This window comes from Solicola agrisoli (assembly GCF_049059935.1).
Lineage (GTDB): Bacteria > Actinomycetota > Actinomycetes > Propionibacteriales > Nocardioidaceae > JAURVT01.
Map to the genome: position 1 here is coordinate 1 of NZ_JBMGQR010000014.1, position 56445 is coordinate 56445.

55 protein-coding genes (1 of these 55 only partly in view) are annotated in these 56445 nt (G+C 73.7%); 21 read left to right on the forward strand and 34 right to left on the reverse strand.

All coding sequences use genetic code 11. From position 1 onward, the window contains the following. Positions 1-69: 69 nt before the first annotated feature. The 7 genes from hemB to ACI6PP_RS07355 all read right to left on the reverse strand — a co-directional run bounded on the left by hemB (position 70) and on the right by ACI6PP_RS07355 (position 7745). Positions 70-1044, reverse strand: a complete 975-nt coding sequence (hemB, locus tag ACI6PP_RS07325) for a porphobilinogen synthase (RefSeq protein WP_421110389.1) — start codon at positions 1042-1044, stop codon at positions 70-72. A 3-nt stretch (positions 1045-1047) separates the two neighbouring features. Beyond that, positions 1048-2799 carry a bifunctional uroporphyrinogen-III C-methyltransferase/uroporphyrinogen-III synthase gene (locus ACI6PP_RS07330; RefSeq protein ID WP_421110391.1) on the reverse strand — a complete coding sequence of 584 codons (1752 nt, stop codon included), beginning with the start codon at positions 2797-2799 and terminating at the stop codon, positions 1048-1050. After that, positions 2800-3726 (reverse strand): hydroxymethylbilane synthase, encoded by a 927-nt coding sequence (gene hemC / locus ACI6PP_RS07335; protein ID WP_421110393.1) that lies wholly within the window; start codon positions 3724-3726, stop codon positions 2800-2802. It lies immediately after the preceding gene. Further along, the gene (locus ACI6PP_RS07340; RefSeq protein WP_421110394.1) at positions 3723-5033 is read right to left on the reverse strand and encodes a glutamyl-tRNA reductase; all 1311 of its coding nucleotides are present in this window, start codon (positions 5031-5033) and stop codon (positions 3723-3725) included. The genes hemC and ACI6PP_RS07340 overlap by 4 nt, the downstream gene beginning before the upstream one ends. Further along, entirely contained in the window at positions 5030-5758 is a 729-nt protein-coding gene (locus ACI6PP_RS07345; RefSeq protein ID WP_421110396.1) for a redox-sensing transcriptional repressor Rex, read from the reverse strand. Before ACI6PP_RS07345 ends, ACI6PP_RS07340 begins: the two co-directional genes overlap by 4 nt. Before the next feature lie 191 nt (positions 5759-5949). After that, positions 5950-6186, reverse strand: a complete 237-nt coding sequence (locus tag ACI6PP_RS07350; protein ID WP_421110398.1) for a glutaredoxin family protein — start codon at positions 6184-6186, stop codon at positions 5950-5952. Then, the gene (locus ACI6PP_RS07355) at positions 6183-7745 is read right to left on the reverse strand and encodes a class I adenylate-forming enzyme family protein (protein WP_421110399.1); all 1563 of its coding nucleotides are present in this window, start codon (positions 7743-7745) and stop codon (positions 6183-6185) included. The genes ACI6PP_RS07350 and ACI6PP_RS07355 overlap by 4 nt, the downstream gene beginning before the upstream one ends. Before the next feature lie 80 nt (positions 7746-7825). On the opposite strand from ACI6PP_RS07355, the gene ACI6PP_RS07360 reads away from it, so the two are divergent. The 3 genes from ACI6PP_RS07360 to ACI6PP_RS07370 all read left to right on the forward strand — a co-directional run bounded on the left by ACI6PP_RS07360 (position 7826) and on the right by ACI6PP_RS07370 (position 10727). Further along, positions 7826-8713 carry an HAD family hydrolase gene (locus tag ACI6PP_RS07360; protein WP_421110401.1) on the forward strand — a complete coding sequence of 296 codons (888 nt, stop codon included), beginning with the start codon at positions 7826-7828 and terminating at the stop codon, positions 8711-8713. Positions 8714-8779: 66 nt separating this feature from the next. Further along, a complete protein-coding gene (locus tag ACI6PP_RS07365; protein WP_421110403.1) occupies positions 8780-9493 on the forward strand; it encodes a sigma-70 family RNA polymerase sigma factor in 714 nt (237 codons plus the stop codon). A gap of 118 nt (positions 9494-9611) precedes the next feature. Next, on the forward strand, positions 9612-10727 hold the full coding sequence (locus ACI6PP_RS07370; protein ID WP_421110405.1) for a DUF5667 domain-containing protein: 1116 nt from the start codon (positions 9612-9614) through the stop codon (positions 10725-10727). Between the two features lie 97 nt (positions 10728-10824). Here ACI6PP_RS07370 and ACI6PP_RS07375 read toward each other — a convergent pair whose 3' ends face one another. The 9 genes from ACI6PP_RS07375 to ACI6PP_RS07415 all read right to left on the reverse strand — a co-directional run bounded on the left by ACI6PP_RS07375 (position 10825) and on the right by ACI6PP_RS07415 (position 18702). Continuing rightward, positions 10825-12063 carry a lysophospholipid acyltransferase family protein gene (locus tag ACI6PP_RS07375; RefSeq protein WP_421110406.1) on the reverse strand — a complete coding sequence of 413 codons (1239 nt, stop codon included), beginning with the start codon at positions 12061-12063 and terminating at the stop codon, positions 10825-10827. Further along, the gene (locus ACI6PP_RS07380; protein WP_421110408.1) at positions 12056-13024 is read right to left on the reverse strand and encodes an NAD-dependent epimerase/dehydratase family protein; all 969 of its coding nucleotides are present in this window, start codon (positions 13022-13024) and stop codon (positions 12056-12058) included. Before ACI6PP_RS07380 ends, ACI6PP_RS07375 begins: the two co-directional genes overlap by 8 nt. Before the next feature lie 4 nt (positions 13025-13028). Beyond that, positions 13029-13130: a 30S ribosomal protein bS22 gene (locus tag ACI6PP_RS07385; protein ID WP_421110410.1), complete on the reverse strand. Its 102-nt coding sequence runs from the start codon at positions 13128-13130 to the stop codon at positions 13029-13031. Between the two features lie 236 nt (positions 13131-13366). Continuing rightward, positions 13367-13552: a helix-turn-helix domain-containing protein gene (locus tag ACI6PP_RS07390; protein WP_421110411.1), complete on the reverse strand. Its 186-nt coding sequence runs from the start codon at positions 13550-13552 to the stop codon at positions 13367-13369. 175 nt (positions 13553-13727) lie between these two features. After that, positions 13728-14906 (reverse strand): acetoin utilization protein AcuC, encoded by a 1179-nt coding sequence (locus tag ACI6PP_RS07395; RefSeq protein ID WP_421110413.1) that lies wholly within the window; start codon positions 14904-14906, stop codon positions 13728-13730. Positions 14907-14939: 33 nt separating this feature from the next. Beyond that, positions 14940-15734 carry a pyrroline-5-carboxylate reductase gene (gene proC, locus ACI6PP_RS07400; RefSeq protein ID WP_421110415.1) on the reverse strand — a complete coding sequence of 265 codons (795 nt, stop codon included), beginning with the start codon at positions 15732-15734 and terminating at the stop codon, positions 14940-14942. A 34-nt stretch (positions 15735-15768) separates the two neighbouring features. Beyond that, entirely contained in the window at positions 15769-16698 is a 930-nt protein-coding gene (locus tag ACI6PP_RS07405; protein WP_421110417.1) for a proline dehydrogenase family protein, read from the reverse strand. A 48-nt stretch (positions 16699-16746) separates the two neighbouring features. Next, complete coding sequence (locus ACI6PP_RS07410; RefSeq protein ID WP_421110419.1) at positions 16747-17607, reverse strand: sugar phosphate isomerase/epimerase family protein; 861 nt, start codon at positions 17605-17607, stop codon at positions 16747-16749. 171 nt (positions 17608-17778) lie between these two features. Continuing rightward, positions 17779-18702: a Ppx/GppA family phosphatase gene (locus tag ACI6PP_RS07415; RefSeq protein ID WP_421110420.1), complete on the reverse strand. Its 924-nt coding sequence runs from the start codon at positions 18700-18702 to the stop codon at positions 17779-17781. A 54-nt stretch (positions 18703-18756) separates the two neighbouring features. Here ACI6PP_RS07415 and ACI6PP_RS07420 point away from each other — a divergent pair, with 54 nt between their 5' ends. From ACI6PP_RS07420 to disA, 5 genes are all read left to right on the forward strand, one after another. After that, positions 18757-19506, forward strand: coding sequence for a DUF3109 family protein (locus ACI6PP_RS07420; RefSeq protein WP_421110421.1), 750 nt, complete (start codon positions 18757-18759; stop codon positions 19504-19506). A 71-nt stretch (positions 19507-19577) separates the two neighbouring features. After that, a complete protein-coding gene (locus ACI6PP_RS07425; protein ID WP_421110422.1) occupies positions 19578-20216 on the forward strand; it encodes a VOC family protein in 639 nt (212 codons plus the stop codon). Positions 20217-20323: 107 nt separating this feature from the next. Next, the gene (locus ACI6PP_RS07430; RefSeq protein WP_421110424.1) at positions 20324-20620 is read left to right on the forward strand and encodes a hypothetical protein; all 297 of its coding nucleotides are present in this window, start codon (positions 20324-20326) and stop codon (positions 20618-20620) included. A 65-nt stretch (positions 20621-20685) separates the two neighbouring features. Beyond that, a complete protein-coding gene (radA, locus tag ACI6PP_RS07435; RefSeq protein ID WP_421110426.1) occupies positions 20686-22134 on the forward strand; it encodes a DNA repair protein RadA in 1449 nt (482 codons plus the stop codon). 115 nt (positions 22135-22249) lie between these two features. Then, complete coding sequence (gene disA, locus ACI6PP_RS07440; RefSeq protein ID WP_421110508.1) at positions 22250-23341, forward strand: DNA integrity scanning diadenylate cyclase DisA; 1092 nt, start codon at positions 22250-22252, stop codon at positions 23339-23341. A gap of 1 nt (position 23342) precedes the next feature. Here the strand turns inward: disA and ACI6PP_RS07445 are convergent, their stop codons facing one another. Then, positions 23343-24086 carry a hypothetical protein gene (locus tag ACI6PP_RS07445; protein ID WP_421110428.1) on the reverse strand — a complete coding sequence of 248 codons (744 nt, stop codon included), beginning with the start codon at positions 24084-24086 and terminating at the stop codon, positions 23343-23345. Positions 24087-24134: 48 nt separating this feature from the next. Here ACI6PP_RS07445 and ACI6PP_RS07450 point away from each other — a divergent pair, with 48 nt between their 5' ends. After that, on the forward strand, positions 24135-25049 hold the full coding sequence (locus tag ACI6PP_RS07450; RefSeq protein ID WP_421110429.1) for an HhH-GPD family protein: 915 nt from the start codon (positions 24135-24137) through the stop codon (positions 25047-25049). Between the two features lie 183 nt (positions 25050-25232). On the opposite strand, the gene ACI6PP_RS07455 is transcribed toward ACI6PP_RS07450, so the two are convergent. The 8 genes from ACI6PP_RS07455 to rfbA form a co-directional block, all read right to left on the reverse strand. Further along, on the reverse strand, positions 25233-27734 hold the full coding sequence (locus tag ACI6PP_RS07455) for an ATP-dependent Clp protease ATP-binding subunit (protein WP_421110430.1): 2502 nt from the start codon (positions 27732-27734) through the stop codon (positions 25233-25235). 185 nt (positions 27735-27919) lie between these two features. After that, positions 27920-28261: a histone-like nucleoid-structuring protein Lsr2 gene (locus ACI6PP_RS07460; protein WP_421110432.1), complete on the reverse strand. Its 342-nt coding sequence runs from the start codon at positions 28259-28261 to the stop codon at positions 27920-27922. A gap of 158 nt (positions 28262-28419) precedes the next feature. Then, positions 28420-29925, reverse strand: coding sequence for a lysine--tRNA ligase (gene lysS, locus ACI6PP_RS07465; protein ID WP_421110434.1), 1506 nt, complete (start codon positions 29923-29925; stop codon positions 28420-28422). A 104-nt stretch (positions 29926-30029) separates the two neighbouring features. Next, positions 30030-30821, reverse strand: coding sequence for a type III pantothenate kinase (locus tag ACI6PP_RS07470; protein WP_421110436.1), 792 nt, complete (start codon positions 30819-30821; stop codon positions 30030-30032). Between the two features lie 10 nt (positions 30822-30831). Further along, entirely contained in the window at positions 30832-31275 is a 444-nt protein-coding gene (panD, locus tag ACI6PP_RS07475; protein WP_421110437.1) for an aspartate 1-decarboxylase, read from the reverse strand. Further along, positions 31272-32144, reverse strand: coding sequence for a pantoate--beta-alanine ligase (panC, locus tag ACI6PP_RS07480; RefSeq protein ID WP_421110439.1), 873 nt, complete (start codon positions 32142-32144; stop codon positions 31272-31274). The genes panD and panC overlap by 4 nt, the downstream gene beginning before the upstream one ends. Positions 32145-32223: 79 nt before the next feature. Next, a complete protein-coding gene (locus ACI6PP_RS07485; RefSeq protein ID WP_421110441.1) occupies positions 32224-33144 on the reverse strand; it encodes a Rossmann-like and DUF2520 domain-containing protein in 921 nt (306 codons plus the stop codon). 119 nt (positions 33145-33263) lie between these two features. Further along, positions 33264-34127 carry a glucose-1-phosphate thymidylyltransferase RfbA gene (gene rfbA / locus ACI6PP_RS07490; protein ID WP_421110443.1) on the reverse strand — a complete coding sequence of 288 codons (864 nt, stop codon included), beginning with the start codon at positions 34125-34127 and terminating at the stop codon, positions 33264-33266. An 81-nt stretch (positions 34128-34208) separates the two neighbouring features. On the opposite strand from rfbA, the gene rfbB reads away from it, so the two are divergent. Beyond that, the gene (gene rfbB, locus ACI6PP_RS07495; protein ID WP_421110445.1) at positions 34209-35207 is read left to right on the forward strand and encodes a dTDP-glucose 4,6-dehydratase; all 999 of its coding nucleotides are present in this window, start codon (positions 34209-34211) and stop codon (positions 35205-35207) included. Next, complete coding sequence (locus ACI6PP_RS07500; RefSeq protein WP_421110447.1) at positions 35207-36601, forward strand: sugar nucleotide-binding protein; 1395 nt, start codon at positions 35207-35209, stop codon at positions 36599-36601. Before rfbB ends, ACI6PP_RS07500 begins: the two co-directional genes overlap by 1 nt. On the opposite strand, the gene ACI6PP_RS07505 is transcribed toward ACI6PP_RS07500, so the two are convergent. The 7 genes from ACI6PP_RS07505 to ACI6PP_RS07535 are packed head-to-tail and all read right to left on the reverse strand — an operon-like array spanning position 36598 to position 43992. Continuing rightward, positions 36598-38541, reverse strand: coding sequence for a CDP-glycerol glycerophosphotransferase family protein (locus ACI6PP_RS07505; RefSeq protein WP_421110449.1), 1944 nt, complete (start codon positions 38539-38541; stop codon positions 36598-36600). The genes ACI6PP_RS07500 and ACI6PP_RS07505 overlap by 4 nt on opposite strands. Before the next feature lie 43 nt (positions 38542-38584). Then, positions 38585-40510, reverse strand: coding sequence for a class I SAM-dependent methyltransferase (locus ACI6PP_RS07510; RefSeq protein ID WP_421110451.1), 1926 nt, complete (start codon positions 40508-40510; stop codon positions 38585-38587). After that, the gene (locus ACI6PP_RS07515) at positions 40507-41379 is read right to left on the reverse strand and encodes a hypothetical protein (RefSeq protein WP_421110453.1); all 873 of its coding nucleotides are present in this window, start codon (positions 41377-41379) and stop codon (positions 40507-40509) included. Before ACI6PP_RS07515 ends, ACI6PP_RS07510 begins: the two co-directional genes overlap by 4 nt. Positions 41380-41381: 2 nt before the next feature. Continuing rightward, a complete protein-coding gene (locus ACI6PP_RS07520; protein WP_421110455.1) occupies positions 41382-41780 on the reverse strand; it encodes a hypothetical protein in 399 nt (132 codons plus the stop codon). After that, on the reverse strand, positions 41764-42525 hold the full coding sequence (locus ACI6PP_RS07525; protein WP_421110457.1) for an SDR family NAD(P)-dependent oxidoreductase: 762 nt from the start codon (positions 42523-42525) through the stop codon (positions 41764-41766). The genes ACI6PP_RS07520 and ACI6PP_RS07525 overlap by 17 nt, the downstream gene beginning before the upstream one ends. Further along, a complete protein-coding gene (locus ACI6PP_RS07530; RefSeq protein WP_421110459.1) occupies positions 42518-43735 on the reverse strand; it encodes an AMP-binding protein in 1218 nt (405 codons plus the stop codon). Before ACI6PP_RS07530 ends, ACI6PP_RS07525 begins: the two co-directional genes overlap by 8 nt. Then, the gene (locus tag ACI6PP_RS07535) at positions 43732-43992 is read right to left on the reverse strand and encodes a phosphopantetheine-binding protein (protein WP_421110460.1); all 261 of its coding nucleotides are present in this window, start codon (positions 43990-43992) and stop codon (positions 43732-43734) included. The genes ACI6PP_RS07530 and ACI6PP_RS07535 overlap by 4 nt, the downstream gene beginning before the upstream one ends. Before the next feature lie 95 nt (positions 43993-44087). On the opposite strand from ACI6PP_RS07535, the gene ACI6PP_RS07540 reads away from it, so the two are divergent. Genes ACI6PP_RS07540 through ACI6PP_RS07560 form a run of 5 tightly spaced genes read left to right on the forward strand, consistent with a single transcriptional unit; the run spans position 44088 to position 48857 of the window. Further along, on the forward strand, positions 44088-44609 hold the full coding sequence (locus tag ACI6PP_RS07540) for a GNAT family N-acetyltransferase (protein WP_421110462.1): 522 nt from the start codon (positions 44088-44090) through the stop codon (positions 44607-44609). Next, on the forward strand, positions 44606-45664 hold the full coding sequence (gene pseI / locus ACI6PP_RS07545; RefSeq protein WP_421110464.1) for a pseudaminic acid synthase: 1059 nt from the start codon (positions 44606-44608) through the stop codon (positions 45662-45664). Before ACI6PP_RS07540 ends, pseI begins: the two co-directional genes overlap by 4 nt. 24 nt (positions 45665-45688) lie before the next feature. Continuing rightward, positions 45689-46510, forward strand: a complete 822-nt coding sequence (locus ACI6PP_RS07550) for a hypothetical protein (protein ID WP_421110466.1) — start codon at positions 45689-45691, stop codon at positions 46508-46510. Further along, the gene (locus ACI6PP_RS07555) at positions 46510-47331 is read left to right on the forward strand and encodes a hypothetical protein (protein ID WP_421110467.1); all 822 of its coding nucleotides are present in this window, start codon (positions 46510-46512) and stop codon (positions 47329-47331) included. Before ACI6PP_RS07550 ends, ACI6PP_RS07555 begins: the two co-directional genes overlap by 1 nt. Continuing rightward, on the forward strand, positions 47328-48857 hold the full coding sequence (locus ACI6PP_RS07560; protein ID WP_421110469.1) for a class I SAM-dependent methyltransferase: 1530 nt from the start codon (positions 47328-47330) through the stop codon (positions 48855-48857). Before ACI6PP_RS07555 ends, ACI6PP_RS07560 begins: the two co-directional genes overlap by 4 nt. A gap of 15 nt (positions 48858-48872) precedes the next feature. On the opposite strand, the gene ACI6PP_RS07565 is transcribed toward ACI6PP_RS07560, so the two are convergent. Beyond that, positions 48873-51158, reverse strand: coding sequence for a glycosyltransferase (locus ACI6PP_RS07565; RefSeq protein WP_421110470.1), 2286 nt, complete (start codon positions 51156-51158; stop codon positions 48873-48875). 189 nt (positions 51159-51347) lie between these two features. Here ACI6PP_RS07565 and pseB point away from each other — a divergent pair, with 189 nt between their 5' ends. Genes pseB through ACI6PP_RS07590 form a run of 5 tightly spaced genes read left to right on the forward strand, consistent with a single transcriptional unit; the run spans position 51348 to position 55834 of the window. After that, the gene (gene pseB / locus ACI6PP_RS07570) at positions 51348-52334 is read left to right on the forward strand and encodes a UDP-N-acetylglucosamine 4,6-dehydratase (inverting) (RefSeq protein ID WP_421110471.1); all 987 of its coding nucleotides are present in this window, start codon (positions 51348-51350) and stop codon (positions 52332-52334) included. Positions 52335-52336: 2 nt separating this feature from the next. Continuing rightward, positions 52337-53464: a DegT/DnrJ/EryC1/StrS family aminotransferase gene (locus ACI6PP_RS07575; protein ID WP_421110473.1), complete on the forward strand. Its 1128-nt coding sequence runs from the start codon at positions 52337-52339 to the stop codon at positions 53462-53464. Then, a complete protein-coding gene (locus tag ACI6PP_RS07580; protein ID WP_421110475.1) occupies positions 53461-54198 on the forward strand; it encodes a cytidylyltransferase domain-containing protein in 738 nt (245 codons plus the stop codon). The genes ACI6PP_RS07575 and ACI6PP_RS07580 overlap by 4 nt, the downstream gene beginning before the upstream one ends. Continuing rightward, positions 54198-55220: a PseG/SpsG family protein gene (locus ACI6PP_RS07585; RefSeq protein WP_421110477.1), complete on the forward strand. Its 1023-nt coding sequence runs from the start codon at positions 54198-54200 to the stop codon at positions 55218-55220. The genes ACI6PP_RS07580 and ACI6PP_RS07585 overlap by 1 nt, the downstream gene beginning before the upstream one ends. 5 nt (positions 55221-55225) lie before the next feature. Next, positions 55226-55834: a class I SAM-dependent methyltransferase gene (locus ACI6PP_RS07590; protein ID WP_421110478.1), complete on the forward strand. Its 609-nt coding sequence runs from the start codon at positions 55226-55228 to the stop codon at positions 55832-55834. A gap of 12 nt (positions 55835-55846) precedes the next feature. On the opposite strand, the gene ACI6PP_RS07595 is transcribed toward ACI6PP_RS07590, so the two are convergent. Further along, positions 55847-56445: the end of a hypothetical protein gene (locus ACI6PP_RS07595; protein ID WP_421110480.1), read on the reverse strand. 1696 nt of this gene lie beyond the right edge of the window; the window shows 599 of its 2295 coding nt (coding positions 1697-2295); its start codon lies off the right edge, out of view; its stop codon occupies positions 55847-55849.

Here is a 56445-nt window from a genome sequence, read left to right on the forward strand (position 1 = left end):
CGCGGACCACGGCAGATCTGCCGTGGTCCGCGACCGTTTACCAGGAGGTCCTGGTAAACGACGCCATCCTCAGCGCAGGCGGCGGGCCACCTCGGCGGCCCAGTAGGTGAGGACGACGTCGGCGCCGGCACGGCGGATGGACAGGATCGTCTCGTCGATGGCGCGCTCGCGGTCGATCCAGCCGCGCTCGGCGGCGGCCTCCACCATCGCGTACTCGCCGGAGATGTTGTAGGCGGCCACGGGGACGTCGACGGCCTCGCGCACGCGCTGCACCACGTCGAGGTAGCCCATCGCGGGCTTGACCATGACGAGGTCGGCGCCCTCCTCGACGTCGAGGAGCACCTCGCGCAGCGCCTCGCGGGCGTTGGCGGGGTCCTGCTGGTAGGTCTTGCGGTCGCCCTGGAGCGAGGAGTCGACGGCCTCGCGGAAGGGACCGTAGAACGCCGACGAGTACTTCGCGGCGTACGCCAGGATCGAGGTGTCGGTGAACCCGGCGGCGTCGAGCGCCGCGCGGACCACGCCTACCTGGCCGTCCATCATGCCGCTGGGGCCCACCATGTGCGCCCCGGCCTGCGCCTGCGCGACGCCCATCTGCCCGTAGATCTCGAGGGTCGCGTCGTTGTCGACGCGGCCGCGGTCGTCCAGGACGCCGCAGTGGCCGTGGTCGGTGAACTCGTCGAGACACAGGTCGGACATCACCACGAGCGCGTCACCGGCCTCGGCGGCCGCGTCGGCGATGGCGACGTTGAGGATGCCGTCGGGGTCGAGCGAGCCCGAGCCGGTGGCGTCCTTGTGCTCGGGCACGCCGAACAGCATGACGCCGCCGAGGCCGAGCTCGGCGGCCTCGGCCACCGCCGCCCGCGCGGACTCACGGGTGTGCTGGACGACGCCCGGCATGCTCGAGATCGGGCGCGGCTCGGCCAGGCCCTCGGCCACGAACATCGGCAGCACGAGCTGCCGGGGCTCGACCGAGACCTCGGCGACGAGCCGCCGCACCGCCGGCGACGTGCGCAGGCGGCGCGGACGGTGGGCGGGGAAGCCCACGCCTCAGGCCCCGGCGCGGCGCCGGCTGGCCGGACGGCGCTCGGACGGCTTGGTGACCGGCTCCCCCGCGTCGAGCATCGTCACGCGACGGGCGGCACCGAAGTCGGCGAGCGCGTCGGCGAGGTCCTCGGCCGAGGGCGCCTCGGCGACGACGTCGACCCGCAGGCCGTGCTCCTCGGCGGTCTTGGCCGTGGCCGGACCGATGCACGCGATGATCGTCGACGCGTGCGGCTTGCCGGCGATGCCCACGAGGTTGCGGACCGTGGACGAGGAGGTGAAGACCACCGCGTCGAACTTGCCGGTCTTGATCGCCTCGCGGGTCGGCGCCGGCGGCGGCGCGGCCCGGACGGTGCGGTAGGCCGTGACGTCGTCGACCTCCCAGCCGAGGTCGGTCAGGCCGGCGACGAGCGCCTCGGTGGCGATGTCGGCGCGGGGCAGGAAGACACGGTTGATCGGGTCGAGCAGGTCGTCGTACGGCGGCCAGTCCTCGAGCAGTCCGCGCGCGGACTGCTCGCCGCTCGGCACCAGGTCGGGGATGATGCCCCAGGTGCGGATCGCCTCGGCGGTCTTGTCGCCGACCGCGGCGATCTTGAGGCCCGAGAACGAGCGGGCGTCGAGGCCGTACTCGTCGAACTTCTCGCGCACGGCCTTGACGGCGTTGACGCTCGTGAACGCGACCCACTCGTAGCGGCCCTCGACGAGGCCGCGGACGGCCTTGTCCATCTGCTGGGGGTTGCGGGGCGGCTCGACCGAGATGGTCGGCACCTCCTCGGAGACCGCGCCGTAGCTGCGCAGGCGGTTGGCCAGTCCGGCGGCCTGCTCCTTGGTGCGGGGCACCAGCACGCGCCAGCCGAACAGCGGCTTGGTCTCGAACCACGACAGCGTGCCGCGGAGGTCGACGACGTCGCCGACGACCGTGACGGCCGGGGCCGACATCTTCGCCGCGCGGGCGTCGGCGGCGACGTCGGCGAGCGTGGAGACCAGCGTGGTCTGCTCGGTGGTGGTGCCGACGCGGGTCATGGCGACCGGCGTCTTCGGGTCGCGCCCGGCCTCCATGAGGCCCGCGGCGACGTCGCCGATGGTGTTGACGGCCGACAGCACGACGACGGTCTGGTCGCCGGCGTAGGGCGCCCAGTCGACCTTGGACTCGCCCATCCGCACGACCGACATCTCGCGACGGGTGCGGGTGGTGAGGGGGACGCCGGCGTAGGCGGGCACCGCGGTGGCCGCGGACAGGCCGGGGACGACCTCGAACGACAGGCCGGCCTTGGCGCAGGCCTGCGCCTCCTCGGGGCCGGTGGCGTAGGTGAAGGGGTCGCCGGCGAGCAGGCGGACGACGCGCTGCCCGGTCTTGGCGTGGCGCACCACGATGCGGCCGCGCGCCGACGGCGTGAGCGTCGCGCCGTCGTCGGCGAACCCGCCGTCGACGACCTCGGCGCCGTTGGTCACGAGCGCCGCGTGCTCGGGCGCCTCGATGATCACGACGTCGGCCTCCGCGAGGAGCTCGGCGGCGCGGACGGTGAGCAGCCCGGCGTCACCCGGCCCCGCGCCGACGAAGCTGACGTGGCCGCGCGGACGCAGCGACGCGGGCGGCGTGCCGGCGGGGGTCTGGACCGTGGCCTTGCCTCCGCCCTTGGGCGGGGCGGCCTGGGCCTCGGACGCGGTCGGGCGCGACGTCGCAGTCGCGCGGGTCGCGGTGGAGGTGGTCGTCACAGTCGTCTTCTTCCTCGTCTGCCTCGGGGTTCGTGCAGTCATTTACTGGGCCTCCGCTACGAGGGCGGCGGCACCGTCGGCGAGCATCTCGGCAGCGAGACGTGCACCGACGCCGACGGGGTCGTCAGGCGACCCCGTCATGGACATGCGGATCATGGGGGCGCCGGAGACGGCACCCACGACGGCCCGCAGCCACAGCTCGTCGCCGTCCTCACCGAGGGCGACGTCGGCCAGGGCGCCCACGGGCGCCGAGCAACCGGCCTCGAGCGTGGACAGCAGGCTGCGCTCCGCGGTCACGGCGGCGCGGGTGGCGCCGTCGTCGAGCTGGGCGAGCGCGGCCAGGACGCCGGCGTCCTCGCTGCGGCACTCGCACGCCAGCGCGCCCTGCCCGGGAGCCGGGAGCATCTGGAGCGGGTCGAGCACCTCGGTGGCCTCGTCGACCCGTCCGAGCCGGGCCAGGCCGGCGCGGGCGAGCAGCACGGCGTCGACGGTGCCCTCGGCGACGCGTCCGACGCGGGTGTCGACGTTGCCGCGGATGGGCACCACCTCGAGGCCGAGACCGAGCGCGTTGAGCTGCGCGGCGCGGCGCGGCGAGCCGGTGCCGACCGTGGAGCCGCGCGGCAGCTCGCCGAGCGTCAGGCCGTCGCGGGCGACGACGACGTCGCGCGGGTCCTCGCGCAGCGGGACCGCGCCGAGCGCGACCCCGTCCTGCGGGGTGGTGGGGAGGTCCTTGAGCGAGTGGACGGCCACGTCGACGCGCCCCTCGAGCAGGGCGTCGCGGACGGCCGAGACGAACACGCCCTGGCCTCCGAAGTCGGTGAGCGGCGCGAGGTTGCGGTCGCCCTCGGTGCTCACCGGGACCAGCTCGGTGCGACGGCCGGTGACGCGCGTGATCGCCTCGGCCATCGACGTGGACTGGGTCAGGGCGAGCCGGCTGGCGCGTGTGCCGATGCGGATGACGTCGCTCATCGGTCCCCCTCCGGCTCGATCCGGGCGGCGACGACCTCGGAGACGGCCTCGACCGCGGCCGGGTCGAGCGAGAACAGGTCGGCCAGCGCGCTGGCGTAGGTGATGCCGTCGGGCTGGCCCGCCAGCTGCTTGATGCGCACGGTGGGCGCGTGGAGCAGCTTGTCGGCGACGCGGCGCACGGTCTGCTCGACGTCGGCGCGGACGTCGGCAGGCAGGTCGGGACGACGTCCGTGGAGGCGCACGAGCTCGGCCTCGACCACCTCGGTGGCCATCGAGCGCAGCGCGACCACGGTGGGGGTGACGCGGGCGGCGTTGCGGGCCGACAGGAACGCGGCGACCTCGGCGGCCACGATGTCGCGCACGTGGCGGACGTCGTCGGCGGTGCTCTCGTCGGGCGTGGCCGCGGCCAGCTCGGCCAGGCTGACGAGCGTGACGCCGGGCAGGTCGGCGGCGGCGGGGTCGACGTCGCGGGGCAGCGCGAGGTCGAGCAGGACGAGCGGACGTCCGTCGGCGACCAGCTTGACGCGGTCGACGTCGAGGACGACGCCGGTGGCACCGGTGCACGAGACGACGACGTCGGCCAGGGCGAGCTCGGCGTCGAGCTCGTCCCACGGCACGGCGAGGCCCTGCACGCCGTCGGCGACGCGCTGCGAGCGCTCGAAGGTGCGACCGGTGACGACGACGTCGTGGGCGCCCCGGCGGGCGAGGGTGGCGGCGGTGAGCCCGGCCATCGCGCCGGCGCCGACGACGAGCACGCGGCTGGTGGTCAGGTCGGTGCCCGCGGCCTCGGCGGCGTCGAGCGCGGCGGTGACGACCGACGGCGCCGCCTGGTCGATGCCGGTCTCGGCGTGCCCGCGCTTGCCGACGCGCAGGGCCTGCTGGAACAGGACGTTGAGCGAGGGGCCGACGGTGGTCTGCTCCTGGCCGCGCTGCAGGGCGACGCGGACCTGGCCGAGGATCTGGCTCTCGCCCACCACCATCGAGTCCAGGCCCGAGGCGACGGAGAACAGGTGGGCGACGGCGGCGTCGTCGTAGTGCACGTAGAGGTGGCGCAGCACGGCGTCACGGCCGATGCCGGCGTGGTCGACGAGCAGGGCCGAGACGTCCTCGACGCTGCCGTGGAACCGCTCGGCGTCGACGTAGACCTCGACCCGGTTGCAGGTGGAGACGACGAGCGCCTCGCCCACGTGCGGGGTCTCGACCGCGCGGCGGACGAGCTTGGCGGCGCCGTCGGAGTCGAGCGTGACGCGCTCGAGCACGTCGACGGGCGCGCTCCGGTGGGACATGCCCACGACCAGGATGCTCACAGCGAACCCACCACCTTCGCGGCGACGTCGTCGGTCGCCTCGTGACCGGAAACGGCCTCGTCCCCCGAGAGCGCCTTGCGCTGCTCGTGATACGCCAGGATCTGCAGCTCGATGGACAGGTCGACCTTGCGGACGTCGACGCCGTCGGGCACCGACAGCACCGCGGGCGCGAAGTTCAGGATGCTGCTGACGCCGGCGCCGACCAGGCGGTCGGCCACCTCCTGGGCGGCGGGGCCGGGCGTGGCGATGACGGCGATCGAGATGCCGTGCTCGGCGACGACGGGCTCGAGCCGGTCCATGGGCGAGATCGGCAGGCCGCCGTGCTCCTCGCCGACGCGGGCGGGGTCGGCGTCGAAGATCGCGACGACGCTGAAGCCGCGCGAGCGGAAGCCACCGAAGTTCGACAGGGCCTGGCCGAGGTTGCCGATGCCCACGATGACGACGGGCCAGTCCTGCGTCAGGCCGGTCTCGCGCGCGATCTGGTAGCGCAGGTACTCCACGTCGTACCCGACGCCGCGGGTGCCGTAGGAGCCGAGGTAGGACAGGTCCTTGCGGAGCTTGGCGGAGTTCACGCCGGCCGCTCCGGCGAGCTGCTCGGAGGAGGCTGTGCGCATGCCGCGGTCGGCCAACGTGGTCAGCGCCCGCAGGTAGACCGGCAGACGTGCCACGGTCGCCTCAGGGATCCCACGGTCCGCCGCTGCGCGGCTTCCCGAGGGGGGTCGCATGTGGGTCACGTCGCTCCTGGCCGCCCAGGGGGTCGAGGCTCCGGCGTTCACGGAGAGGTCGTCAGGCGGACACCCCACTGTAGGAGTTTGTGAACGAGAGAACAAAATCGAGCGGGCGGCCGGACGGGGGTGGGTGAGATATCCCACTAGCGGTGTGGTAGCCCCCGGAGTTCCGGTGATCTACCGGCGGGTCACGACAGGGCCGCGCGGAGCCGTCCGGCGTCGACGCGCCAGAAGTCGTGGCGCTCGCCGTCGACGAACGTCACGGGGACCTCGTCGCCGTAGGTGGCGACGAGCTCGGGGTCGGTGTCGACGTCCTGCTCGGTCCAGGCCTCCCCCAGCTCGGTGCAGACCTCGGCCACGACGCCGAGGGCGACCTCGCACAGGTGGCAGTCGCGCCGCGTCAGCACGTGGACGCGGGCGCTCACGACAGCCCCAGCTCGCCGGCCCGCACCCGCGCGCGCAGCCGCCCCTTGGCGACCTTGCCGGTGGCCGAGTGCGGCAGCGAGTCGACCACCTCGACGTCGCGCGGCCACTTGTAGCGGGCCAGCCGCTGCTCGCACTGGGCGCCGATCGCGGCCAGCACGGCCTCGCGCTCGGCCCCCTCGGCGGCGACGACGTACGCGCTGACGGCCTCGCCCGTGCGGGTGTCGGCGACGCCGATGACGGCCACCTCGGCGACCTCGTCCAGCTCGCCGAGCACCTCCTCGACCTCGCGGGGGTAGACGTTGAAGCCCGAGACGATGACGAGCTCCTGCAGCCGGTCGACCAGCACGAGGTCTCCGTCGTCCCCGATCAGGCCGACGTCGCCGGTGCCCCACCAGCCGTCGGCGTCGGGTCCGTCGACGCCGTCGGGCCAGTAGCCGCTGAACAGGTTGGGGCCCTGCAGCCAGATCTCGCCGGGGTCGCCGCGGTGGGCGTCGCGGCCCGAGACGTCGACGATGCGCAGGTGCAGGTCGGCGACCGAGTGCCCGACCGACGACGGACGCGGGGGCTGGGTGCGGTCGCGACCCGGCGTCGCCGGGGTGGCCGCGACGACCGGAGAGGCCTCGGTGAGGCCGTAGCCCTGCTCGATGACGACGCCCGCCGACGCCGCGAACTCCGCGGCGAGGTCGGGATCGAGCGGGGAGGCGCCGCTGAGCACGGTGCGGACGGCGGCGAACGACTCTCGCAGGTCGTCACGCCCCACCCAGGCGGCCGCCACCGGCGGCGCGAGGGGCACGTTGGTGACGCCGTGGTCGCGGACGACGGCGAGGGTGCCGTCGACGTCGAACCGGTCGACGAGCACCAGGCGCGCGCCCGTGGCGAGCACCTGCCCGAGCACGCAGCTGAGGCCGTAGACGTGGAACAGCGGCAGCAGCCCGAGGACGACGTCGTCGGCGGCCATCACCGGCGGGTCGATGCGCGACACCTGGTCGACGTTGGCGAGCAGGGCGCGGTGGCTGAGCATCACGCCGCGCGGGGTGCCGGCGGTGCCGGAGGTGTAGAGGAGCGTCGCGAGGATCTCGGGGTCGGCCGGGCTCGGCGGCACGCCCTCGCCCGGGGTCCGGGCCAGCACCTCCCAGGCGGTCTCGCCGTCGACCGGCTCGGCGTCGTGGACGACCACCGGCGGCGCCTCGTCGCCGAGCGCCCCGCGCACGAGGGCCGCGGCGGGGCCGCCGGCGACGACCAGCCGCAGCCCGGCGTCGGCGACCAGGCGCATCACCTCCCCGGCGGCGGCGCGCGGGTTGACCGGCACCGCGACGACGCCCGCGCGGTGCGCGGCGAGGTAGGTGGCCACGAACGCGATCGTGTTGGGCATGACGATGCCCACCCGGTGACCGGCGACGAGCCCGCGCCCGGACAGGCCGCGGGCGATCGCGTCGACGGTGGCGTCGAGCTCGGCCCAGGTGGCCGTGCGGCCGTCGCCGAAGGCCTCGACGAGGGCCACCGCGTCGGCCGAGTCCTCGGCGCGTCGACGGAGCAGGTCGCTGACGTTGGCGCTCACGCCGTCGAGTGTTCCACACCGGCGGTATGTGGCGCGCCGACGAGGTGGGCGGCCGCCGCCCATGGCCTAACCTCGGTGGCGTGTCCCGCGAAACCACCCCCGAGAAGCCGCTGAACCTGCGGTCGAGGTCCGCCCTCGCGGGGCAGGCCGCGGCGGCCGTCGCGGAGGTCGAGACCGCGCTCGCACCGGCCCCCGACCGCACCGCGGCCGCGTTCTTCGACGTCGACAACACCCTGATGCAGGGGGCGTCGATCTTCCACCTCGCCCGCGGGCTGCACCGCCGCGAGTTCTTCACCGGCCGCGACATCGCCCGCGCCGCCTGGCAGCAGGCGTGGTTCCGCGTCGTGGGGGTCGAGGACCCCGACCACGTCGCCGAGGCCCGGTCGGCCGCGCTGGCGTTCATCGCCGGCCACCGCGTCGACGAGCTCGAGCGCGTCGGCAGCGAGATCTTCGACGAGCAGATGGCGCACAAGATCTGGCCCGGCACGCGCGCCCTGGCCCAGATGCACCTCGACCGCGGCGAGCGGGTCTGGCTCGTGACGGCGGCGCCCGCCGAGATCGCCCGCACCATCGCCCACCGGCTCGGGCTCACCGGCGCGCTCGGCACGGTCGCAGAGAGCGTCGACGGCGTCTACACCGGCGCGCTCACCGGCCAGATGCTCCACGGGCCGGCCAAGGCCGACGCCGTCCGCGCGATCGCCGAGCGCGAGGGCCTCGACCTCGACCGCTGCTCGGCCTACTCCGACTCCGCCAACGACCTGCCGATGCTGTCGCTCGTGGGCCACCCGTGCGCGATCAACCCCGACGCCCGGCTGCGCGCCCACGCGCGGTCGCACGGCTGGCGCGTCCACGACTACCGGACCGGGCGCCGGGCGGCCAAGGCCGGCCTGGCCGTCGCGGCCGGCTCGGGCACGCTGCTCGGTGCGTCGGCGGCCGTCTCGGCACTGCGGCGGCGGCTGCGGGCCTGAACCGTGACGCAGGCCTCACCCCTGCGTACGATCGGCGGGACGACACCTCCTGGAGGGGCGAGCACCGTGATCGGGTCCTGGGGTCTGCTGCGCGACGCCGTGCTGCGGCTGCGCGCGCGCCCCGCCCTGGCCGACCACGAGCTCGACCTGCTCCTGTCGATCGCCAGCACCGCGTCCGGCGCCGGCGCCTCGACGGGTGGCGCACCCGACCCGTCGGACGACGACCCCGAGGCGCTGCGGCTGCGGGCGCTCGTCGAGCTCGCCCGCGGCGGGGACGCCGACGCGTTCGGCCACCTCTACGACCACTACCTGCCCGGCGTGTTCCGCTTCGTGTACTACCGGGTGAGCTCGCGGACGCTCGCCGAGGACCTCACGAGCGAGACCTTCACGCGCGCCCTGCGCTCGATCGGCCGCTACGAGTGGCAGGGCAAGGACTTCGGCGCCTGGCTCACCACGATCGCCCGCAACATCGTCACCGACCACTACAAGTCGAGCCGCCACCGCCTCGAGGTGGTGGCCGACGAGGTGCCCGAGACCGCCCACGTCCAGCCGGGGCCCGAGGACGAGGTGCTCGACTCCATCACCAACGCGGTGCTGATGGAGGCCGTCGCGGCGCTCCCCGACGAGCAGCGCGACTGCCTGCTCATGCGCTTCGTCCAGAACCTGACGATCGCGCAGACCGCCGAGGCGCTGGGACGCAGCGAGGGCGCCGTCAAGCAGCTGCAGCTGCGCGCCGTCCGCCGCCTCGCGCGCGACCTGCCTACGGAGGCCGTCCGGTGAGGGCCGTCACCGCCCGTAACCCCGGGGCCGGGTGCGTCGTTGGGTGCGTGACGGGGACGAGCGGGTCCCGCACGCGACGGCACGGCGCGACGCACACCACGGGGCAGGACGAGCAGCGATGAGACGGCAGCAACGCGAGCAGGCACGGGCCGACGCGCTCGCCCGCGCCCTCGACGGCCGACCCGTCCGCGACCGCACCCTGGCCGCCGAGACCGACGAGCTGGTGCGCGTCGCCGAGGCGATCCTGCGCGCCGAGCACCCCCAGCCCGACCCCGCCTTCGCCTCCGACCTGCGCGAGCGCCTCGTCGCCGAGGCGCGGACCTCGCTCGCTGTCGCGCCCCGCCGTGTCGTGCACGTCCGCCCCGTCCACGACGGGCCCACCGCCGTCGGGCACCGACGCGGCCGCGCGCTCGTCGCCGCCGTCGTCGTGGCTGCCGGCTCCTTCGGCCTGGTCGCGACGAGCGCCCAGGCGCTCCCCGGCGAGACGCTCTACCCCGTGAAGCGGGGCGTCGAGCGCGTCGAGCTGGCGACCCAGCGTGGCCCCGAGGGCACCGGCCAGAAGCAGCTGGAGCTGGCCTCCGAGCGCCTGGCCGAGGTCGACGCCCTGGCCCGCGACGGGGTGAGCGGGCGCGAGGCGCGTCTCGTCGACGACACGCTGGCCGACTTCAGCTCGTCGGCACGGGCGGGCTCGGTCGAGCTGCTCGGCGCCTACCGCGACCGCGGCACCGCGGTCGCCCTCGAGCGGGTCGACACCTTCACGCAGGACTCGCGCAGGACGTTGACCTCGCTGGAGGGACGCCTGCCCGACACGAGTGCCGCGTCGTTCGCCGACGCCACGTCCGCGCTCAGCAGCATCGTCGCCGACACCACGCGGGTCTGCGACGACTGCGTGGCGGTCGTGCCCTCCACCGGGTCCGACGACGACGCCTCCGCCGGCTTCGCCCAGCCCGCACCCACCGCGCCCACGCCGTCGGCGCCGTCGGTCGCCCCGTCCGGCGACGGCGACCAGCAGGTGCCGTCGGTCGGCGACCTGCCCGAGGTGGTGGTGCCGACCCCGTCGGCCACCGTGCCGTCCACGCCCACCCCGACGCTGCCGCGTCCCACCGACCCGGTGGGCGGTCTCACCGACCCGCTGCTCGGCGGCCTGCTCGGGCAGAACCCCGACGGCACCACCGACTCGGGCCGGCCTGCGCTGGTCCCCGGGCTGCTCGACGGCCTGCTCGGCAACCGCTGACCGTCCGCTCCGTCCGCGATCCGACGGGTTGGCGGGGTTCTGGGCGTTCAGAAACCCGCGAACCCTTCGGATCGCGGGCGAGGTGCGGCCCCGACGCCTAGAAGAAGGGGTGCCCGCGGTCGACGAGCAGGGTGTAGAGCGTCTGCTGGATGGTCTCGCGCACCTGGTCGGTGACGTTGAAGACGAGCATCGGGTCGTCCGCGGCGTCGGCCGGGTAGGCGTCGGTGCGGATCGGCTCACCGAACTCGATGATCCACTTGCTGGGCAGGGGCACCAGGCCGAGCGGGCCGAGCAGCGGGAACAGCGGCGTGATGGGGATGTAGGGCACGCCGAGCAGGCGCGCGAGCGAGGGGACGTTGCCCACCAGGGGGTAGATCTCCTCGGCACCGACGATCGAGACGGGGACGATCGGCACCTGGGTGCGCATCGCCGCCGAGACGAAGCCACCGCGGCCGAAGCGCTGCAGCTTGTAGCGCTCCGAGTAGGGCTTGCCGATGCCCTTGAAGCCCTCGGGCCAGACGCCCGCGACGTGGCCGGCTCGCAGAAGCCGCTCGGCGTCCTCGTTGCACGCCAGGGTGGCGCCGGTCTTGCGGGCGAGCTGACCGACGAACGGCAGGTCGAACACGAGGTCGGCGCCCAGCAGGCGCAGGTTGCGGTGCGCGTGGTCGTGGACGGCCAGGCCCGTGACGGCGGCGTCGATCGGGATGGTGCCCGAGTGGTTGGCGACGATCAGCGCGCCGCCCTCGTCGGGGATGTTGTCGGCGCCGCGCACCTCGACCCGGAACCACTTCTCGGCGACGGGACGCAGCGCGGCCAGCATGATCTCGAGCATCTGGGGGTCGAGGCCGAACGCGTCGATCTCGTAGTCGCCGCTCAGCCGGCGGCGCAGCGCGGCCACCATCTCGGCGGCGCGGCGCTCCCAGTCGTCGCCCAGCACCTGCTGCGCGCCGTGCAGCAGCGCCGAGAACAGCTCGTCGACGGGGATGCGGGGGCCTCCGCGCTCGTCGGCGGTGACACGCGGCTCGTGCGCGGCCGTCGTGGGCGGGACCTCGTCGACGACCACCTCGTCGGCGACGGGCTCGTCTCGCGGGGCCTGCGGGCGCGGCACGACGGGGTCGGCGGCCGCGAGGTGCGGGACGTCGGCGGGTGCGGGGTCGGGCTCGGGGGCGGGCGTCGGTCGCCGCGTCGGCGCGGACCGGCGTCCGCCCGACGGGGCCAGCGATCGCGCCGCCGAGGACGGCGACGTCGAGCGGCTGCCTCGGCCGGGACGGCCGCGGGTGCCGATCGGGACGACGTCGGCCACCTCGGCCTCGTGGTGGGCTGCGGGGTCAGCCATGACGTCCTCCGACGGCCGAGAGCAGGCCGGGAGAGACGCCGTCGGCGAACTCCGCGAGGGTCTGCGGGGTGGAGTAGCGGGGCTCGTACCCGAAGATGTGGCGCAGCGCGGCGGTGTCGGCGACGCGGCCGTAGGTGAGGAGCCGGGTGAGCTCGGGGGTGAACCGCGAGCCCATCTGGCGCACCAGCCGGTACGTCAGCGAGGTGAAGCCGACCGACGGGAGCCGCACGAGCGGGCGGCCCAGCCGGCGCGCGGCCTGCGAGACGGTGGTGACGTCGTCGCCGACGACGTTGAAGGTGCCCGGGCGGTCCTCGAGGGTGGCCAGGCGGAGCGTCTCGATCGCGTCGTGCGGGTGCAGGAACTGCAGCCGGGGGTCGTACCCGAGCACCGCCGGCAGCGCCGGGAGGCTGAAGTACTCGCCGAACGCCGAGCGGACGGTGGGGCTGAGGATCGTGCCCAGGCGCAGGGTCGTCACGACCGTGTCGGGCCGGCGGCGCGCGAAGCCGCGGGTGTAGCCCTCGACCTCGACGGCGTCCTTGGGGAACCCCGAGCGGACGCCTGCACGCGGCGACATCGACTCGGTGAACATCGCGGGGTCGCGCGGCGAGGAGCCGTACACCGCGGTGGACGACTGGAGCACGAGCTTGCGCACGTGCGGAGCCGCCTGGCACGCGGCCAGGAGCTGCATCGTCCCGATCACGTTGGTCTCCTTGGCGGGACCACGCGTGCTCGAGCCGAGGTTCATGTGCACGACGGTGTCGACGTCCTCGACGGCGATCACCTTGCCGACGACCGGCGTGCGGATGTCCGCACGGACGAACTTCACGCCCTGCAGGTCACCGGCGGGCGGCAGCACGTCGAGGCCGACCACGCGGTCGACCTCCGGGCTGCCGGCGAGGGTCCGCGCGAACAGCGCACCGAGGTCGCGAGCGACCCCGGTGACCAGGACGACGCGACCCATGGGCTTACTTGCCCAGACGACGGCGCTGGACGCGCGTGCGCTTGAGCAGCTTGCGGTGCTTCTTCTTCGCCATCCGCTTGCGGCGCTTCTTGACTACAGAACCCACGGGTCACCTTCACGATCGCTGGATCGCGCCGGGACGACCGGCGCGTCGCACCAGCCTACGGCCTCAGGCGCCACAACCCCATTCGGGGTTCGACCACCGGGACGAGGGACGCCCCGCCGGCACGGTGGACCAGCTGACGGGGGCAGGCGCCCGTCCGGCAAGGCGCCCCCGCGAAGGCGTACTGGTCTTGTACGTCGAGCGGGGAGCAACGCCGCCGGGCGGGATGCCTGGGCCCGTCAGCCGGCTTGGAAGTAGGACTTGCGGAGGTACTCCTCGACGGCATGCTCGGGGACGCGGAACGACCGTCCGACGCGCACCGCCTCCAGGTCGCCACCGTGCACCAGCCGGTAGACCGTCATCTTGGACACGCGCATCTGGGTGGCCACCTCGGCCACCGTCAGGAACTTCACGCTGTCTGGCATCTCCCACGCCCTGTCCGACACGCGCGCCCCTCGGGCTTCCCCCCCGAGGCTCGAACGGGCGTGTCTGATGTGAGGGTAGTGCCCGGTGTGACGTGTGCGAAAGCCGAACACGAATGTCCGCTCAGATCCGCGTCCGTTTCGCAGGAGTTCGGACCGGTTCGTCCCGCGTGGCGGTCTACGGCTGGGGGTCGAGCCCGTGGTACGGGAAGACCTCGCGGCGTGCGGCGGTGATGCAGCGGTCGAGCCAGCTGGCCGGGTCGTAGCCCGCGTCGAAGTCCTTGTAGGCGGTGCCCTGGCCGTCGCCGAGCGTCAGCGGGCCCGGCTTGCCGCGCAGCTCGGCGACGCGCGCCGACCACTCGGGCGGGCAGGGGGTGTCGGCGGCGAGCGGGGAGCCGGCGACGATCGACAGCAGGTGCGACCACGCCCGCGGCACGACGTCGAGGACCGAGTAGCCACCGCCACCGGTGGCGACCCAGCGTCCGCCGCAGAGCTCCTCGGCGAGGTCGGCGAGCGCCAGGTACGACGCGCGCTGGCCGTCGACGCTGAGCATCAGGTTGGTGAGCGGGTCGTCCATGTGGGAGTCGCAGCCGTGCTGGGTGACGATCACCTCGGGCTTCCAGGCGCGGAGCACCGGCGGCACGACCGCGTGGAACGCGCGCAGCCACCCGGCGTCGACGGTGCCCGGCGGCAGCGCGACGTTGACCGACGACCCCTCGGCCCCGGGGCCGCCGACCTCGCTGGGCAGGCCCGTGCCGGGGAACAGCGTCTGCGGGCCCTCGTGCACCGACACGGTCAGGACGCGGGGGTCGTCGTAGAACATCTGCTGGACGCCGTCGCCGTGGTGGGCGTCGACGTCGACGTACGCGACGCGCTGCGCGCCGTGGTCGAGCAACCAGGCGATCGCGACCGCGACGTCGTTGTAGATGCAGAAGCCGCTGGCCACGCCGGGCATCGCGTGGTGGAGTCCGCCGCTGATGCTCACCGCGCGCGGCGACTCCCCCGTCCAGACCAGCCGGGCGGCCTCGAGGGTGGCGCCCGCGATGAGGGCGCTGGCGTCGTGCATGCCCGCGAACGTGGGGTTGTCGGTGGTGCCGAGCCCGACCGAGAGGTCGGTGTCGTCGCTGCTGCGGATCGCCTTGACGGCCTCGACGTACGACGGGGTGTGCACCCGCGTGAGCTGCTCGTCGGTGGCCGGCTCGGGCACCACCGGGGCGAGCGACTCGGGGTCGAGCAGGCCCAGCTCGTCGGCCAGGGCCATCGTCAGCTCGACGCGGACGGGCGCCATCGGGTGGCCGAGGCCGAAGTCGTAGCCGGTGAGCCGGTCGTCGAAGACGATGCTCGCGGTGTCGCTCATGCGGTGAACACTAGTCCGCGCCCGTGACGGGCCTCACGCCAAGTCGCGCGACCTGTTCCTGGCGGCCTCGATCGCCGACAGGAACGCGGCGCGGACCTTGTGGTCCTCGAGCTCGCGGATGGCGGCCGCGGTGGTGCCGCCGGGCGACGTCACGCGCTCGCGCAGGATGGTGGGGTGCTCGCCGGTCTCGCTCATCAGCTTGGCCGAGCCGACGAACGTCTGGACGACGAGGTCGGTGGCCGTCGACCGTGGCAGGCCCAGGTGGACGCCCGCCTCGATCATCGACTCGACGACGAAGAAGATGTAGGCCGGGCCCGAGCCGGAGATCGCGGTGACGGCGTCCTGCTGCTTCTCGGGCACGCGCAGCGTCTTGCCGGTGGCCGCGAGCAGCTGCTCGGTGCGGCGCAGGTGCTCCTCGTCGCAGTGGGTGCCGCGCGAGATCGCGAACATGCCCTCGTCGACGAGCGCCGGGGTGTTGGGCATGACGCGGATGACGGGCGTGCCGTCCGGCAGCGCCGCCTCGATCGTCGCGGTGGTGATGCCGGCGGCTAGCGAGACCACGAGCGTGCCGGCGGGCACGACCGGGGCGATCTCCTCCAGCACGTCCTTCATGTCCTGCGGCTTGACGACCACCAGGACCGTGTCGGCCTTGGCGACCGCGTCGCGGTTGGTCAGGACCTCGACGCCGTAGCGCTCGCGCAGCTCGGCGGCGCGCTCGTCGCGGCGCTCGGACAGCACGATCTCGGACGGTCGGCGTCCGCTGCGCAGCAGACCTGCGACGAGCGTCTCGCCCATCACGCCGGCACCGAGGATCGCGACCATGCTCATGGCGCCATCGTGGCACAGCGGCCGGCCGGGCCCCTCAGCCCTTGCTGACCAGCGACCGCGCGAAGAAGGTGACGTTGGCGGGGCGCTCGGCCAGGCGCCGCATCAGGTAGCCGTACCACTGCTCGCCGTACGGGGTGTAGACGCGGACGGTGTGGCCCTGCGCCGCGAGCCGCTCCTGCTCGTCGGGGCGGATGCCGTAGAGCATCTGGTACTCGAAGTCGCCGGGGCCGCGACCGTTCTCCGACGCGAGGTGGCCGGCGATCTCGACCAGCCTCGGGTCGTGCGAGGCGACCATCGGGTAGCCGTCGCCCCGCATGAGCACCTTGAGGCAGCGGACGTAGGAGCGGTCGACGTCGTGCCGGTCGGTGAAGGCGACGTCGGACGGCTCCTTGTAGGCGCCCTTGCACAGGCGCACGCGCGAGCCCGTCGTCGCCAGGGCCCGGCAGTCGGCCTCGGTGCGACGGAGGTAGGCCTGCAGCACCGCGCCGGTGTCGGGGAAGTCCTGGCGCAGCTCGTGCAGGACCCGCAGGGTGGAGTCGGTGGTGGTGTGGTCCTCCATGTCGAGGGTCACGGTGGTGCCGACGTTGGCGGCGGCCTGGCAGATCCGGCGGGCGTGCTCGAACGCGATGCGCTCGCCGCCGTCGCCGATGAACTGGCCGACGGCCGAGAGCTTGACCGACACCTCGGTGCGGTCGGCGACGCCCACGGCGGACAGCTCGCGGAGCACGTCGAGGTAGGCCTGGACGGTGGCCTCGGCCTGCGCGATCTCCGTGGTGTCCTCGCCGAGGTGGTCGAGGCTGACCAGCAGGCCCTTGGAGGTCAGCTCCTGCGCGGCGTGGACGGCGTCCGCGGTGCTCTCGCCGGCGACGAACCGCGCGACGATGCCCGACGAGACCGGCATCGTGGCGGCGAGCTCCTTGAGCCTCTCGCTGCGGGCCAGGGCCAGCAGGGGCCGTCGAAGCATGTGCACCTCCAGCACGTCCAGCCCGGGCCGTCCGGGACGATTCGGACTCTACTGAGCCTGGCCCTGCGCGTCCGTCGTGGGGGCGGCGGCCAGGTGCAGGCGCGTGTAGGCCAGCGCCTCGGCGAGGTCGGACTCGCGCTCGACGCGGTCGGCGCACCGCCGGGTGTTGATCTCGATGACCACGTGGCCGTCGAACCCGGACTCGGCGAGCAGGGCGAGGAACTCCTCGCAGGGCTGGCCGCCGCGGCCCGGCACCAGGTGCTCGTCCTTGGCCGACCCGTTGCCGTCGGTGAGGTGCACGTGACGCAGCCGGCGTCCGAGGTCGCGCGCCATCGTGACGGGGTCGGAGCCGGCCGTCGCGGTGTGCGAGAGGTCGAGCGTGACGTGGTCGTAGTCGTGCACGACGGGGTCCCAGCCGGGCAGGTAGGCCTGGAACTCGCGCTTGCGGGCGCGCCACGGGTACATGTTCTCGACGCAGAAGTCGATGCCCGTCCGCTCCTCGAGCTCGCGGATGCCGGTCTCGAAGTCGCGGGCGTAGTCGCGCTGCCAGCGGAACGGCGGGTGCACGACGACCGAGGTGGCGTCGAGGGCGTGGGCCATCTCGGCGCTGCGCTCGAGCTTGCCCCACGGGTCGGTGCCCCAGACGCGCTGCGTCACCAGCAGGCAGGGCGCGTGGACCGAGACCACCGGGATGTCGTGGTAGTCGCGCAGGCCGCGGACCGCGTCGAGGTCCTGGCTGATCTCGTCGATGCCGACCATCACCTCGACCCCGTCGTATCCCAGGCGGCGCGCGAGCTCGAACCCGTCGGCGGTGGACTCGGGGTAGACCGAGGAGGTCGACAGCGAGACGGACGCCGCACGGTGGGTCGGCACCGGCGCGGCGCGGCCTTCCGAGTCGGCGTCGCTCACACGTTCCAGCCTACGACCCGCCCGCGATCCTGCCCGAAGGGCTGGCCGGTCCGAGTGGGCGTTCTGCGAAGACGGTTCCGTGCGTTCGGTCCGGCAAGGCGGACGAGCGAAGCTGGGCGCACTTTGCCCTGCGAGCGAGGAGAACGCCGCCGGTCGGGCGCACGGGGCCGTCTACATGGAGTCGAGGCGTTCGAGGAGGACCCCTTCGCGGAGGGCCCAGGGGCAGATCTCGAGCTCGTCGACGTTGAACAGGTCCATGACGGCGTCGGCGACGACGGCGCCCGCCACGAGCTGGTGGGCACGGTTGGGCGAGACGCCCGGCAGCTCGGCGATCTCCTCGACGCCGAGACCCGGAAGCGTCTGCAGGCACTCGCGCAGCGAGTCGGCCCTGAGGGAGCGGCGGACGTAGGCGCCCTCGGACGACGCGGGCGCGCCGCACACGCGCGCGAGCGAGCGGAACGTCTTGCTGGTGGCGACGGCGTGGTCGAACCCGCCGCCGCGCATCAGGGCGCCGGCGTCGTTGGCGATCTGGGTGCGGACGTGGCGGCGCAGGGCGCGCACCTGGTCGTGGACGTCGCCGCCGTCGCCGAACCACTCGCGGGTGAGGCGTCCGGCCCCGAGCGGCAGGGACTGCTCGACGTCGGGCTGCTCGTCGGCACCCGTCGCGATCTCGAGCGACCCGCCACCGATGTCGAAGACGCCCAGCCGGCCGGACGACCAGCCGAACCAGCGGCGGACGGCGAGGAACGTCAGGCGTGCCTCGTCGGCACCGGGGAGCACCTCGATGTCGACGCCGGACTGCTCGCGCACGCGGCGCAGGACGTCGTCGGCGTTGGTCGCGTCGCGCACCGCGGAGGTGGCGAACGCGACGACCTCCGCGCACCCCTTGTCCTCGGCGACGGCGCCCGCCTCCTGCACGAAGGTGACCAGCCGGGTGATGCCCTCCTCGTTCACCGCACCGGCGGCGTCGAGGTGCTCGGCGAGCCGCAGCGGCTCCTTGTGGGCGAACGCCGGCAGCGGCGGGGCGCCACGGTAGGCGTCGACCACCAGCAGGTGGCCGGTGTTCGAGCCGATGTCGAGGACTCCGAGGCGCATCGGACCACCCTAGGGCGTGCGAGGGGCCGGACGTCCACGCGTACAGTCGCCGACGTGCCCGAGGTGCTGCTCGACTTCCCCCGCGCGTTCACCGAGTTCACCGACCCGGCGGACGAGACGCAGGTGTTCCGCTGCGACCTGACGTGGCTCACCTCGCGCTGGACGTGCATCTTCGGCCAGGGCTGCCCGGGCATCTACGCCACCGCGCCCGAGTCGGGCTGCTGCACCCTCGGCGCCCACTTCAGCGACGAGGACGACCACGCGCGCGTCGCGACCTTCGTCGAGCAGCTGGGCCCGGACGACTGGCAGCACCACGCCGAGGGCCAGCAGGCCGAGGGCTGGACCGAGACCGACGAGGACGGCGACCTCAAGACGCGCGTCGTCGACGGCGCCTGCATCTTCCACAACGACAAGGACTTCGCCGGCGGCTACGGCTGCGCCCTGCACGGCTGGGCGCTCGGGCACGACGTCAAGCCGCACGAGGTCAAGCCCGACGTCTGCTGGCAGCTGCCGCTGCGTCGTCGCTTCCGCGACGTCGACCGCGGCGACGGCACCACCTACACCGAGGTCGAGATCGGCGAGTACGTCCGCGCCGGCTGGGGCCCCGGCGGCCACGACCTCGACTGGTACTGCTCGTCCAACACCGAGGCCCACGTCGGCCGCGAGCCCGTCTACGTCTCCAACGCCGACGAGCTCGTCGCGCTCATGGGGCAGGGCGCCTACGACGTCCTCGTCGGGCTCTGCGAGGAGCACCTCGCCGTGCCCGGACGCTCGACGCGGCACGCGGCGGACCCGTCGCGATGAGGGTCGTCGGCGGCACCCTCGCGCACGACCCCGCTGCCGAGGGCGACGCCCGTCGTGGTCACAATGTCCGCATGCGTCTGGATCACCTGTCGTTCGCCGCCGGCCCGGAGGGTCTGGCCGAGACCGCCGCCCGGCTGAGCGAGATGCTCGACGCGAAGTCCTTCGACGGCGGCGTCCACCCCCGCTTCGGCACCCGCAACGTGATCATCCCCGTCGCGGGAGGCAAGTTCATCGAGGTCGTCGAGGTGCTCGACCACCCCGCCAGCGACAAGGCCCCCTTCGGCCAGGCCGTGCGCGCCCGCTCCGAGGCCGGCGGTGGCTGGCTCGGCTGGGTCGTGTCCGTCGACGACATCGAGCCCGTCGAGCGCCGCATCGGCCGCCACGCCGTCCTGGGCAACCGCCGCCGCCCCGACGGCTTCAACCTCCAGTGGCGCCAGATCGGCGTGCGCGGCCTGCAGTCCGACCCGCAGCTGCCGTTCGTCATCTGCTGGGACGTGCCCGCCGACGAGCACCCGTCCCACGGCACCAGGAACGAGATCTCCCTGACCGCGCTCGAGATCGCCGGCAGCCCCCAGCGCGTCAGCGACTGGCTCGGCGAGCCCGCCCTCGAGGCGCTCGAGGACCTCGAGGTCCGCTGGGTCGCCCCCCACGGCACCCCCGGCATCGTCGCCGCCCAGTTCCATGGTCCCGCCGGCGTCGTTCGCATCTAGTCCGCGGGCCCTGGCATCCCGCCTGATCCCGCAAATCCCGAACCGGGAGCGTCGTCCTGAGTAGGAAGACGGATGTCGTCGAGCTCGTTGCCCGGCAGGCTGGGGGGATGACCAGCAGCACCCCCTCCCTCCCCCGTTCCCGCGCGACCGTCGTCACCGTCGTCGCCCTGCTCGCGACCCTCGCCCTGGCGCTCACCGGGGCCGCGGTCGCCGTGGCGGGCCCGCACCCGGACGCGTCGGCGCTGCGCCACGCGGCGGTGCTGACGGGCGGCGCGTCGGCCGCGGCGTTCGGGGTGGCGGCGGTGCTGGTGGTGGCGACGCGTCGCCTCGTCCCGGGGCTGTGGGGCTACGTGCCCGGGGTGGTCTGCCTGGTGGCCAGCAGCCTGGCCGTCGGCGCGGTCTGACGCCGGTCCACAGCCCGTGGCCCGGCACCGGCAGGCTGTCGGACCCACCGCCTAGGGTTCCTCCCATGCCCAGGACCCCCACCGCGAAGGCCTCCCGACCGGCGTACGCGTGCTCCGAGTGCGGCTGGACCACCACCAAGTGGGTGGGCCGCTGCGGCGAGTGCCAGGCGTGGGGCACCGTCGCCGAGGCCGGGGCGCCCCGCACCGGACGCACCGTGGCCGGCCCGGTGAGCCAGCCGGCCCGGCCGATGACCGAGATCAGCGTCGACGCCACCCGCGCCACCTCGTCCGGGGTGGGCGAGCTCGACCGCGTGCTCGGCGGCGGGGTCGTCCAGGGCGCCGCGCTGCTGCTGGCCGGCGAGCCCGGCGTCGGCAAGTCCACGCTGCTGCTCGAGGTGGCCGCGCAGTGGGCACGCCTCGGACGCCGCACCCTGTACGTCAGCGGTGAGGAGTCCGCGGCCCAGGTGCGCCTGCGCGCCGACCGCACGAACGCCGTCGAGGAGAATCTCTTCCTCGCCGCCGAGACCGACCTCGGCGCGGTGCTCGGCCACGTCGACGCCGTCGAGCCCTCGCTGCTCGTGGTCGACTCCGTCCAGACGATCTCCTCGGCCGAGGTCGACGGCGTGCCCGGCGGCGTCACCCAGGTGCGCGAGGTGTCCGCGGCCCTCACCCAGGTCGCCAAGCGCCGCGGCATCGCCACGCTGCTCGTCGGCCACGTCACCAAGGACGGCGCGATCGCGGGCCCGCGCGTGCTCGAGCACCTCGTCGACGTCGTGCTGTCGTTCGAGGGCGACCGGCACTCGCGCCTGCGGGTCGTGCGGGCGGTCAAGAACCGCTACGGGCCCGTCGACGAGATCGGCTGCTTCGACCTGTCCGAGGAGGGCATCGTCGAGGTCAGCGACCCCACCGGGCTGTTCGTGTCGCGGCACGCCGAGCCCGTGCCCGGCACCTGCGTCACCGTCACGCTCGAGGGACGGCGCCCGCTGCTCGCCGAGGTGCAGGCGCTCGTCGCGCCGTCCAGCACGCCGTCGCCCCGCCGGGCCACGAGCGGGCTCGACTCCACACGCGTGGCGATGGTCGTCGCCGTGCTCGCCCGCCGGTGCGGCGTGGGCATCTCCCAGCACGACGTGTACACCGCGACGGTCGGTGGGGCGCGTCTCGGCGAGCCCGCCGCCGACCTCGCCACCGCCGTCGCCATCGCGTCCGCCGCCCGCGAGGTCGCCGTCCCGGCCGACGTCGTCGCGCTCGGCGAGGTGGGTCTGGCCGGCGAGGTGCGGCGCGTCGCCGGCGTCCAGCACCGCCTGCGCGAGGCCGCCCGCCTGGGCTTCAAGCGGGCGCTCGTCCCCGCCGACCACGGCGCCGCCCCGGCACCGGCCGACGTCGACGGCATCCAGGTCGTGCCCGTCCACGACCTCGCCTCGGCGCTCCGGGCGCTCGGCCTGCAGGGGCGGCCCGCCGCGCCCGCCCCGTCCGACGCGGAGTCGGCGTGGTCCGTCCAGGCCTCCGCCCGCTGACCCCGCTCGACCAGGTGCGGTACGTCCAGGTCACGACCCGGTCTCGGGCTGGCATCACGGGGCCGGGTGCCGCCTAGGATGGAACCGACATGCCAGTGACAGGAGCGACGTGACGATCAGCGACAGGCCGAGCGACCGAGCTCTCGGTGACCTCCGCGTGCGGGCCGTCATGGCCGGCGTGGCTCCGGGCACCACGCTGCGCGAGGGCCTCGAGCGCATCCTGCGCGGTCGCACCGGCGCCCTGATCGTGCTCGGCCAGGACCGCGAGATCGAGCAGATGTCCACCGGCGGCTTCGCCCTCGACGTCCCGTTCACCGCCACCGCGCTGCGCGAGCTGGCCAAGATGGACGGCGCGATCGTCCTCGACGGCAACGCCACCTCGATCCGTCGCGCCGGCGTGCACCTGATGCCCGACCCGTCGATCCCCACCGAGGAGACCGGCACCCGTCACCGCACCGCCGACCGGGTGGCCCGTCAGACCGGCGTCCCGGTGATCTCGGTGTCCGCGTCCATGCACATCATCGCGATCTACGTCGGCGGCAACCGCCGCGTGCTCGAGGACGCCGGCGCCATCCTCGCCCGCGCCAACCAGGCGCTGGCCACGCTCGAGCGCTACAAGCTGCGCCTCGACGAGGTCTCCGGGGCCCTGTCGGCGCTCGAGATCGAGGACCTCGTCACCGTCCGCGACGTGGCCGCCGTGGCCCAGCGCCTCGAGATGGTGGCCCGCATCTCGGCCGAGATCGAGGACTACGTGCTCGAGCTCGGCTCCGACGGCCGGCTGCTCTCGCTGCAGCTCGACGAGCTCGTCACCGGCGTCGAGACCGACCGCGAGCTCGTCGTCCGCGACTACATGCCCGGCGGACGCCGCGCCAAGACGCCCGAGGAGGTGCTGGCCGCGCTGTCGGCGATCTCCTCGAGCGAGCTGGTCGACCCCGCCGCGGTGTCGCGCGCGCTGCACCTCGGCAGCAGCGAGCACCTCGACTCCGCCGTCTCGCCCCGTGGCTACCGTCTGCTGGCCAAGGTCCCCCGGCTCCCCCCGCTCGTCATGGAGCGGCTCGTCGAGCACTTCGGCACGTTGCAGAAGCTGCTCGCGGCGAGCATCGAGGACCTCCAGACCGTCGACGGCGTCGGCGAGCTGCGCGCCCGCAGCGTCCGCGAGGGCCTGTCACGCCTCGCCGAGTCGAGCATCCTCGAGCGGTACGTCTGACCTAGCCGGTCGGCGTCGGCGACGCCGGGCTGCTCGGCGCCGGTGTCGGGCTCGGTGCGGGCGTCGGCGTGGGCGCGGGACGCGTGCGGAGCACGACGTCGGCCGTGCCGGGCTCACCGCCGAGCACCGCGGCGCGCACCTGGTAGGTCTTGGCCGGCACGAAGCGCTCGTCCGCGGCGCAGTCGTCACCACCACGTCGGCCCGACCAGGTGAGGTCCACGGTCGTCGACCACGTCGGGTCGAGCTGCACCGACCGCTTCGGCACCGCGTCGGGGCACACCTGGGTGCTCCACAGGCTGTCGCCGTCCTCGTTGGCGACGTCGACGATCAGGTCGACGTCGGCGAGGTCCAGGCTGCACGGGCGCGAGGCGGTGGTGGTGAACGCGAGCCGCACCGGCACCGGCCCGGCGGCGAAGGCACCGCCGGGCACGCCCGGACGCACCGCCACGGACCGCGCGTCGCAGGCGCCCGTGGCCGCCGAGAGGTCGACGTCGACGTCCACCTCCTTGCGCTTGCGTGGCTGGGTGGTGGCGGGAGCCGACGTCGGTGCAGCCGAGGGAGCCGCGGACGTCGCGCTGGACGTGGGCGCGACGGGCTGGGCGGTGGGCGCGGGGTCGTCGCCGCCGCCGGTGAACAGGCGCACGAGGCCGAAGACGACCACGGCGACGACGAGCAGCACGACGAGACGACGCCGGCGGTAGACCGCGGGCGTGGGGCGACGCTTCTGCCTGACGTTCCCGCTCATGTGCGCCCACCGTAGCCGCTCGGCCCAGCCGACTAGGCTCGGCACGCCATGGCCCCCACGCCCCTTCCGGACTCCCTCCCCGACGACCTCGACGGGCTCCACGACGTCGTCCTCGAGTGGTACGACGACCACGCCCGCGACCTGCCGTGGCGCGCCCCCGGCACCCCCGCGTGGCACGTCCTGGTGTCCGAGCTGATGCTCCAGCAGACGCCCGTCGTCCGGGTGCTGCCCGTCTACGAGGCCTGGGTGCGGCGCTGGCCGCGTCCGCAGGACCTCGCCGCCGCACCGTCCGGCGAGGCCGTGCGTGCGTGGGGTCGTCTGGGCTACCCGCGGCGGGCGCTGCGGCTGCACGCGTGCGCCGTCGCCCTGACCGAGCAGCACGACGGGGTGGTGCCCGACGACCACGCGACGCTGCTGACCCTCCCCGGCGTCGGCAGCTACACCGCGGCGGCGGTGGCGTCGTTCGCGTTCGGCCAGCGGCATGCGGTGCTCGACACCAACGTCCGGCGCGTGCTCGGACGCGTCGTGGCCGGGACGGCCTATCCGCCCAACGCGGCCACCGTCGCCGAGCGGCGCACGGCCGAGGCGCTGCTGCCGGACGACCCCGCGACGGCCGCGCGGTGGGCGGTGGCGGTGATGGAGCTCGGCGCGCTCGTGTGCACCGCGCGGTCGCCCCGGTGCGGCGAGTGCCCCGTGCGCGACCGGTGCGCCTGGTACGCCGCCGGCCGCCCCGAGCACGACGGACCGCCCCGACGCGGGCAGGCCTGGGCCGGCACCGACCGTCAGTGCCGCGGACGCCTGCTGGGCGTCCTGCGCGACGCGGACGGCCCGGTGCCCAAGGACGCCCTCGACGCCGTCTGGGACGCCGCCCCGCAGCGCGAGCGCGCCCTGGACTCCCTGGTGGCCGACGGCCTCGTCGACGCCCGCGACGACGGCACCTACGCCCTCCCCGGCACCCCCTGACGCCGTCCGGCGGCCCCCGACCGATCCCCCGGCCGTCGATGTCCGACTTCTGCAACGCCTCGGACGGCGATGCGTTGCAGAAGTCGGACGTCAACCGGCTCGGGGGGACGCCCGGTGGCTCTGGACGCGACCGAGGCCGGCCCCGCGGTGCGGGACCGGCCTCGGTCGGTGGTGCTGGTGCGACTACTCGGTGGCGCCGGCGGCCTCGGCGGGGAGCTCGTCGGGCACCTCGCCCTTGGTCTCGCCGCGGAAGGTGAAGGTCGCGGACGGACCCTCGCCCTCGACGTCCACCAGGATGATCTGGCCGGGACGGACCTCGCCGAAGAGCAGCTTCTCGGCGAGCACGTCCTCGATCTCGCGCTGGATCGTGCGTCGCAGCGGACGCGCGCCGAGCACCGGGTCGAACCCGCGCTTGGCGAGCTGCTCCTTGGCCGCGGGCGTGAGCTCGAGGGCCATGTCCTTGTCCTTGAGCCGGCCCTCGACCGAGGCGAGCATCATGTCGACCATCTCGATGACCTCGTCCTGCGTCAGCGGCGGGAACACGACGATCTCGTCGACACGGTTCAGGAACTCCGGACGGAAGTGCTGCTTGAGCTCGTCGGACACCTTCGCCTTCATCCGGTCGTACGAACCGGCGACGTCACCGGCCTGGCTGAAACCGAGGTTCACGCCCTTGGCCATGTCACGCGAACCGAGGTTCGTGGTCATGATGATGACGGTGTTCTTGAAGTCGACGACTCGCCCCTGGGAGTCGGTCAGGCGACCTTCCTCCAGGATCTGCAGCAGCGAGTTGAAGATGTCGGGGTGCGCCTTCTCGACCTCGTCGAAAAGCACCACCGAGAACGGCTTGCGGCGCACCTTCTCGGTGAGCTGGCCGCCCTCCTCGTAACCGACGTAACCGGGAGGCGAACCGAACAGCCGCGACACGGTGTGCTTCTCGGAGAACTCGCTCATGTCGAGCTGGATGAGCGCGTCGTCGTCGCCGAACAGGAAGTTCGCGAGCGCCTTGGACAGCCAGGTCTTACCCACGCCGGACGGGCCGGCGAAGATGAACGAGCCGCCGGGGCGACGCGGGTCCTTGAGGCCCGCACGGGTGCGTCGGATGGCGCGGGAGAGGGCCTTGATGGCCTCCTCCTGGCCGATGACGCGCTTGTGCAGCTCGGCCTCCATGTTGAGCAGCCGCGAGGACTCCTCCTCGGAGAGCTTGACGATCGGGATGCCGGTCGCGATCGCGAGGACCTCGGCGATGAGCTCCTCGTCGACCTCGGCCACGACGTCCATGTCGCCGGCCTTCCACTGCTTCTCGCGCTCGGACTTCTGCCCGATGAGGGTCTTCTCCTCGTCGCGCAGCGACGCGGCGGCCTCGAAGTCCTGGCCGTCGATCGCCCCCTCCTTGCGGCGGCGGACGTCGGCGATCTTCTCGTCGAACTCGCGCAGGTCGGGCGGAGCGGTCATCCGACGGATCCGCAGCCGCGAGCCGGCCTCGTCGACCAGGTCGATGGCCTTGTCGGGCAGGAAGCGGTCGGAGATGTACCGGTCGGACAGCGTGGCCGCCGAGACCAGCGCCTCGTCGGTGATCGTGACGCGGTGGTGCGCCTCGTAGCGGTCGCGCAGGCCCTTGAGCATGTCGATCGTGTGCGCGATCGACGGCTCGGGCACCTGGATGGGCTGGAAGCGGCGCTCGAGCGCGGCGTCCTTCTCGAAGTGCTTGCGGTACTCGTCGAGCGTGGTGGCACCGATGGTCTGGAGCTCGCCGCGGGCCAGCATGGGCTTGAGGATGCTGGCGGCGTCGATGGCTCCCTCGGCCGCACCGGCACCGACGAGGGTGTGGATCTCGTCGATGAACAGCACGATGTCGCCGCGGGTGCGGATCTCCTTGAGAACCTTCTTCAGGCGCTCCTCGAAGTCACCGCGGTAGCGCGACCCGGCGACGAGCGCGCCGAGGTCGAGCGTGTAGATCTGCTTGTCCTTGAGCGTCTCGGGCACGTCGCCGCGGACGATGTCCTGGGCCAGGCCCTCGACGACCGTCGTCTTGCCGACGCCGGGCTCGCCGATGAGCACCGGGTTGTTCTTGGTGCGGCGGCTCAGCACCTGCATGACGCGCTCGATCTGCATCTCGCGCCCGATGACGGGGTCGAGCTTGCCCTCGCGGGCGGCCTGCGTGAGGTTGCGGCCGAACTGGTCGAGGACCAGCGAGCTGGACGGAGCGCCCTCGGCGGGTGCGCCGGCGGCAGCCGTCTCCTTGCCCTGGTAACCGCTGAGCAGCTGGATGACCTGCTGGCGGACGCGGTTGAGGTCGGCCCCGAGCTTGACGAGGACCTGGGCGGCGACGCCCTCGCCCTCGCGGATCAGGCCGAGCAGGATGTGCTCGGTGCCGATGTAGTTGTGGCCGAGCTGCAGGGCCTCACGGAGGCTGAGCTCGAGGACCTTCTTGGCGCGCGGCGTGAACGGGATGTGGCCGCTCGGCGCCTGCTGGCCCTGGCCGATGATCTCCTCGACCTGGGCGCGGACGGCCTCGAGCGAGATGTCGAGCTGCTCGAGCGCCTTGGCCGCGACACCCTCACCCTCGTGGATCAGCCCCAGGAGGATGTGCTCGGTGCCGATGTAGTTGTGGCTGAGCATCCGTGCTTCTTCTTGTGCGAGCACGACGACGCGCCTCGCGCGGTCGGTGAACCTCTCGAACATGGTGTCTCCCCTGGATCGAACCCACTGGGCCGTTGCCCTCTCATGCTAGACCGCGCGGCAACCGAAGCCCGAACGAGTCCACCTCTGAGTGGATGTACACAGAACAACGCGAACCCACCGCCTGCGTGTTCCGGCGGTGGGTTCGCTCCGAGCGAACGGCTCGGTGGTGCTGGTGGTGCGTGGTGTCAGTGCGCGGCGGCGTACGCCTCGCGGACCTCGGTGGAGACGCGCCCGCGGTCGGGGACGTCGTAGCCGTTCTCGCGCGCCCAGGCGCGGATCGCGGCCGGGGAGTCGCCGGACGCGGCGGCCTTGCGACCGCCGCCTGAGGTGCCGCCCGAGCGACGACGGCCGTTGCTGGCCTTGCGCGCCTCGGCGACGTAGGGCGCGAGCGTGTCGCGCAGCTTGGATGCATTCCCCGAGGAAAGGTCGATCTCGTACCGGGTGCCGTCGAGGGCGAATTCCACCGTCTCGTCGGCGTCTCCCCCGTCGATGTCGTCGACGAGGAGGACCTGGACCTTTTGCGCCATGGTCGGCTGCCTTTCAAGAATGTGCGGGACTTGCAATCTCAGTCTGCCACGTAAAACACGGTGACAGGAAATCCGACACGGCCCGATTCGTCGTCCGCACAGGCACCGAAATCAGCGATTGTCCGAATTGCAGGAATACGCCGCCCGGCGAACCGACGCTATTCGCGCCGCGCCAGCGGAAACAGGATCGCGTCGCGAATTCCGACCCCGAGCAGCAGCATGACGAGCCGGTCGACGCCCATGCCCATGCCCCCGGCCGGCGGCATGCCGAACTCGAGCGCGCGCAGGAAGTCCTCGTCCAGGTCCATCGCCTCGGGATCGCCCGCCGCCGCGAGGAGCGACTGCTCCTCCAGGCGCTCGCGCTGCACCACGGGGTCGTTGAGCTCGGAGTACGCCGGGGCCAGCTCGACGCCGTTGATCATCAGGTCGAAGGCCTCGACGAGACCCTCCTCGGTGCGGTGCGGCTTGGCGAGCGGGCGCACCGACGTCGGGTAGTCGCAGACGAACGTCGGCTGGACCAAGGTGTGCTCGACCAGCTTCTCGTAGATCTCGAGCGCCACCTCGCCGGCGCCCCAGCCGTCGCGCAGGGCGACGTCGTGCTTGCCGGCCAGGTCGCGCAGGTGGGCGACGTCGGTGTGCTGGTCGACCTTCTCGCCGACCGCCTCGGAGACGAGCTCGAACAGGCCGACGCGCCGCCAGGGCGCCTCGAGGTCGATGGTCGACCCGTCCCGGGCGGGCACGACGGTGCGCCCCAGCGCGCGGGCCGCGTCCAGGACGAGGTCGCGGCACAGGTCCATCATCGTCTCGTAGGAGCCGTACGCCTCGTACGCCTCGAGCATCGCGAACTCGGGGTTGTGGGTGTTGTCGGCGCCCTCGTTGCGGAACGTCTTGCCGATCTCGTAGACGCGGTCGACGCCGCCGACCAGAGCGCGCTTGAGGTCGAGCTCGAGGGCGATGCGCAGCAGCATGTCGGCGTCGAGCGCGTTGGCGTGCGTGGCGAACGGACGCGCCGCGGCACCGCCGTTGGTGGACTGCAGCACCGGCGTCTCGACCTCGACGTAGTCGCGGGCGTCGAGCGTGGTGCGCAGCGACTTCAGGACGGTGGCCTTGGCGCGGACGTTCTCGCGCGCCTGCGGCCGGACGATCAGGTCGACGTAGCGCATCGTGGCGCGCGCTTCGTCCGACAGCGGCGCGTGCTCGTTGGGGAGCGGGCGCAGGGTCTTGGCGGCCAGGCGCCACGACGTCGCCTGCACCGACAGCTCGCCGCGTCGGCTGGTGACGACCTCGCCCTCGACGAAGAGGTGGTCGCCGATGTCGACGAGCGCCTTGTAGTCCGCGAGCGCCTCCTCGCCCACCTCGGCGAGCGACAGCATGGCCTGGATCTCGGTGCCGTCGCCCTCGCGCAGCCGGGCGAAGCAGAGCTTGCCCGTGTTGCGCTGGAAGATGACGCGGCCGGCGATGCCGACGGTCTCCCCGGTGTGGGTGTCGGGCTCCATCGCGGACGCGTCGTGGGCCTCGACGACCTGACGGATGGTGCGCGTGCGTGGCACCTCGATCGGGTACGGCGAGACCCCGCGGTCCAGGAGCTGCTGACGCTTCTCGCGACGCACCCGCAGCTGCTCGGGCAGGTCGTCGGGCGCGGTGTCGCGGGCGTCGTCGCTCATGGCGCCAGCCTAGGTGGCCGCCGTCCTCCACGATTTGACGGGTTCGGGCTGCCGCCACCGGCGTGTCGAGGACCGAAACGCGTCGAATCGTGAGGGGGCCGGGGTCAGGTGTTGCGGGAGGGGACGAGGCGCAGGCCGTTGAGGGTGAGCCACGGGTCGTGGACGGTGAGGCTGGTGCAGCCGCCGGCGACCTCGGCCGCCCAGCGGCCGGTCGCGACGACCGTGAGGTCGTCCACGGCGAGCTCGGCGCGCATCCGGCCGACGATCCCGTCGACGAGGCCGGCGAAGCCGTGGACGAGCCCGGACTGCATGGCCTCGACGGTGTTGCGGGCGACGACGTTGCGCGGCCGCGCTACCTCGACGGCCCGCAGCTGGGCGCCGCCGCGGGCCAGCGCGTCGAGCGAGATGCCGACGCCCGGCGCGATGGCGCCGCCCACGTAGGCGCCCCTGCCGTCGACGACGTCGAAGGTGGTGGCCGTGCCGAGGTCGACGACGATCGCGGGCCCGGGGTGGAACGTCGACGCCGCGAGCGCGTTGACGACGCGGTCGGCGCCGACCTCGCGGGGGTTGTCGGTGAGGATCTTGACGCCGGTGCGGACGCCGGGCCCCACCACGTGCTGCGGGACGTCGGCGAAGCGCCGCTCGAGCATCGCGCGCACCTCGGCGAGCACGGCCGGTACCGTGCAGCTGACGACGACGCCGTCGACCGGTCCGAGGCCGCACCCGCGCAGCAGGCCGTCGAGCAGCACGTGCCACTCGTCCGCGGTGCGGCTCGCGTCGGAACCCACCCGCCAGTGCGCGGTGGGCTCCACCGACGTCGCGGCGTCGAGCGAGCCCGCGTCGAACAGGCCCACCTCGGTGTGGTGGTTGCGGACGTCCAGGCAGAGCAGGCTCATGGCACGCAGGTCAGTGCGCGACGAGCGGGTTGTCGAGCAGGCCGCGGGCCGAGTCGCCGCGGACGAGCCCCGAGCCGGGCAGCACCTCGGCCGGGTCCGAGCCCGTGCCGGTGACGCGGTTGTCGGCGTCGACGAACACGACGTGGGGCTCGAACGTGCGCGCCTCGGCGTCGTCCATCTGCCCGTAGGCGATCAGGATGACGAGGTCGCCGGGGTGCACCAGGTGGGCGGCGGCGCCGTTGATGCCGATGACGCCGCTGCCGCGCTCGCCGGCGATCGTGTACGTCTCGAGGCGGGCGCCGTTGGTGACGTCGACGATGTGCACCAGCTCGCCGGGCAGCAGGTCGGCGGCGTCGAGCAGGTCGGCGTCGACGGTGACCGAGCCGACGTAGTGCAGGTCGGCCTGCGTCACGGTGGCGCGGTGGATCTTGGACTTCATCATCGTGCGGATCACGGCGTCTCCTCCGGGACGGCCGCGGCGGGCACCGCGGCGTTGTCGATCAGTCGGGTGGTGCCGACGCGGGCCGCGACGAGCAGCCGGGCCGGCTCGCCGGGCCGCGGGTCGCCGAGCGCGACGTCGGTGAGGGCGAGGTAGTCGAGGTCGATGCCGGCGGCGTCGTCGAGCACCGCGCGAGCCGCGGCGAGGACGGCGTCGTGGCCGAACGGGGCCGCGTCGACACCGGCGGCCAGGGCGCGGCTGAGCGCGACGGCGTCGCGGCGCTGCGCGTCGTCGAGGAACCGGTTGCGCGACGACATCGCGAGCCCGTCGTCCTCGCGGACGGTGGGCGCACCCTGCACCTCCACGGGCAGGCACAGCGTGCGCGCCATCCGCGTGATGAGCGCGAGCTGCTGGTAGTCCTTCTCGCCGAACACGGCGAGGTCGGGGCCGACGAGCCCGAGCAGCTTGGCGACGACGGTGAGCACGCCCCGGAAGTGGGTGGGACGCGACGCGCCCTCCAGCACCGACCCGAGCGGACCGGGGTCGACGGTGACGGTGTCGGGCGTGGGCCAGCCGGGGTACATCTCCTCGACCGACGGCGCGAACACGACGTCGACGCCGGCCTTGTCGCAGCGGACGAGGTCGTCGTCGAGCGTGCGGGGGTAGCGGTCGAGGTCCTCCCCCGGCGCGAACTGCGTGGGGTTGACGAACACCGACGCGACGGTGGTGTCGGCGCGCTCGACGGCGTGCCGCAGCAGGCTCTCGTGGCCCTCGTGCAGCGCACCCATCGTGGGGACGAGCGCCAGGCGCCCGCTGCGCTCGCGCAGCAGCGCGTCGAGCTCGGCGCGGGTGGACGCGACGACGAGCGGGCCGCTCGGTGTCATCGGTCGCGCTCCTTGCTCCACTCCACTCGCGGGCACTCGCTGCGCTCGCGACCACTCACCTCGTTCCACGCGTCACCGCTCACAGCCCGGCCGCCAGGTCGGCCATCGTGTCCCAGTCGGCCTCGTCGAGGACGCGGCGGACGTCGCTGCCGCGCGACGGCGTCAGGCGCCCGTCGGTGACGGCGCGGTCGGTGGTCGCGCGGGCCATGGCCACGTAGGCGTCGTGGGTGGACGCGGGCGCGTCGGCCAGCGCGGCCAGGTGGGCCGCCACGGTGTCGACGTCGCCGCGGACGACCGGCCCGGTGAGCGCGGCCGACCCGTAGGCCAGCACGTTGTCGAGCGCGGCCTGCAGCAGCGGGCGCAGCAGCGCGGACGGGTCGTCGGCGCCGGTGGCCCGGAGCAGGTCCATCGACTGCGCGACGAGGGTGACGAGGTGGTTGGAGCCGTGGGCGAGCGCCGCGTGGTACGCGGTGCGCCGGTCCTCGGGGATGCGGACCGGACGGCCGCCGAGGTCGGCCACGAGCGACTCGGCCAGCGCGGCGTCGTCGTCGCCGACGGTGAGGCCGAAGACGCAGCCCGAGAGCCGGTCGAGGTCGACGTCGGTGCCGGTGAACGTCATGGCCGGGTGCATGGCCACCGGACGCGCGCCCGCCGCCGCGGCGGAGGCGAGCGCGGCGAGCCCGTGGCGTCCGCTGGTGTGCAGCACGACCTGGCCGGGACGCAGGTGCCCGTCGGCGGCGAGCTCGTCGACGAGGCCGACGAGCGAGTCGTCGGGCACCGCGAGCACGAGCAGGTCGCTGCGGTCGGCGGCCTGGGCGGCGGTGGTGAGCGGCACCCCGGGCAGGAGCGTCTCGACCCGGGTGCGGGTGGCGGCGGAGCGTCCGCTCGCGGCGACGACGTGGTGCCCTGCTGCACGGAGGCGGGCGGCGACGACGGCGCCGACGCGGCCCGCGCCGACCACACCGACGGTGCGGGGGCTGCTGGGGACGTGCTGGTTCATGGTGGTGCCTTCTTCGTTCCCGTCCCGGCGAGCGGGTACCAGACGATCGGACACCGCCAGTCTAGGTCGCCGCAGCCGTCCCGGCGTGCGGGGTGGCGCACCTCACGGCGCCGGCGACCTCAGTGGTCCAGCAGGCCCAGCAGGTAGGCGCCGTAGCCGCTCTTGACGAGGGGCTCGGCCCGCTCGCGCAGCTCGTCGTCGGTGAGGAAGCCCGAGCGCCAGGCCACCTCCTCGGGGCAGCCGATCTTCATGCCCTGGCGGCTCTCGATGGTGCGCACGTAGTTGGAGGCGTCGTTGAGCGAGTCGAACGTCCCGGTGTCGAGCCAGGCCGTGCCGCGGGGAAGGATGCCGACCTGCAGGCGGCCCTGCTCCAGGTAGACGCGGTTGAGGTCGGTGATCTCGAGCTCGCCGCGCGGCGACGGCTCGAGGTCGGCCGCGATCGAGATCACGTCGTTGTCGTAGAAGTACAGGCCCGGCACCGCGTAGCTGCTCCGGGGCTTCTCGGGCTTCTCCTCCAGCGACACCACGCGTCCGTCGGCGTCGAACTCCACGACGCCGTACGCGGTGGGGTCGGCGACCTGGTAGCCGAACACGGCGCCGCCGTCGAGGTCGGCGAACCGGCGCAGCTGCTGCCCCATGCCGGGGCCGTAGAAGATGTTGTCGCCCAGCACGAGCGCGGCCTTGTCGTCGCCGATGTGGTCGGCGCCGAGCACGAACGCCTGAGCGAGCCCGTCGGGGCTCGGCTGCTGGACGTAGGTGAGGTTGACGCCGAAGCGCGACCCGTCGCCCAGCAGGCGCTGGAACTGGTCGGCCTCGTGGGGCGTGGTGATGATGCAGATGTCCTGGATGCCCGCGAGCACCAGCGTCGACAGCGGGTAGTAGATCATCGGCTTGTCGTAGACCGGGACGAGCTGCTTGCTGACGCCGAGCGTGATCGGGTGCAGCCGCGACCCGGTGCCGCCGGCCAGGATGATTCCGCGCATGGCGGTCATCCTAGGGGTGCGCCGTCACGCCCTCGTCACATCGCCCACGAGGTCCGGACACCGACCTCTAGGCTGTCCCCCATGCCTGCCTACCTCGTGACCGGCGGCGCCGGCTTCATCGGCTCGAACTTCGTGCGTCACCTCCTCGAGCACACCGACGCCACCGTCACCGTCCTCGACAAGCTGACCTACGCCGGCGACCGCGGGTCCGTCGAGTCGCTGCCGTCCGACCGCGTCCGCCTCGTCGAGGGCGACGTCGCGGACGCCGAGGTCGTCGACGAGCTCGTCGGGACGCACGACGTGACGGTGCACTTCGCCGCCGAGTCGCACAACGACAACTCGCTGCGCGACCCGTCGCCGTTCGTGCAGACCAACCTGATCGGCACCTACACGCTGCTCGAGGCCGCCCGCCGGCACGACGCCCGGTACCACCACATCTCGACCGACGAGGTCTACGGCGACCTGGAGCTGGACGACCCCGCGCGGTTCACCGAGTCCACGCCGTACAACCCGTCGAGCCCGTACTCGTCCACCAAGGCGGGGTCCGACCTGCTGGTGCGCGCCTGGGTGCGCTCGTTCGGCGTCCGGGCCACGATCAGCAACTGCTCGAACAACTACGGCCCCTTCCAGCACGTCGAGAAGTTCATCCCGCGCCAGATCACCAACGTGCTCGACGGCGGACGCCCCAAGCTCTACGGCGCCGGCCTGAACGTCCGCGACTGGATCCACGCCGACGACCACAGCGCCGCGGTGCTGCGCATCGTCGAGGCCGGGCGCCTCGGCGAGACCTACCTGATCGGCGCCGACGGCGAGAAGGACAACAAGTCCGTCATCGAGCTGATCCTGCGGCTGACCGGTCAGGCCGAGGACGCCTACGACCACGTCACCGACCGCGCCGGCCACGACCTGCGCTACGCGATCGACTCGACCAAGCTGCGCGAGGAGCTCGGCTGGACGCCGCGCTACCCCGACTTCGAGGCCGGGCTCGCCCAGACCATCGACTGGTACCGCGAGAACGAGACCTGGTGGCGGTCGCAGAAGGCCGCGACCGAGGCGATGTACGCCGCGCAGGGCCAGTGATGCCGCACGACCTCACGGTGGAGCGGACCGCGATCCCGGGCCTGCTCGTCGTCCGCCTGCCCGTGCACGGCGACAACCGCGGCTGGTTCAAGGAGAACTGGCAGCGCGCCAAGATGACGGCGCTCGGCCTTCCGGACTTCGGTCCGGTGCAGAACAACGTCTCGTTCAACGCCGAGCGCGGCGCGACGCGCGGCATCCACGCCGAGCCCTGGGACAAGCTGGTCTCGGTGGCCACCGGCCGCGTGTTCGGTGCGTGGGTCGACCTCCGCGAGGGCGAGACGTTCGGCGCCACGGTCACCCTCGAGATCGACCCGTCGACCTCGGTGTTCGTGCCGCGCGGGGTGGGCAACGCCTTCCAGACCCTCGAGCCGCGCACGGCGTACTCCTACCTGGTCAACGACCACTGGAGCGCCGAGGCCAAGGACTCGTACAGCTTCGTCAACCTCGCCGACGAGACCGTCGCGATCGACTGGCCGGTGCCGCTCGCCGAGGCCGAGCTGTCCGACGCCGACCGCTCGCACCCGCGGCTGGCCGACGTCGTGCCGTTCCGTCGCCGGCGCACGCTCGTCGTCGGGGCCGGCGGCCAGCTCGGCACGGCCCTGCGTGCGCTGATGCCCGACGCCGACTCCGTCGACCACCCGCAGATCGACCTCACCGACCCCTCGACGCTCGACTCGGTGCGCTGGGGCGACTACGACGTCGTGCTCAACGCCGCCGCCCACACCGCGGTGGACGCCGCCGAGACGGCCGAGGGTCGCCGGGCGTCCTGGGCGATCAACGTGGCGTCGGTGCGCGCGCTCGTCGAGCACGTGCGGGCCAGCGGCGCCACGCTCGTCCACGTGTCGTCGGACTACGTCTTCGACGGCACCGTCGCCGACCACGTCGAGGACGAGCCGTTCGCTCCGCTCGGCGTGTACGGGCAGACCAAGGCCGCCGGGGACGCCCTGGTCGCGACGCTGCCCCGGCACTACCTCGTCCGCACCAGCTGGGTCATCGGGCAGGGGAGGAACTTCGTCCGCACGATGGCCGACCTCGCCGACCGCGGCATCAGCCCGTCGGTGATCGACGACCAGGTCGGGCGCCTGACGTTCACCGACGAGCTCGCCCGCGGCATCGACCACCTGGTGTCCTCCGGTGCCCCGTTCGGCACCTACAACCTCACCGGCGCCGGCGACCCCACCTCGTGGGCCGACGTCGCCCGCACCGTGTTCGCCGCCCGCGGGCGCGACGCCGACGACGTCGCGCGCGTCTCGACCGAGCAGTACCTCGAGGGCAAGGAGGGGGTCGCTCCGCGGCCCCTGCTGAGCACGCTCGACCTGGCCAAGATCAGGTCGACGGGGTTCGAGCCCCGCGACGCCGGCGAGGCGCTCGCCGACTACCTGGGCTCGCTCTAGCCCCGACGCTCGTCGGCCCGACGGGCGAGGTCGTCCACGGCGCGCGCGAAGCGCTCCTGGGCGGTGAGGTCGGACTCGCCGAGCAGGCGGCCGCGCAGGGACGCGCGCCGGTCGCGGAGGTCGTCCGGTGCGGTGCCGGCGGCGACCGCGACGACGTGGTCCAGGCCGGTGCCGTCGCGGGGGACGACGATGCCGCCCGCGGACGCCGGTGCGATCGCGACGAAGGCCTCCTCGTCCAGGCCGGTGGTGTTGCAGGTCGCGAACGGCCGACCGGTCGCCTGGAAGTCGCTCAGCACGCTCGAGACGTCCGTGACCAGGAAGTCGGCGACCTCGAAGTACGTGAACAGCTCGGGGCCCGGCCCCTCGACCACCAGGTGCGCGCGGGGGTCGAGCCGCGCCAGGTAGGCCCGGCCGGCCGCGCGGGTGCGCGCCTCGGCGTCGACCGCCGACACCTGGTGCAGCGGCTCACCGCTGCGCACGGCCCGCTCGGTGGGGTCGACCACCTCGCGCAGCGGGTCGACGTCGGGTGCCTCGTAGACCGCCGACTGGGTCAGCCCGTTCACCCGGTTGGCCTCCCGCACCAGCCGCACGATCCGGCGGTGTGCCTTGAGCACCTCGGGGTCGCGGTGCCCCGTCAGCGGGTGCGGCTTGTAGATCAGCCGGAGCGGCGAGGGCGAGGCGAGCACGGCCTCGACCAGGGCGACGCCCTGGAACGCGACCGACCCGTACTCCTGGGTGTCGTTCCAGCCCTCCCACGTCGGCGCGTAGAGCACCGTCGGGACGCGGTCGGTCCCCTCGGCGAGCCCGCCGTGCGCCTCGGTCGTCGAGGCCAGGAAGTCCAGCTGCGGGCGGCCCACCTCGACGACGTCGTCGAGATCCACACCGACGTCGGCCGCCGCCCAGCGGTCACGACCCGCGGGGCCGGCCGTCCAGAGCTCGTCGTAGACCTTCGCGTAGGGGTTGACCGAGGCGTTCTTGTCCGAGTCGCCGTGGCCGACGAACGCCGACCGCACGTGCGGCAGGCGCAGCAGGTGGATGTTGGGGCCGTTGTTGGCCACGAACAGCGACACGCGCGCGTCGTCGAGGTCCAGGGCGAGCATCGACACCGCCGCGGGGGCGCAGATCACCGGCAGCGACGTGGGCGCGAGAGCGGCGAGGGCCGTCCGCGACCGGAGCACGACGACGGCGGGGCGGTCGAGCTGCTCGACGACGGCGAGCCACATGTTCACCTGGTAGACCGCCGCGTAGGTGTCGGAGTAGTACAGGACGACCTCCGGACGCAGGTCGTCGACGAACCGGTCGACCAGGGCCAGCACGTCGCCCGGCTCGAACCGGCCCTTGGTCCGGCGGTCCACCACGACCGCGCGCGCCGCGACGCCGAGCACGAACAGGGCGGCCCCGGCGAACAGCACGAGGAGCAGTGCGGGGTCGTCGACGAAGCAGGCCGGCACCAGCAGCACCAGCGCCGCGGTGGTGATCATCGGGCTGGCGCCGTCGGCCCAGAACCGTGACGGCGGCGGGGGGACGTCGAGCGACGACAGGTCGATGTTGCGGGTCTCGACGTCCAGCTTGCGGCGGGTGTCGACGCGGAACACCGCGACGAGCGTCACCGCGTGCAGCACCAGGAACACACCGGCCGCGACCACGACGACGGTCGCCGCTCCGGGCTCCGCGGCGTCGCGCAGTCCGAGGACGATCACCGCGAGGAAGCGCACCAGCAGACGCACGGACGCGCCCAGCTGGCCGATCCGCAGGATCCGCTCGAGGGCGTCGCCCTCCTCCTGCTCGGGCAGGAACGGCTCGCCGAGCGCGGAGACGACCAGCAGCAGCGCGAGCAGCCACGACTGGCCGACCAGCGCGACGGGCACGGCGGCGAAGACGCCGACGACCACGGCGATCTCGGCCCAGCGCGCGCGCAGCAGCCTCACCAGGCGGGGCATGGACGGGGTTCCTCTCGACGTTCGCGGGCTCGGCCGCACGACCTCACTGCGCAGGTGGTCCGTCCTGGCGGCGCACGTCCATCTCCTCGCGCACCTCCTCCATCTCGGCGGCCAGTCCGTCGTCGGTCGGGGGCGACCACCGTGCGGACTGGTCCTCCGGCGGCGCGGTCGCCGCCTCGACGACCCGGGCCGCGCGCGACGCCTTGGCCCGGCGTGCGACGCGGTGACGCAGGCCGAGACGGCGCTCGGCCTCGCGCGCGCGGATCGACGCGGCCTTGCGGCGCCGGTTCTCCTTGACCACGCGGGCGAGCAGCCACTCCACCTGCTCCTGGGCCTCGCCGAGCTGCTCGGTCGCCACGTCGAGCGCCTCCTCGAGCTCGACCAGCCCGTGGAAGTCCGAGGCGCCGTAGGGACGCCGGGCCACCTGGGCGGCCTGGCCGACCTCGCGGTCGGCGACGGGACGACGCCAGGGGGTGACCGGGACGGCCAGCTCGGCCGACAGGGCGACCGCGCGCTCGACCGCCGCGGGACGCGGGGTCCGGCCGGCCATCGCCGCGAACGACCGGGCCAGGGCGAGCGGCGGCGTGCCGGGTGCGAAGGGGTGCGCCGCGCCCGAGGTGACGATGCGGTCGCCCAGGCGCATGAGCGCGTGGACGAGCACGACCTCGGTCGGCAGGCGCCAGGTGAGCGACCAGCTCGCGTCGACCGGCTCGAGGTCGCCGGGCTCCTCGCGGTCCAGCACGTTGTCGAGCGTGGCCAGGGCGAGGGCGCCGTCGACCACCGGGAGCGTCTCGGCGTCGGCGGGGTTCCACGGGGAGGACCAGTCGGCCTCGGTGGACTGCGAGTCGAGCCACGCGACGTAGGTGCGCACGACCCGACGGATCGCCGGGAGGTCGTGGGCGGCGCAGGCCACCAGCACCGACTCCTCGAGCGTCCGACCGGTCGGGATCGAGCCGTCGAGGGCTCCGAGGTCGCGCGCCAGCGGTCCGGCGGCGAGCTCCTCGGGGGCCCGGCCGGACAGCCGCCGGGTCCACGAGCCGTCGGGACCGACGGTGATCGCCGTGGTGCAGCCGAAGTACGGGCCGTGCACGACCTCGCTGACGTGCACCGAGCCCGCGGTGGTCTCCTCCACGGCGGCGTCGCGGCGCAGACGCACCAGCCACCCCGGTGCCAGGGCCTCGCCGAGTCCCTGGTCGAGCACCAGGTCGACCAGGGGTCGCGGGTCGCGGTGCAGCACGGGACGCTCGGCGTCGGCGACGAAGGAGTCGACGAGCACGCGTCGCAGGCGCGGGTCGGACGCCTCGGCCAGCGCGCGCCCCGACACCGCGACCGTGGGGTGGCGCACGTGCGGGAACAGCGAGACCACCTCGGCGCCGGCGAAGGCGGCGACGACCTCGGCCACGCCGGCGGGGGTCGGCCGGGTCCCGGCCGGGAGCGGCCACTCGTCGTCGCCGCCCGCCGCGGGCTCGGGGCCGGACGACCAGAGCACGTGCCCGGCGAGCGCGTTGTCGAGCCCGAGCACGACCTCGCCGCCCGGGCGGAGGACGGCGAGCAGGCCCCCGACGGTGACGTCCCAGCTCGTGACGTCGGACTCCGGGCCCCACACCCGGGCGAGCCCGTCCGGCAGCAGGACGACGTCGTAGCCCTCGGCGTCGGGCACGAACCGGTCCCAGCCCCCGCAGTGCGCCCGGACGTGGTCGCCGAGGTCGCGGGCGGCCACCGCAGCGGCGTCGGGCCACGACCGCAGGACGACGTCGACGCTGCCGGCGCGCGCGGCGAGCGCGTGGAGCAGCTCGGCGTCGTGCGGTCCGGCGAGCAGCACGCGCGCGTCGGCCGCGACGGGCTCGGCGAGGAGCGAGACGAGCAGGGCCGCGGAGGACTCGGTGTGTCCGGGCCTCGCGTCGCTCCAGGACAGGAGCTCGTGGCCCCACATCCGGACGCCGTCGGACATCTGGGGAACCTGGCTCACGCGCGGGCCCTTCTGGTCGTGGTGGTCGCGTCGGCGGCCCGGACGAGCGACGCGGGGTCGGGCCAGCGGAAGAGGTCGCGGATCTCCTCCGGGCCGGCGAGGTGCCGGGTGCCGAGCTCCTCGGCCGCGAACGCGAACGCGTCGGAGTCGGGCACGAACGGCTGGTGCATCTCGGGCCACAGCCGGGCGAGCCGCGCCGTGCCGCCGAAGGAGGGGTGCTCGTTCTCGAGCACCATGGGGTCGCCGTAGACCCCGGTGGAGCAGCCCACGGAGGCGCCGTAGAGCACGGCCGAGCTGAGCCGGTTGGACACCACGCGTCGGTGGCGGCGCAGCTCGGCGAGCTGGCCGTCGAGGAAGCGGGTGGTGGTGCCCTGGTAGTTGAATCCCCGCTGGCCGTGGCAGATGACGCGGAAGCCCGAGCGCTCGTAGACCTGGCGGATGCGCGGGTCCTCGTGCTCGTTCCAGTACAGGCACGCGGTCAGGGGGACGTCTCCCTCGACCTCGCGCACCTCGTCGGCCATCCGCTGGTGGTCGCCGAGCACCTCCTGCCCCTCCCAGCCGTGGAAGGGGTAGAAGATCGTCCCCGCGCGCTCCTGGTCGGCGGGCGGCTCGTCGGCCACCTCCAGCAGGTAGAGCCACGCGGCGCCGATGGCCTTGTAGCGGCGCATGCCCATCGACCAGCCGCGCCGCACGACGGTGTCGGACCACACGAACAGCTCGGGGCCGGGGACGAAGCGGGTGCCGACGGCGAACCCGTCGAGGATGTTCCAGCCGTGCTGGAGGTAGCCCCAGATCATGAAGGGTCGCGGCAGGCCCGCGTAGCGGGCCATGACGTGGGCATGCCCGTAGTAGTGGTTGGCGCCGTGCACCGTCAGCTCCGTCCCGCGTCGACACGTTCGTCGGCCAGGGTCACGACCCCGCCGAGAACCGAGACCACGACATCCTGGAGGTGACAGGTTCTCACGTCGACCCGGGAGCCACCGCCCCCGAGTCCGTGCCGGCGCAGCCACGTCGCGATCGGGACGTCGGCCCGCTTGGCGCGGCACTCCGCCGCGGTCCACCGCCGCCAGAAGTCGTGCGTCCCGTACCGGGCGGCCAGGGCGGGCGGCACGGTCTGGTCGGCGAGCTCGGCGTCGATGACGACGTCGGGGTCGCCGAACCAGCCGACGCACCGGCCGTCGGCGAGGTGCGACCGGGTGACGGCCCCCGCCATCTCCTCGGCCGTCCCGACGCGCAGCGCGCCGGCGGGCACGTCAGATGGAGCCGGCACCGTCGATCACGAGGGCCTGGCCGTCGATGTTGGTGTTCTCGCGCAGCAGCATCCGGACGACGGGGACGACGTCCTCGGGCTCGGTCAGCCGGCCGGTGGGGGTGCGGCGCAGGATCGCGTCGAGCTGGGTCTGGCCGAGCACGGCCGACATCTCGGAGGCGAAGAATCCCGGCGCGATCGAGTTGCAGAGCACCCGGCCGCCGAACTCACGCGCGAGCGAGCGCGTGGCGGCGTCGAGCCCTCCCTTGGTGGCCGAGTACGCGACCAGGCCCGGGTAGCCGCGCTGCCCGCAGATCGAGGTCACGTTGACCACGCGTCCCCGACCGCCCTTGGCGAGGAGGCGACGCAGCACGAAGCGCGTGAGCACGAGCGGCGCGGTGAGGTTGGTCGCGATGATCCGCTCGATCGTCTCGACCGGGGTGTGGACGTGGAGCGAGTCCTGACCGACGGCGGCGTTGTTGACGAGCCCGTCGACGACGCCCAGCTCGGTCTCGGCCTGCTTGACGAACGCCTGGCAGGCCTTGGCGTCGGTGATGTCGACCGAGCCGACCAGCACGCGCCCGGGGTTCTCGTCGGCGAGCGCCTGCAGGCCCGGGGTGACGGTGCGCGCGAACGCCGCGACCTTGGCGCCCTGGGCGACCAGGTCGGTGGCCATCGCGAGCCCGAGACCGCGCGAGGCGCCGGAGACGAGCACGACCGAGGACGGCGGGACGGCGGCGGACTCGTCCGTGGTGGGGTCAGACATCGCTCTTCAACGTCTCCTTGGCGGGGATCTCGGGCAGGACGCGGACGCGGCGCGGGACGGCCGTCTCCGGGAGGTTCTCGGTGGCCCATCGTCGCAGGGCGGCGTCGTCGATCTCGCGACCGGGCGCGGCGACGACGTCGGCGACGACCATCGCCCCGACCAGCGGCGCCTTTCGCCCGCGTACGGACGCCCACGCGACGTCGGGGTGGCGCTGCAGCACGTCGCGGACGGTGCCGGCCGACACCTTGGTGCCACCGACGTTGATCTCGTCGCGGTCGACCCGCCCGACGATGCGCACGCGGCCGTCCTCGACGACGACGCGGTCGCCGGTGCGGACGCGTCCGGCCAGGCCCTCGCCGTGGTGGGGCGAGGTGATGACGAGCTCGTCGCCGTCGACCTCGAGCAGCGGGCGCCCGGGCGCGGACCGTCCGAGCCACTCCTGCGGGAACCCGGCGCGGCCGTCGTGCACCACGATCGAGGCACCCAGCTCGGAGGACGCGTAGAGCCAGGAGATGCGTGCGTCGGGGAACAGGTCGCGCAGCTGGTCGAGCACCGCCTGGTCGACGGGCTCACCGCCCAGGGAGACCTGCTCCAGCGGCACCTCGGCCAGCCGGTCGCCCTCGCGCATGATCGTCTGCCGCCAGAACGTGGGCGTGCCCGACGCTGCCGTGACGCGGTGCGCGACGGCGTGCTCGACCCAGGAGTCGAGGTCGGACGGGTCGACGACCACGAGGTCCTGCCCGGGCTGGGTGAGCCCGAGCGTCACCACCTGCCACCACGCGTAGGTGCCGGGCGAGTACGGGCACAGCCAGCGCCGCGGGGCCTGGTCGCCGCGCACCGTGGTCAGCGAGTCGAGGGTGTGGGCGATCTGCTTGGGCCGCCCGGTCGAGCCCGAGGTGAGCAGCCAGACGCGTCCGTCGTCGACCGGACGCCGGTCGGCGGGCTCGGCCTGCTCGGCGCCGTCGAAGGCGAGACCGAGGGCGAGCAGCTGCTCGCGGAGCGCGGGGTCGAGGCGTGAACGCGCGACCACCAGCAGCTCGCCGCCGTGCGTGGCCAGCGACGCGACGGCGGGCAGCGCGTCGACGCTCGACGCCGCCACCCACGCGGTGGGACGCGACCGCGCCTCGCCCACGAGGTCGGACCACGGCCGGCTGGTGCCGTCCCGGGTGTCGACGACCTCGTTGTCGAGGGCGACGCGCGTCGGGGTCACGACGCGAGGTCGCCCTGCAGCTCCTCGAGCAGGGCGAGGACGTCGGCCACGGTCTCGATCTGGCGCAGCTCGGCGGCCTCGAAGTTCAGCTCCTTGTCGACCTCGTCCTCGACGCGCAGGGCGAGCTCGGAGAAGTCGAGTGAGCGGAAGCCGATCTCGCGCAGCGAGGCCGCGTCGTCGTCGGGCAGCGTCTTGCCCTGGGTGGTGAGCACGTCGGCCATGAGGGAGCGGATCGCGGCCTTGTCGAGTCGACTCATGCCACGGACACTATCGCGGCGGCGGGCCGCGGCGTCCCGTCGGTGCGCCGCGTCGGTAGTGTGGGCGCGTTGTCCACGACGCACCTGGAGGGACCGTGCTGCGACCGGCGACGTCCGCCGACCTCGACGCGATCCTGGCGTGGCGCAACCAGGACGCGAACCGCGAGGTCAGCCTCACCACCCACGTGATCTCGCCGTCCGAGCACCGGGCCTGGTGGGACCGCGTCGACGCCGACCCCACCCGCCACGTCCTGGTGCACGAGTCCGACGGCGTGCCGTGCGGCGCGGTCAGCTTCTTCGACGTGACGCCGACCGTCGCGTCGTGGGGGTTCTACCTCGACCACGACGGCCTGGAGGAGCGCGGCGGCACCCTCGGCGTCTGGATGGCCGTGATGCGCGAGGCCTCGGCCCACGCGTTCGACGACCTCGGCGTCGACGAGCTGCGCGGCGAGGTTTCGGCCGACAACCGCGTCGTGCGCCAGATGAACCGGCGCTTCGGCTTCACCGAGACAGGCGAGGAGCAGGTCGTCGACGGACGCACGTTCCTGGCCATCTGCCTCACCCGCGACGAGCACGCCCGGCGGGTCGCCCGCCGCGCCCGGAGGGACACCCCATGACCGAGCTCCCCACGATCACCTTCGGACCGGTGTCGATCGGCGCCGACCACCCGCCGTTCGTCGTCGCCGAGATGTCGGGCAACCACGGCGGCGACCTCGAGCGCGCGCTCGACATCGTCCGGGCGGCGGCCGAGGCCGGCGCCCACGCGATCAAGATCCAGACCTACACGGCCGACACGATCACGATCGACGTCGACTCCCCGCGCTTCCGGCTCAGCGCCGACCACCCGCTGTGGCCGAACCGCCGCCTGTACGAGCTGTACGAGGAGGCGCACACTCCCTGGTCGTGGCACGAGCCGATCTTCTCGCTCGCCAAGGAGCTGGGGCTCGTCGCGTTCTCGGCGCCGTTCGACCCCACCGCGGTCGACTTCCTGGTCGACCTCGACGTGCCGATCCTCAAGTCGGCGTCCAGCGAGATCACCGACCTGCCGCTGATCCGTCGGATCGCCGAGACCGGTCGTCCCACGATCATCTCCACCGGCACCGCCACGCTCGGTGAGATCGACGCCGCCGTGCGCGCGGCCCGCAGCACCGGCAACGAGCAGATCGTCGTGCTCTCGTGCACCGCGTCCTACCCCGCGCCGCCGGAGGCCTCGAACCTGCTCGGCATCCCGGTCCTGCGCGACGGCCTGGGCGTCCAGGTGGGCCTGTCGGACCACACGCTCGGCATCGGCGCCTCGGTCGCGGCCGTCGCGCTCGGCGCCACCGTGATCGAGAAGCACCTCACGCTCGACCGCCACGACGGCAGCGTCGACTCCGACTTCTCCCTCACCCCGACCGAGATGGCCTCGCTCGTCACCGAGACCGAGATCGCCTGGAAGGCCATGGGGCAGCCCGTCGTCGGGCCGCGCAAGGCCGAGTCCGAGGGCCTGCGGTTCCGTCGCTCGCTGTTCGTCGTCGAGGACGTCAAGGCCGGCGACGTGGTGACGGCGGCGAACGTCCGCTCGATCCGTCCGGCCGACGGCCTGCCGCCCGACACGTTCTCGCAGGTGGAGGGGCGCACGTTCCGCACCGACGTCGCCAAGGGCACGCCCATGGCCTGGGACCTGCTCTAGGCAGGTCGGCACCCGGGCCGGACGATGCACTTCAGCAACCACTACTACGGGCAGGCCCACGTGCTGGCCCGGTACTGCGGCATGGACGAGCAGGACCCGCCCACCATCTGGGGCCTGCTCCAGCACGGGTGGAACCCGCTGCACGGCCACGGGCTCGCCAAGAAGCCGCCGCCGCTCGGCTTCCCGAACTTCGTCTGGTCCGACGCCGCCCGCCGTCGCGGGCAGGCGTGGGGGTGGCGCGACTTCGTCGTGATCGGGGCGACCTGGGCCTACCTGATGGAGGTCGTCCCCTCCGCGGTCGAGCCCGCCGAGCGTCGCGGCACGATCTGGTACCCGTTCCACGGCGCCGAGATCGGCGCGGTCACCGGCGACCACGCGAACCTGGTCGCCGAGGTGATGGAGACCGAGGACGAGCCCGTCACGTTCTGCCTGTACTGGTACGAGTGGGAGGACGACGCCATCCGCTCGGTCTACGAGGCGAGCGGCGCGCGCGTCATCTGCCACGGCAGGCGGGGCATGCACCGTCAGGGCACCGACACCGACTTCATGTACCGCCAGCACGACGAGATCTCGCGGCACCGCCGGGTGTGCAGCAACCGGCTGAGCACGGCGGTGTTCTACGGCGCCGCGACCGGCTGCGAGGTCGGCGTCTACGGCGACCCGATGCAGTTCGCCGCCGAGATCCCCGCGTCCGAGCGCAAGGACCACGTGCGCCGCCTGCTGCCCGAGATGCACGGCGTCCGGGTCGACCCGGACCTCGCGCGCGAGACCACGACGCGCGAGCTGGGGCTCGACCGGCTGGTCGGCCCCGACGAGCTGCGCGGCCTGTTCGGGTGGGACCGCTGATGGACTCCAGCAACCACTGGTACGGCCACGCGCACGTCTTCGCCCGCTACTGCGGCATCGAGGACGAGCGCCCGCCCCGCATCCACGGCGTCCTGCAGCACGGCTGGACGTTCGTGCACGGGTACGGCTCCGGCCACGCGCCGCCGTTCGGGTTCCCCAAGTTCATCTGGTCCGACGCCTCGCGCCGCCGCGGGCAGGCGTACGGCTGGCGCGACTACGTCGTCACGGGCTCGCCGTGGGCCTACCTGCTGCAGATGGCGGCTCCGGCGCCGCCGTGGGACGAGCGCGCGGGCACGATCTTCTACCCGTTCCACGGGTGGGAGTTCGACCCCGTCGACGGCAGCCACGAGGCGCTCATCGAGGAGATCCGCGACACCGAGGACGGTCCCGTCACCGCATGCCTGTACTGGGTCGAGCACGACGACCCCCGGGTGCGGTCGCTGTACGAGGACGCCGGCTTCCGGGTGATCTGCCACGGCAGGCGCGGCTGGAAGTGGCAGGGCACCGAGCCGGAGTTCCTGTGGCGCCAGCACGCCGAGCTGGTGCGCCACCGCCGGGTCGCGAGCAACCGTCTCACCACCGCGCTGTTCTACGGCGCCTCGGTCGGGTGCGACGTCGCGGTCTACGGCGACCCGATGGAGTTCCGTGGCGACAACCCCGGGTTCGCCGACGGCGGCCGCACCCGGCGGATGCTCCCGGAGATGTTCGGCCGTCGCACCGACCGGGAGGCCGTGCAGGCTATCGTCCACACCGAGCTCGGCCTGGACCACGTCACGACACCGGAGGAGATCCGCATGCTGTTCGGGTGGGAGCGGGCATGACCGAGGCGAGCGACCCGGTCGAGGAGCCCGCGCCGACGGCCGACGTCGTCGAGCTCGGCGGCGAGATGCCCTTCTGGGGCGACGGCCCGCTGCCCGACTCGCCGCTGGTCGCCGAGCTCGTGCGCCCCCTGGCGGCCGACGCCGCGCGCGTCCTGGTGGCCGGGCCGCACCCGGCCGACGTGCTGCGCGCCGCCGACGGCCCCGGCGAGCTGACGCTCCTGGTGCGTGGCAACCACGACGCCGAGGCGGCCGACGCCGTGCTGTCGCCGTCCGCCGCACGGCTGTGGGCCGGCGACCTGTTCCGCCTGCCCGAGGGCGAGACCTTCGACCTCGTCGTGGCCGCCACGGGCCTCGAGGTCCTCCTCAGCGCCGACGACGAGCTGTCCACGTGGCGCTCCTGGCTCGACCGGCTCGGCCGGGTGCTCGCGCCCGGCGGCACCCTCGTGCTCGGCCTGGCCAACGACGTCGGCGTGCACGCGCTCGCGGGGGCGCCGGACCGTCAGGGCGACGACTCCGGTGGCGCCTGGTTCCCCGACGCCGGCTTCGACGACACCCGCCCGACGTCGCCCGACGCCCTCGCCGCCGTGCTGGCCGAGGCGGTCGCCGCCACCGACGTCTCCGCCTGGTCGCTCTTCCCCGGGCTCGCCGCGCCGCGGCTCGCGGTGGCGGTCGACGCGCCCGTGGGCGGCCGCACCCTGCTCAGCGCCGCCACGACCGTGGCGATCCGCTCCACCGGCTGGGACGACCCCCGCGGCCTGGCCTCACGGGTGCCGATCGCCGGTCGGTCGACCGTCCTCGCCCCGGCGTACCTGGCCGTCACCCGCCGGGTCGACGTCCCGGCGCTCCTGCTCGACGGACGCGACGTCACCCGTCCGTCGCTCGACGACCTCGCCGCCCCCGGCGTCACCGTCGAGCAGGCGCTGCTCGACGCGTGCCTGGCCTTCGACCTGCCGCGGGCGCGCGAGGTGGTGCGCCTGCTCCGCGACCACCTGCAGTCCGGCGAGCCCACCACGGCCGACCGCTGCGACCTGCTGTTCCTGGACGCCGACGACCGGATCTCGCCCGTCGCCGCCGCACCGGGTGACCCTCTGACCGCCGACGAGGCTCTCCTCACGGCGGTGGACGGCTTCTCCCGCCGGCTGAGCCACCTGGGCTGGCGACACCCGTGGCCGGTGTCGTGGGACGACGTCGAGGTCACCCGCGGCCTGCTGGCCGGGCTGGGGATCGACCTGGACCGCGACGACGTGCTCGGCGCCCGCGAGCCCGGGGCCGACGCGGTGGAGGAGGCGTCGACCGACGTGGGCCGGCTGCTGCGCGAGAACGACGGGCTGCGCTCGCGCGCCGCCTGGTTCGAGACCACCCTGCGCCAGCGTGACCGCCAGGTCGCCGCCGCCAACGCCAAGCTGGCCGAGCAGGCCACCCCCGAGGACCGCAGGGCCAACCAGGCCCAGGCCCGCGAGGCCGCGCTCACCCCCGCCGAGCGTGCGCGTCGCAAGGCCCGGCGGATCGTGCGGCGTCGGGGCTGAGGCCGGCGACGGCCACTAGCCGTCCGACAGCTCCACCACGAGCGACGACGCCCGTCCGCACCGCACACCGGCCCGCCGGCCGCCCACCTCGCGGTCGGGCGGGACCGCGCCGAGCACCGGTCGGGGCAGCTGCATGCGGCCGAGCTCGCCGTCCTCGACCACCGCGAGCTGCCAGCGCACCGGCTCGTCCGCCCGACGGGCCGGGTCGGCCTCGGGCGACCGCGCCACCAGGGCGGCGACGTCGACCGTGGCGGTGAACAGCCCGCCCTGGGCCGACACCTCGGCCTCCTCGACGAGACGGACGTCGCCACCTGGCTGGCAGTGCAGGCTCAGGCTGACGCCGCGGGTGCGCGCCGCGGCGAGGGTGCCGGCGAGGAGGAGGCGGTCGCCGTCCCACGCCACCGACTCGACGGCCGCCGTCACCGGGCCGAGGTGAAGGGCGAGGTTGCCGCGCGCGTTGCGGCCCGCCCGGAGCTGGCGCCCGCGCGAGCGGGCGATCACGGTGCCCACGCGGTGCTGCACGGGTATCCCACGGTCCTCGCCGCGGGAGCGGAGGCGCACGGTCCACGCGACGTCCTCCTCCATCGGGTCCGGCGCGCCGGGCAGGGGGTCGAGGACGTCGACCTCGACCATCGCGGTGAACCGCACCTGGCCGTCGTCGCGCACCTCGACGGGCGCCGGCACGACGAGCGGCTCGCCCCAGCCACGGGCGAGGACGAGCTCGAGGTCCGCGCCCACGTCGGGGTCGCGGACCACGCCCTCGACCTCGACGCGGTCGGCGAGCGAGGTGAGCCGGAGCACCGACGTGCCGAGCGTGCGCACCTGCAGCGCGGCCTCGCCGTCGCGCACGGCCACGGGCTGCACCACCCGGTCGCCGCCGAGGGTCTCCGCGCGCACCCAGCCCGCCGGGGACGCCGTCGGCATCCGCACCGGTCCGCTCGCGCGGCGTCGCCCGGACCGGACGTCGGCCACCAGCCGCCAGGTGCCGTCCGCGGGCTTGGCACCCAGGACGTAGGGGTTCAGCGTCAGCGCGAAGCCGCCGTCGCCGTCGACCTCGGCGGGCAGGGACACCGGCGACGCCTCGCCGCGCACGAGCGTGAACCGGGCGGTCGTGCCCGCCGGCTCGACGCCGACCAGCCCGACGCGTCCCCGCAGGTGCAGCAGCCCGGCCTTCCAGGAGGCCTCGGCGACCTCGGCGGCCACGACGGGCTCCGGCGCGTCGGCGGCGAAGTGCGTCTGGTCGACGGCGGGATCGCCGCGGTAGGGCAGGTCGTGCGCCCAGCGGGCGGGCACCCGTCGCGCGAGCACCACGTCGGCCGCGGGGCCGCGCTGCTCACGGTGCTCGAGGAGCACGAGCAGCCGGTCGAGGTCGCCGCCGTCGACGAGCGCGGCCTGCAGCCGCTCGAAGGGCCGCTCGGCGGCGCGGACCTCCTCGCGCACCCGTCCGAGCAGGGTCCGCGCGAGGGCCAGGATCTCGGGACGCTCGTCGGGGTCGGCGAGCCGGAGCGCGGCCACCACGGCGTCGACGTCCACGTGCATCAGGTGCGCCTCGACGTGCGGCAGCAACGCCGGCTCGTGCGCCGCGACGTGGTCGAGGACGAGCTCGGCCGAGCGGACGCGGTCGCGCAGGTTGCCCAGGTCCCAGCGCGCCTGGGTGATCGACGGCTCGCCGCCCTCGCGCTCGCGCCACAGGTACACGGGCTGGTGCAGGACGTCGACGGCCCCGGCCGCGAGGTGGGCGGCCATCGTCACCGGGTAGTCCTCGTAGAGCATCTCGGGGAACGAGAAGCCGTGACGGTCCCAGAAGTCGCGCCGGTAGACCTTGTTCCAGACCGTCCGGTCGGCGACGAGCAGCGGGTCGCGCACGACGTGCGTGGCCAGGCGCGTCCGTGCGAACGGCGCCCGGTGCGAGTAGGAGTTGCGCAGCCACAGCGAGGTGAACCGGCGGGCTCCGCCGGCGGCGAGGTCGGACCCGGTCGCGTCGAGCGAGCCGACGAGCAGCTCGTAGCCGTGCCGGGTGACGAGGTCGTCGGTGTCGGCGAACGCCACCAGGTCGCCGCTGGCGTGCTCCAGGCCGGTGTTGCGTGCGGGGCCCAGGCCCCGGTTCTCCTGGGTGACCAGCCGGAAGCGGGGGTCGTCGTCGACGAAGCGCTCGGCGATCGCCCGGCTCCCGTCGCGGGACCCGTCGTCGACCAGGACGACCTCGAGGTCGTCGAAGGTCTGCTGCGCCAGCGACCGCAGGCACCGCTCCAGGTAGCGCTCGACGTCGTGGAACGGAGCGACCACGCTGAGTCGTGCCACGTCGGATCGACTCCTCCCGGGACGGTCAGGACGGGGCCCAATATCGCACAGCCGCGCCCGTGGTCCCGGCGCGCCACCCCACCCCGGGAGGTGAGGGATCGCCCTGTCCCCCGGTGATAGTGTCGCGTGCGGCGGGACGGGCCCAGGGCCCCTCGTCACCCACCCGAAGGTCACGACGAAGGGGCACGTGTGTCAGTCCTCGAAGGTTCGGACATCCTGGTCACCGGTGGTACCGGGTCGTTCGGCAAGGCGTTCATCCGCAACGCCCTCGACCACCTCGACCCGCGCCGCATCATCGTCTTCAGCCGTGACGAGCTCAAGCAGTACGAGGCCCGCCAGCTGTTCGGCGACGACCCCCGCCTGCGCTGGTTCATCGGCGACATCCGCGACCGCGACCGCCTGCACCGCGCGCTGCACAACGTCGACTACGTCGTGCACGCCGCCGCGCTCAAGCAGGTCGACACCGCCGAGTACAACCCCTTCGAGTTCGTCCGCACCAACGTCGACGGCTCGCAGAACGTCATCGAGGCGTGCATCGACTCCGGCGTCAAGAAGGTCGTCGCGCTCTCGACCGACAAGGCGTCGAGCCCGATCAACCTCTACGGCGCCACCAAGCTGGTCGCCGACAAGCTCTTCGTCAGCGCCAACCACTACGCCGCGGCCTACGAGTCGCGCTTCTCCGTGGTCCGCTACGGCAACGTGATGGGCAGCCGCGGCTCGGTCATCCCGTTCTTCCGCCGTCTCGCGGCCGAGGGCAAGTCGCTGCCGATCACCGACAAGCGCATGACCCGGTTCTGGATCACGCTCCCCCAGGCCGTCGAGTTCGTCGTCGACTCCTTCGACCTGATGCAGGGCGGCGAGCTGTACGTGCCGCGCATCCCCTCGACCAAGGTCACCGACCTGGCCCGTGCGGTCTCCGAGGGCGAGCCCGCCATGCACGAGATCGGCCTGCGTCCGGGCGAGAAGCTCCACGAGGAGATGATCTCGGCCGAGGAGGGTCGCCGCGCCGTCCTGCAGGGCGACCGCTACGTCCTGCAGCCCACGATCGCGACGTGGGGCTACACCGCCCCCGAGGGTGCGACGCCGGTGCCCGAGGGCTTCCACTACAGCTCGGACCACAACGACCTCTGGTTCAGCCTCGAGGAGCTGCGCGACCTGCTCGTCGGGGTGGAGTGAGCGTGCTCCCCTACGGCCGTCAGGACGTCGACGAGTCCGACGTCGCGGCGGTCGTGGACGTCCTCCGCGGCGACTGGCTCACCACCGGACCCAGCGTCGCGGCGTTCGAGCAGGCGCTGTCCGAGCGCACGGGCGGGCACCGCGTCTCCACCTGCACCTCGGGCACCGCCGCCCTGCACATCGCCTACGCCGCGATGGGCGTCGGGCCCGGCGACGAGGTCGTCACCACCCCGATGACGTTCGTCGCCACCGCGTCGACGGCGGCGATGCTCGGCGCGACCATCGTGTTCGCCGACGTCGATCCCGAGACCGGCCTGATCGACCCCGCCGAGGTCGACCGCCTGGTGACCGAGCGCACCAAGGTCGTCGCGGCCGTCGACTACGCGGGCCAGCCCTGCGACTACGCCGCGCTCCAGGCCTCGGCCGACCGCGTCGGCGCGCTGACGCTCGACGACGCCGCTCACTCGGTGTCGGGCACGCGCGACGGCCGCCCGGTCGGCGACCTCGCCGACGTCACCACGCTGTCGTTCTTCCCGACCAAGAACCTCACCACCGCCGAGGGCGGCGCGGTGGTGGCCAAGGACGACGCCGTCGCCACCCGCGCGGCCCGGTTCCGCACCATCGGCCTGGTGCGCGAGCGCGACGAGCTGCGCATGCCCGACGAGGGTCCCTGGCACCAGGAGGTGCACGAGTTCGGCCTCAACTACCGGCTGTCCGACGTGCACGCCGCGCTCGGCCTGTCGCAGCTGACGCGCCTGGACGCCTTCCGCGCCCGTCGCACCGAGATCACCGCGCGCTACAACGAGGCGTTCGCCGGCGTCGACGGCCTGGCGACGCCCGCCCAGGACCCCGCCACCGACCCGTGCTGGCACCTGTACCCGGTCCGGGTGCTCGGCGGCCGACGCCGCGAGGTGTTCGAGGCGATGCGCGAGGCCGGCATCGGCGTCCAGGTCAACTACATCCCGGTCTACTGGCACCCGGCGTTCGAGGACCTCGGCTACGCCCGCGGCCTGTGCCCGCGCGCCGAGGAGTACTACAGCCAGGAGATCTCGCTGCCGCTGTTCGCCGCGATGGGCGACGACGACGTCGAGCGCGTGATCGAGACCCTGACCGGGATCGTCGGGTCGTGACCTCGCCCCGCGTCGGGGTCGTGACGCAGGCCCGCACCACGAGCACCCGCCTGCCCGGCAAGGTGCTGCGCGAGGCGTCGGGCCGCACGATGCTGGACCACCACCTCGACCGGCTCGAGGCCGCCGGCCTCGACGTGTACGTCGCCACCACCGTCAACGCCACCGACGACCCGCTCGTCGAGCTCGCCGGACGCCGGGGCGTCCCGGTCTTCCGCGGCAGCGAGCAGCACGTGCTCAGCCGCTTCCACGGCTGCGCGGTCGAGAACGGCCTCGACGTCGTCGTCCGCGTGACGTCGGACTGCCCGCTCGTCGACGGCGCCCTGGTGCGCCACGGCGTCGACCTCTGGCTGGAGCGCGACGACCCCGACGTCTACGTCTCCAACGGCCTGGTGCGCACCTACCCCCGCGGCCTGGACTTCGAGGTGTTCTCGTTCGCCGCCCTCGACGAGGCGATGCGCCTGGCCACCGACCCCGCCGACCTCGAGCACGTCACGCCCTACCTGCACCAGGACCGCAACGGCCGCATGCACCTCGTCGACGTCACCTCGCCGGTCGACCGGTCGGCGTACCGCATCACCCTCGACACCGAGGACGACCTGCGGCTCATCACCACCCTGATCGAGCAGCACGACGCCCTGGGGCTCGACGCCGAGGGCCTCGGCGCGCTGCTCGACGCGCACCCCGAGCTGGTCGCGGTCAACGCCCACGTGGAGCAGAAGAAGCTCGGCTCCTGATGCGCCACGCGGTCGTCGTCTGCGACGTGGGCCCGGCGTACGGCTCGGGCCACGCGATGCGCTGCCTGGCCCTCGCCGAGGAGCTGATCTCCCGCGGGACCGCGGTGACCTACCTCGCCGACGTGGCCTCGGTGCGCTGGGTGCACGAGCGCGTCGCCGCGCTCGGCGCCGTGGTGGTCGCGCCTCCGTCCGATCCCGACGCCCTCCCGTCCGCCGTCGTCGACCTGGGTGCCGACGCGGTCGTCGTCGACTCCTACCACCTGGCGCCCGGGGTGTACGCCGCGCTGCGGGCGACGGGGCTGCCCACGCTGGCGTTCGTCGACCAGCACCTGCGCGGCGCCGACGCCGACCTGCTGCTCGACGCCAACATCGGCTCGGACGACGACGTCGTCGAGCTCCCCGACGGCACCCGTCGTCTCGCCGGGCTCGACTACGCGCTGATCCGGCGCGACGTCCGCGAGCACCGCCCGCCGTCGCCCCAGCGGCTGCAGGGGTCGGGCGCGCGCCCGCGCGTGCTCGGGATCTTCGGCGGCACCGACCCCGCCGGCGCCGGCGTCCTCGTCGCGGACGCGCTGGTGCGCACCGGGCTGGCGTTCGAGGCGACGATCGTCGCGCCGAGGCCCGAGCTCGTCGACGCGGTCCACGCGCTCGCCCCGGGGCCCGGCCAGGCGCTGCACACGATCAGCCCCACCGACCGCCTGCCGGCCCTGGTGGCCGAGAGCGACGTCGTGCTCAGCGCCGCCGGTACGTCCACCTGGGAGCTGCTGTGCCTCGGTGCGGCCACCGGTCTGGTGTGCACCGCCGACAACCAGACGATCGGCTACGCGCGGGCCCTCGACGCCGGGGTGGGCCTCGGCGTCGGCGACGTCGCGGACGACGGCTTCGTCGAGGCGGCCGTCCGCCCGCTGCGCCGGCTGCTCACCGAGACCGACCTGCGGTCGGCCCTGTCGTCGTCGGCGTGGCGCACGGTCGACGGACGCGGGGCGTCCCGCGTGGCCGACGCGCTCGAGTCGTTAGGGTGAGGCCCATGGACGACTCGCAGATGCGCTCGACCGAGGGCGAGGACTACGCCCGCCGTCTCCAGGCCAAGCAGAACGTGTGGTGGAAGAAGGCCCTGAACGTCCAGGCGCCCTACCAGTGGAACCTGCGACGCCAGGAGCTCGGCCGCACGCTCGACGTCGGGTGCGGCATCGGCCGCAACCTCAAGACGCTCGCGCCCGGCTCGGTGGGCGTCGACCACAACGAGGTCGCCGTGCAGGCGGCCCGCTCCACCGGCGTCACCGCCCTCACCGTCGAGGAGTTCCTCGCCAGCGAGCACGCGAAGCCCGAGTCGTTCGACGGCATGTACCTCGCGCACGTCATCGAGCACATGGACGAGGCCGACGCGGTCGAGATCATGCAGTTCTACCTGCCCTACCTCAAGCCGGGCGGCAAGGTGTTCTACGTGTGCCCGCAGGAGCGCGGCTACGCCAGCGACCCCACGCACGTGCGCTTCGTCGACGGCGAGGCCCTGATGGACCTCAGCCGCAAGGTCGGCCTCGAGCCCGACCCGTGGTTCAGCTTCCCGTTCCCGCGCAGCCTCGGCAAGGCGTTCATCTACAACGAGTTCTGCGTCCGCGCGCACAAGCCGCGCTGACGTCCGCCGGCCTCAGCGCACCTCGAGCACGGCGTACCCGCCACGCTCGAGACGCAGGTCGGCGAACCGGGCGAGCTCGTCCAGGTCGACGTCGGGGCCCTTGAGGTCGACGAACAGCCACCGCACGTCGTAGCGGTCGCGGAGCCGGTCGACCGTGGACGCCGACGGGTCGGTGAACGCGGCGTCGTTGACCCGCAGCTTCTCGGGGTCCCAGAACGGCAGGCAGCAGTTGGGCAGTCCGAGCGCCTCGCCGCGCGGCGCGGTGCGCGGGCTGTAGGCCCAGCCCTCGACCAGGTAGCGGCGCTCGGAGAACGCCGACATCCAGAACCGTCGGTTGTCACAGTTGTCGGCCGACTGGCCGGGGAAGATGCAGTGGGTGTTGGTGGCGACGAGGTCGTCGGGTGAGCTGTGGTCGCGCAGCCAGCGCGCCGCGGGGATCCCCCCGGCCGCGATCCGGTCGGGCGTGTCGTCGGGCTGGACGAACGGGACCCGCTCCGGGGTCTCCGCCACCTGGTGCACGAGCATCGGGACCGACGAGAGCGCGACCCCCGCCGCAGCCGCGACCGCGAGCAGGCTGAACCGGCGTCCGTGGCCCCGGCGCGCGAGGGCGA

Coding starts and splice junctions, on each gene's coding strand:
- ACI6PP_RS07330 (WP_421110391.1), bottom strand. CDS start 2,799: ATGACTGCACGAACCCCGAGGCAGACGAGGAAGAAGACGACTGTGACG.
- hemC (WP_421110393.1), bottom strand. CDS start 3,726: ATGAGCGACGTCATCCGCATCGGCACACGCGCCAGCCGGCTCGCCCTG.
- ACI6PP_RS07345 (WP_421110396.1), bottom strand. CDS start 5,758: ATGCGACCCCCCTCGGGAAGCCGCGCAGCGGCGGACCGTGGGATCCCT.
- ACI6PP_RS07370 (WP_421110405.1), top strand. CDS start 9,612: ATGAGACGGCAGCAACGCGAGCAGGCACGGGCCGACGCGCTCGCCCGC.
- ACI6PP_RS07375 (WP_421110406.1), bottom strand. CDS start 12,063: ATGGCTGACCCCGCAGCCCACCACGAGGCCGAGGTGGCCGACGTCGTC.
- ACI6PP_RS07380 (WP_421110408.1), bottom strand. CDS start 13,024: ATGGGTCGCGTCGTCCTGGTCACCGGGGTCGCTCGCGACCTCGGTGCG.
- ACI6PP_RS07390 (WP_421110411.1), bottom strand. CDS start 13,552: ATGCCAGACAGCGTGAAGTTCCTGACGGTGGCCGAGGTGGCCACCCAG.
- ACI6PP_RS07395 (WP_421110413.1), bottom strand. CDS start 14,906: ATGAGCGACACCGCGAGCATCGTCTTCGACGACCGGCTCACCGGCTAC.
- proC (WP_421110415.1), bottom strand. CDS start 15,734: ATGAGCATGGTCGCGATCCTCGGTGCCGGCGTGATGGGCGAGACGCTC.
- ACI6PP_RS07405 (WP_421110417.1), bottom strand. CDS start 16,698: ATGCTTCGACGGCCCCTGCTGGCCCTGGCCCGCAGCGAGAGGCTCAAG.
- ACI6PP_RS07415 (WP_421110420.1), bottom strand. CDS start 18,702: ATGCGCCTCGGAGTCCTCGACATCGGCTCGAACACCGGCCACCTGCTG.
- ACI6PP_RS07425 (WP_421110422.1), top strand. CDS start 19,578: ATGCGTCTGGATCACCTGTCGTTCGCCGCCGGCCCGGAGGGTCTGGCC.
- ACI6PP_RS07430 (WP_421110424.1), top strand. CDS start 20,324: ATGACCAGCAGCACCCCCTCCCTCCCCCGTTCCCGCGCGACCGTCGTC.
- radA (WP_421110426.1), top strand. CDS start 20,686: ATGCCCAGGACCCCCACCGCGAAGGCCTCCCGACCGGCGTACGCGTGC.
- ACI6PP_RS07445 (WP_421110428.1), bottom strand. CDS start 24,086: ATGAGCGGGAACGTCAGGCAGAAGCGTCGCCCCACGCCCGCGGTCTAC.
- ACI6PP_RS07450 (WP_421110429.1), top strand. CDS start 24,135: ATGGCCCCCACGCCCCTTCCGGACTCCCTCCCCGACGACCTCGACGGG.
- ACI6PP_RS07455 (WP_421110430.1), bottom strand. CDS start 27,734: ATGTTCGAGAGGTTCACCGACCGCGCGAGGCGCGTCGTCGTGCTCGCA.
- ACI6PP_RS07460 (WP_421110432.1), bottom strand. CDS start 28,261: ATGGCGCAAAAGGTCCAGGTCCTCCTCGTCGACGACATCGACGGGGGA.
- lysS (WP_421110434.1), bottom strand. CDS start 29,925: ATGAGCGACGACGCCCGCGACACCGCGCCCGACGACCTGCCCGAGCAG.
- ACI6PP_RS07470 (WP_421110436.1), bottom strand. CDS start 30,821: ATGAGCCTGCTCTGCCTGGACGTCCGCAACCACCACACCGAGGTGGGC.
- panC (WP_421110439.1), bottom strand. CDS start 32,144: ATGACACCGAGCGGCCCGCTCGTCGTCGCGTCCACCCGCGCCGAGCTC.
- ACI6PP_RS07485 (WP_421110441.1), bottom strand. CDS start 33,144: ATGAACCAGCACGTCCCCAGCAGCCCCCGCACCGTCGGTGTGGTCGGC.
- rfbA (WP_421110443.1), bottom strand. CDS start 34,127: ATGCGCGGAATCATCCTGGCCGGCGGCACCGGGTCGCGGCTGCACCCG.
- rfbB (WP_421110445.1), top strand. CDS start 34,209: ATGCCTGCCTACCTCGTGACCGGCGGCGCCGGCTTCATCGGCTCGAAC.
- ACI6PP_RS07500 (WP_421110447.1), top strand. CDS start 35,207: ATGCCGCACGACCTCACGGTGGAGCGGACCGCGATCCCGGGCCTGCTC.
- ACI6PP_RS07505 (WP_421110449.1), bottom strand. CDS start 38,541: ATGCCCCGCCTGGTGAGGCTGCTGCGCGCGCGCTGGGCCGAGATCGCC.
- ACI6PP_RS07525 (WP_421110457.1), bottom strand. CDS start 42,525: ATGTCTGACCCCACCACGGACGAGTCCGCCGCCGTCCCGCCGTCCTCG.
- ACI6PP_RS07535 (WP_421110460.1), bottom strand. CDS start 43,992: ATGAGTCGACTCGACAAGGCCGCGATCCGCTCCCTCATGGCCGACGTG.
- pseI (WP_421110464.1), top strand. CDS start 44,606: ATGACCGAGCTCCCCACGATCACCTTCGGACCGGTGTCGATCGGCGCC.
- ACI6PP_RS07550 (WP_421110466.1), top strand. CDS start 45,689: ATGCACTTCAGCAACCACTACTACGGGCAGGCCCACGTGCTGGCCCGG.
- ACI6PP_RS07555 (WP_421110467.1), top strand. CDS start 46,510: ATGGACTCCAGCAACCACTGGTACGGCCACGCGCACGTCTTCGCCCGC.
- ACI6PP_RS07560 (WP_421110469.1), top strand. CDS start 47,328: ATGACCGAGGCGAGCGACCCGGTCGAGGAGCCCGCGCCGACGGCCGAC.
- ACI6PP_RS07585 (WP_421110477.1), top strand. CDS start 54,198: ATGCGCCACGCGGTCGTCGTCTGCGACGTGGGCCCGGCGTACGGCTCG.
- ACI6PP_RS07590 (WP_421110478.1), top strand. CDS start 55,226: ATGGACGACTCGCAGATGCGCTCGACCGAGGGCGAGGACTACGCCCGC.